At 70.9% G+C, this 56579-nt stretch carries 49 protein-coding genes, 1 tRNA gene and 4 pseudogenes (2 of these 54 running past the window's edge); 31 read left to right on the top strand and 23 right to left on the bottom strand.

What is annotated here, in order from left to right; all coding sequences use genetic code 11:
* The 4 genes in view from B9S57_RS29020 to ccsB are tightly spaced (at most 4 nt apart) and all read left to right on the top strand, a layout consistent with a single transcriptional unit that may run on beyond the window.
* Nucleotides 1-590: the 3' portion of a redoxin domain-containing protein gene (locus B9S57_RS29020; protein ID WP_103760148.1), read on the top strand. 16 nt of this gene lie to the left of the window's left edge; 590 of the gene's 606 nt are visible here — the last part of the coding sequence; the start codon falls outside the window, past its left edge; it ends in the stop codon at nt 588-590.
* Nucleotides 587-1351, top strand: a complete 765-nt coding sequence (locus tag B9S57_RS29025) for a cytochrome c biogenesis CcdA family protein (protein ID WP_103760149.1) — start codon at nt 587-589, stop codon at nt 1349-1351. Before B9S57_RS29020 ends, B9S57_RS29025 begins: the two co-directional genes overlap by 4 nt.
* A 4-nt stretch (nt 1352-1355) precedes the next feature.
* Entirely contained in the window at nt 1356-3062 is a 1707-nt protein-coding gene (locus B9S57_RS29030) for a cytochrome c biogenesis protein ResB (protein ID WP_103760150.1), read from the top strand.
* The gene (gene ccsB, locus B9S57_RS29035; RefSeq protein ID WP_103760151.1) at nt 3059-4138 is read left to right on the top strand and encodes a c-type cytochrome biogenesis protein CcsB; all 1080 of its coding nucleotides are present in this window, start codon (nt 3059-3061) and stop codon (nt 4136-4138) included. The genes B9S57_RS29030 and ccsB overlap by 4 nt, the downstream gene beginning before the upstream one ends.
* A gap of 70 nt (nt 4139-4208) precedes the next feature.
* Here the strand turns inward: ccsB and B9S57_RS29040 are convergent, their stop codons facing one another.
* Nucleotides 4209-5534 carry an aldehyde dehydrogenase family protein gene (locus B9S57_RS29040; RefSeq protein ID WP_258036688.1) on the bottom strand — a complete coding sequence of 442 codons (1326 nt, stop codon included), beginning with the start codon at nt 5532-5534 and terminating at the stop codon, nt 4209-4211.
* Nucleotides 5531-6226, bottom strand: coding sequence for a type 1 glutamine amidotransferase domain-containing protein (locus B9S57_RS29045; RefSeq protein ID WP_103760152.1), 696 nt, complete (start codon nt 6224-6226; stop codon nt 5531-5533). The genes B9S57_RS29040 and B9S57_RS29045 overlap by 4 nt, the downstream gene beginning before the upstream one ends.
* A 175-nt stretch (nt 6227-6401) precedes the next feature.
* Here B9S57_RS29045 and B9S57_RS29050 point away from each other — a divergent pair, with 175 nt between their 5' ends.
* Nucleotides 6402-6842, top strand: a complete 441-nt coding sequence (locus B9S57_RS29050; RefSeq protein WP_103760153.1) for a MarR family winged helix-turn-helix transcriptional regulator — start codon at nt 6402-6404, stop codon at nt 6840-6842.
* Between the two features lie 77 nt (nt 6843-6919).
* Here the strand turns inward: B9S57_RS29050 and B9S57_RS29055 are convergent, their stop codons facing one another.
* Complete coding sequence (locus B9S57_RS29055; protein ID WP_103760154.1) at nt 6920-7357, bottom strand: PLD nuclease N-terminal domain-containing protein; 438 nt, start codon at nt 7355-7357, stop codon at nt 6920-6922.
* 88 nt (nt 7358-7445) lie between these two features.
* Here B9S57_RS29055 and B9S57_RS29060 point away from each other — a divergent pair, with 88 nt between their 5' ends.
* Both B9S57_RS29060 and mqnP read left to right on the top strand, forming a co-directional pair.
* Nucleotides 7446-8903 carry a menaquinone biosynthesis decarboxylase gene (locus tag B9S57_RS29060; RefSeq protein WP_103760155.1) on the top strand — a complete coding sequence of 486 codons (1458 nt, stop codon included), beginning with the start codon at nt 7446-7448 and terminating at the stop codon, nt 8901-8903.
* Nucleotides 8900-9811, top strand: coding sequence for a menaquinone biosynthesis prenyltransferase MqnP (mqnP, locus tag B9S57_RS29065; RefSeq protein ID WP_103760156.1), 912 nt, complete (start codon nt 8900-8902; stop codon nt 9809-9811). The genes B9S57_RS29060 and mqnP overlap by 4 nt, the downstream gene beginning before the upstream one ends.
* On the opposite strand, the gene B9S57_RS29070 is transcribed toward mqnP, so the two are convergent.
* Nucleotides 9801-10406, bottom strand: coding sequence for a rhomboid family intramembrane serine protease (locus B9S57_RS29070; protein WP_103760157.1), 606 nt, complete (start codon nt 10404-10406; stop codon nt 9801-9803). The genes mqnP and B9S57_RS29070 overlap by 11 nt on opposite strands.
* Before the next feature lie 113 nt (nt 10407-10519).
* Between B9S57_RS29070 and B9S57_RS29075 the strand changes: the two genes are divergently transcribed.
* Nucleotides 10520-11185: a UbiX family flavin prenyltransferase gene (locus B9S57_RS29075; protein ID WP_103760158.1), complete on the top strand. Its 666-nt coding sequence runs from the start codon at nt 10520-10522 to the stop codon at nt 11183-11185.
* A gap of 9 nt (nt 11186-11194) precedes the next feature.
* Here the strand turns inward: B9S57_RS29075 and B9S57_RS34750 are convergent, their stop codons facing one another.
* A complete protein-coding gene (locus B9S57_RS34750) occupies nt 11195-11344 on the bottom strand; it encodes a hypothetical protein (protein WP_181011522.1) in 150 nt (49 codons plus the stop codon).
* Nucleotides 11345-11466: 122 nt separating this feature from the next.
* Here B9S57_RS34750 and B9S57_RS29080 point away from each other — a divergent pair, with 122 nt between their 5' ends.
* From B9S57_RS29080 to B9S57_RS29100, 5 genes are all read left to right on the top strand, one after another.
* The gene (locus B9S57_RS29080) at nt 11467-11922 is read left to right on the top strand and encodes an Lrp/AsnC family transcriptional regulator (protein WP_103760159.1); all 456 of its coding nucleotides are present in this window, start codon (nt 11467-11469) and stop codon (nt 11920-11922) included.
* Nucleotides 11923-12011: 89 nt separating this feature from the next.
* Complete coding sequence (gene mqnE / locus B9S57_RS29085; protein WP_103760160.1) at nt 12012-13175, top strand: aminofutalosine synthase MqnE; 1164 nt, start codon at nt 12012-12014, stop codon at nt 13173-13175.
* Between the two features lie 152 nt (nt 13176-13327).
* Nucleotides 13328-13855 carry a GNAT family N-acetyltransferase gene (locus tag B9S57_RS29090; RefSeq protein WP_181011518.1) on the top strand — a complete coding sequence of 176 codons (528 nt, stop codon included), beginning with the start codon at nt 13328-13330 and terminating at the stop codon, nt 13853-13855.
* A 122-nt stretch (nt 13856-13977) separates the two neighbouring features.
* Nucleotides 13978-14274 (top strand): DUF4229 domain-containing protein, encoded by a 297-nt coding sequence (locus B9S57_RS29095; RefSeq protein ID WP_103760162.1) that lies wholly within the window; start codon nt 13978-13980, stop codon nt 14272-14274.
* Between the two features lie 392 nt (nt 14275-14666).
* A complete protein-coding gene (locus B9S57_RS29100) occupies nt 14667-16034 on the top strand; it encodes a dicarboxylate/amino acid:cation symporter (protein ID WP_103760163.1) in 1368 nt (455 codons plus the stop codon).
* Between the two features lie 62 nt (nt 16035-16096).
* Here B9S57_RS29100 and B9S57_RS29105 read toward each other — a convergent pair whose 3' ends face one another.
* Nucleotides 16097-17296, bottom strand: a complete 1200-nt coding sequence (locus tag B9S57_RS29105; protein WP_181011519.1) for an alpha/beta hydrolase — start codon at nt 17294-17296, stop codon at nt 16097-16099.
* Between the two features lie 210 nt (nt 17297-17506).
* Here B9S57_RS29105 and B9S57_RS29110 point away from each other — a divergent pair, with 210 nt between their 5' ends.
* The gene (locus tag B9S57_RS29110; protein WP_103760164.1) at nt 17507-18151 is read left to right on the top strand and encodes a TetR/AcrR family transcriptional regulator; all 645 of its coding nucleotides are present in this window, start codon (nt 17507-17509) and stop codon (nt 18149-18151) included.
* Between the two features lie 11 nt (nt 18152-18162).
* On the opposite strand, the gene B9S57_RS29115 is transcribed toward B9S57_RS29110, so the two are convergent.
* Together B9S57_RS29115 and B9S57_RS29120 are read right to left on the bottom strand one after the other, a co-directional pair.
* A complete protein-coding gene (locus tag B9S57_RS29115) occupies nt 18163-19038 on the bottom strand; it encodes a MaoC/PaaZ C-terminal domain-containing protein (protein ID WP_103760165.1) in 876 nt (291 codons plus the stop codon).
* 2 nt (nt 19039-19040) lie between these two features.
* Complete coding sequence (locus tag B9S57_RS29120) at nt 19041-20363, bottom strand: 3-oxoacyl-ACP reductase (RefSeq protein WP_103760166.1); 1323 nt, start codon at nt 20361-20363, stop codon at nt 19041-19043.
* A gap of 74 nt (nt 20364-20437) precedes the next feature.
* Here B9S57_RS29120 and B9S57_RS29125 point away from each other — a divergent pair, with 74 nt between their 5' ends.
* From B9S57_RS29125 to B9S57_RS29145, 4 genes are all read left to right on the top strand, one after another.
* Nucleotides 20438-21715: an acetyl-CoA C-acetyltransferase gene (locus B9S57_RS29125; protein WP_103760167.1), complete on the top strand. Its 1278-nt coding sequence runs from the start codon at nt 20438-20440 to the stop codon at nt 21713-21715.
* Between the two features lie 272 nt (nt 21716-21987).
* A complete protein-coding gene (locus tag B9S57_RS29130) occupies nt 21988-23907 on the top strand; it encodes a long-chain fatty acid--CoA ligase (RefSeq protein ID WP_103760168.1) in 1920 nt (639 codons plus the stop codon).
* 224 nt (nt 23908-24131) lie between these two features.
* Nucleotides 24132-24977 (top strand): LLM class F420-dependent oxidoreductase, encoded by an 846-nt coding sequence (locus B9S57_RS29140; protein ID WP_103760169.1) that lies wholly within the window; start codon nt 24132-24134, stop codon nt 24975-24977.
* Nucleotides 24978-25113: 136 nt separating this feature from the next.
* Nucleotides 25114-26598 (top strand): penicillin-binding protein 2, encoded by a 1485-nt coding sequence (locus B9S57_RS29145; protein WP_103760170.1) that lies wholly within the window; start codon nt 25114-25116, stop codon nt 26596-26598.
* A gap of 52 nt (nt 26599-26650) precedes the next feature.
* On the opposite strand, the gene B9S57_RS29150 is transcribed toward B9S57_RS29145, so the two are convergent.
* Together B9S57_RS29150 and B9S57_RS29155 are read right to left on the bottom strand one after the other, a co-directional pair.
* Nucleotides 26651-27832: a hypothetical protein gene (locus B9S57_RS29150; RefSeq protein WP_103760171.1), complete on the bottom strand. Its 1182-nt coding sequence runs from the start codon at nt 27830-27832 to the stop codon at nt 26651-26653.
* Between the two features lie 410 nt (nt 27833-28242).
* A pseudogene (locus B9S57_RS29155) lies at nt 28243-28887 on the bottom strand (HAD family hydrolase); the annotation flags it as partial.
* Nucleotides 28888-29007: 120 nt separating this feature from the next.
* On the opposite strand from B9S57_RS29155, the gene B9S57_RS29160 reads away from it, so the two are divergent.
* Both B9S57_RS29160 and B9S57_RS29165 read left to right on the top strand, forming a co-directional pair.
* The gene (locus B9S57_RS29160; RefSeq protein WP_103760172.1) at nt 29008-31584 is read left to right on the top strand and encodes a bifunctional FO biosynthesis protein CofGH; all 2577 of its coding nucleotides are present in this window, start codon (nt 29008-29010) and stop codon (nt 31582-31584) included.
* Between the two features lie 203 nt (nt 31585-31787).
* Nucleotides 31788-32684, top strand: coding sequence for a hypothetical protein (locus B9S57_RS29165; protein WP_103760173.1), 897 nt, complete (start codon nt 31788-31790; stop codon nt 32682-32684).
* A 124-nt stretch (nt 32685-32808) separates the two neighbouring features.
* Here the strand turns inward: B9S57_RS29165 and B9S57_RS29170 are convergent.
* A pseudogene (locus B9S57_RS29170) lies at nt 32809-32967 on the bottom strand (MerR family transcriptional regulator); the annotation flags it as partial.
* 55 nt (nt 32968-33022) lie between these two features.
* Between B9S57_RS29170 and B9S57_RS29175 the strand changes: the two are divergent.
* From B9S57_RS29175 to B9S57_RS29185, 3 genes and pseudogenes are all read left to right on the top strand, one after another.
* Nucleotides 33023-33180 (top strand): annotated as a pseudogene (locus B9S57_RS29175) (alkene reductase); the annotation flags it as partial.
* Nucleotides 33181-33305: 125 nt separating this feature from the next.
* Nucleotides 33306-33779 (top strand): carboxymuconolactone decarboxylase family protein, encoded by a 474-nt coding sequence (locus B9S57_RS29180; protein WP_103760174.1) that lies wholly within the window; start codon nt 33306-33308, stop codon nt 33777-33779.
* A 188-nt stretch (nt 33780-33967) separates the two neighbouring features.
* Nucleotides 33968-35083, top strand: coding sequence for an ADP-ribosylglycohydrolase family protein (locus B9S57_RS29185; protein WP_103760175.1), 1116 nt, complete (start codon nt 33968-33970; stop codon nt 35081-35083).
* Between the two features lie 102 nt (nt 35084-35185).
* On the opposite strand, the gene B9S57_RS29190 is transcribed toward B9S57_RS29185, so the two are convergent.
* The 4 genes from B9S57_RS29190 to B9S57_RS29205 all read right to left on the bottom strand — a co-directional run bounded on the left by B9S57_RS29190 (nt 35186) and on the right by B9S57_RS29205 (nt 39615).
* Entirely contained in the window at nt 35186-36769 is a 1584-nt protein-coding gene (locus tag B9S57_RS29190; protein WP_103760176.1) for a sodium:solute symporter family protein, read from the bottom strand.
* A gap of 554 nt (nt 36770-37323) precedes the next feature.
* Entirely contained in the window at nt 37324-37530 is a 207-nt protein-coding gene (locus B9S57_RS29195; protein ID WP_014155679.1) for a DUF397 domain-containing protein, read from the bottom strand.
* A 269-nt stretch (nt 37531-37799) separates the two neighbouring features.
* On the bottom strand, nt 37800-38657 hold the full coding sequence (locus tag B9S57_RS29200; RefSeq protein WP_103760177.1) for a helix-turn-helix transcriptional regulator: 858 nt from the start codon (nt 38655-38657) through the stop codon (nt 37800-37802).
* A 238-nt stretch (nt 38658-38895) separates the two neighbouring features.
* Nucleotides 38896-39615 (bottom strand): GPP34 family phosphoprotein, encoded by a 720-nt coding sequence (locus B9S57_RS29205; protein WP_103760178.1) that lies wholly within the window; start codon nt 39613-39615, stop codon nt 38896-38898.
* Between the two features lie 195 nt (nt 39616-39810).
* Between B9S57_RS29205 and B9S57_RS29210 the strand changes: the two genes are divergently transcribed.
* The 3 genes from B9S57_RS29210 (at nt 39811) to B9S57_RS29220 (ending at nt 45455) form a co-directional block, all read left to right on the top strand.
* Nucleotides 39811-42495, top strand: coding sequence for a D-alanyl-D-alanine carboxypeptidase (locus B9S57_RS29210; RefSeq protein ID WP_181011520.1), 2685 nt, complete (start codon nt 39811-39813; stop codon nt 42493-42495).
* A 194-nt stretch (nt 42496-42689) separates the two neighbouring features.
* On the top strand, nt 42690-44522 hold the full coding sequence (locus tag B9S57_RS29215; RefSeq protein WP_103760179.1) for a hypothetical protein: 1833 nt from the start codon (nt 42690-42692) through the stop codon (nt 44520-44522).
* Between the two features lie 48 nt (nt 44523-44570).
* Nucleotides 44571-45455: an adhesin gene (locus tag B9S57_RS29220; RefSeq protein WP_258036689.1), complete on the top strand. Its 885-nt coding sequence runs from the start codon at nt 44571-44573 to the stop codon at nt 45453-45455.
* 169 nt (nt 45456-45624) lie between these two features.
* Here B9S57_RS29220 and B9S57_RS29225 read toward each other — a convergent pair whose 3' ends face one another.
* A complete protein-coding gene (locus B9S57_RS29225) occupies nt 45625-46374 on the bottom strand; it encodes an ATP-grasp domain-containing protein (RefSeq protein WP_103760180.1) in 750 nt (249 codons plus the stop codon).
* 115 nt (nt 46375-46489) lie between these two features.
* Here B9S57_RS29225 and B9S57_RS35990 point away from each other — a divergent pair.
* Nucleotides 46490-46690 (top strand): annotated as a pseudogene (locus tag B9S57_RS35990) (hypothetical protein); the annotation flags it as partial.
* On the opposite strand, the gene B9S57_RS29235 reads toward B9S57_RS35990, so the two are convergent.
* The gene (locus tag B9S57_RS29235; protein WP_103760181.1) at nt 46635-47669 is read right to left on the bottom strand and encodes an ABC transporter permease subunit; all 1035 of its coding nucleotides are present in this window, start codon (nt 47667-47669) and stop codon (nt 46635-46637) included. The pseudogene B9S57_RS35990 and the gene B9S57_RS29235 sit on opposite strands and share 56 nt — an antisense overlap.
* A complete protein-coding gene (locus tag B9S57_RS29240; protein ID WP_103760182.1) occupies nt 47666-48655 on the bottom strand; it encodes an ABC transporter ATP-binding protein in 990 nt (329 codons plus the stop codon). The genes B9S57_RS29235 and B9S57_RS29240 overlap by 4 nt, the downstream gene beginning before the upstream one ends.
* A 563-nt stretch (nt 48656-49218) precedes the next feature.
* Between B9S57_RS29240 and B9S57_RS29245 the strand changes: the two genes are divergently transcribed.
* Both B9S57_RS29245 and B9S57_RS29250 read left to right on the top strand, forming a co-directional pair.
* A complete protein-coding gene (locus B9S57_RS29245) occupies nt 49219-50436 on the top strand; it encodes a sensor histidine kinase (protein ID WP_103760183.1) in 1218 nt (405 codons plus the stop codon).
* On the top strand, nt 50433-51089 hold the full coding sequence (locus tag B9S57_RS29250) for a response regulator transcription factor (protein ID WP_103760184.1): 657 nt from the start codon (nt 50433-50435) through the stop codon (nt 51087-51089). Before B9S57_RS29245 ends, B9S57_RS29250 begins: the two co-directional genes overlap by 4 nt.
* 51 nt (nt 51090-51140) lie before the next feature.
* Here B9S57_RS29250 and B9S57_RS29255 read toward each other — a convergent pair whose 3' ends face one another.
* The 3 genes from B9S57_RS29255 to B9S57_RS29265 form a co-directional block, all read right to left on the bottom strand.
* Complete coding sequence (locus B9S57_RS29255) at nt 51141-51425, bottom strand: hypothetical protein (RefSeq protein WP_103760185.1); 285 nt, start codon at nt 51423-51425, stop codon at nt 51141-51143.
* Between the two features lie 121 nt (nt 51426-51546).
* Nucleotides 51547-51990 (bottom strand): cytidine deaminase, encoded by a 444-nt coding sequence (locus B9S57_RS29260; RefSeq protein ID WP_103760186.1) that lies wholly within the window; start codon nt 51988-51990, stop codon nt 51547-51549.
* A 681-nt stretch (nt 51991-52671) separates the two neighbouring features.
* Nucleotides 52672-52747, bottom strand: a tRNA-Arg gene (locus B9S57_RS29265).
* A 441-nt stretch (nt 52748-53188) separates the two neighbouring features.
* On the opposite strand from B9S57_RS29265, the gene B9S57_RS29270 reads away from it, so the two are divergent.
* The gene (locus B9S57_RS29270; RefSeq protein WP_103760187.1) at nt 53189-53761 is read left to right on the top strand and encodes a TetR/AcrR family transcriptional regulator; all 573 of its coding nucleotides are present in this window, start codon (nt 53189-53191) and stop codon (nt 53759-53761) included.
* A gap of 111 nt (nt 53762-53872) precedes the next feature.
* Here the strand turns inward: B9S57_RS29270 and B9S57_RS29275 are convergent, their stop codons facing one another.
* On the bottom strand, nt 53873-54526 hold the full coding sequence (locus B9S57_RS29275) for a ScbR family autoregulator-binding transcription factor (protein WP_103760188.1): 654 nt from the start codon (nt 54524-54526) through the stop codon (nt 53873-53875).
* Nucleotides 54527-54754: 228 nt separating this feature from the next.
* Complete coding sequence (locus B9S57_RS29280) at nt 54755-55534, bottom strand: response regulator transcription factor (RefSeq protein WP_103760189.1); 780 nt, start codon at nt 55532-55534, stop codon at nt 54755-54757.
* Nucleotides 55535-56081: 547 nt separating this feature from the next.
* Between B9S57_RS29280 and B9S57_RS29285 the strand changes: the two genes are divergently transcribed.
* On the top strand, nt 56082-56579 hold the 5' portion of the coding sequence (locus tag B9S57_RS29285) for a ScbA/BarX family gamma-butyrolactone biosynthesis protein (RefSeq protein ID WP_103760190.1). The gene runs 492 nt beyond the window's last position; the window shows 498 of its 990 coding nt (coding positions 1-498); its start codon is at nt 56082-56084; its stop codon lies beyond the right edge, outside the window.

Below are 56579 nucleotides of genomic sequence, written 5' to 3' on the forward strand. Positions count from 1 at the left end.
CACCCCGACGCCGCTTCACCCTGCTCGCCGCCACGGCAGTGGCCGGTGCCCTGACCCTGTCCGCCTGCAGCGGTGACGGCACGAAGGCCGGCGGCGGCGGCAACACCAACTTCGTCACCGGCAGCGGAGGGATCTCCACCGTCGCCCGGGGCGAACGCGCCGAGGCGCCGAAGCTCGACGGCGCCACCCTGGACGGCCGGAACCTCGACGTCGCCGACTACAAGGGCAAGATCGTCGTCCTGAACTTCTGGGGATCGTGGTGCGGCCCCTGCCGCGCCGAGGCCAAGCACTTCGAGAAGGTGGCGCAGGAGACGAAGGGCGAAGGCGTCCAGTTCGTCGGGGTGAACACCCGGGACAGCCAGAAGAGCCTCGCCGTCAGCTTCGAGAAGGACTTCGGGATCACCTACCCGAGCCTCTACGACCCGACCGGAAAGCTGCTTCTGCGCTTCCCGAAGGGCACGCTGAACCCGCAGGCCATCCCGTCGACCGTGGTGATAGACCGCGACGGGAAGCTCGCCGCGCGTTCGCTCGCGGCCCTCGACGCGGACAAGCTGCGCGAGATGATCGACCCGCTGGTCGCCGAGAAGTGACCGCGGTGCCTGAGCTCGCCGCGAGCAACGAGACGGTCCTCGGCGGGGCCCTCATAGTGGCCTTGCCCATCGCCCTGCTCGGCGGCCTCGTCTCCTTCTTCTCCCCGTGCGTGCTGCCGCTGGTCCCCGGCTACCTCAGCTACGTCACCGGGGTCAGCGGCACCGACCTGGCCGAGGCCCGGCGGGGAAGGACCGTCGCGGGCGCCTCCCTCTTCGTCCTCGGCTTCACGGTCGTGTTCGTGTCCGGCGGCGCGCTCTTCGGCTTCTTCGGACAGACGCTCCAGGAGTACGGCGGGACGCTCTCCAAGGTCCTCGGCGTCCTCATGATCCTCATGGGGATCTTCTTCATGGGGCTCATGCCCTGGATGACGCAGCGCGAGTTCCGCATCCACAAGCGGCCGGTGACGGGGCTGGCGGGAGCGCCTCTGCTCGGCGCCCTCTTCGGTGTCGGCTGGACGCCCTGCCTCGGCCCCACGCTCGCCTCCGTCAACACGCTCGCCTTCGACCAGGCGACGGCGGGTCGCGGGGCGATCCTGTCCGTGGCGTACTGCCTCGGCCTCGGCGTCCCCTTCGTCCTGACGGCGATCGCCTTCCGCCGGGCGCTCGGCGCCTTCGGCTGGGTCAAGCGGCACTACGCGTGGGTCATGCGCATCGGCGGCGGCATGATGATCGTGACCGGACTGCTCCTGCTGACGGGTGCCTGGGACGCGCTCATCCAGCAGACGCAGAGCTGGTCCAACGGCTTCACTGTAGGGATCTGAGTCCATGAGCAACACGAACACCACGGACGAGCGCGACCTCGGCGAGGCCGGGGAGCAGCTCTCCACCGCCCCGCGCGAGGAGTCCGCGTCCTCCGTGCCCGCGATGGGCGTCATCGGCTGGGCCCGGTGGTTCTGGCGGCAGCTCACCTCGATGCGCGTCGCGCTGATCCTGCTCTTCCTGCTGTCGCTCGGCGCGATCCCCGGCTCGCTGATCCCGCAGAACAGCGTGGACGAGCTGAAGGTGCAGACCTTCAAGGAAGCCCACACCGTGGTCTCCCCGGTCTACGAGAAGCTGCAGTTCTTCGACGTCTACAGCTCCGTGTGGTTCTCCGCGATCTACATCCTGCTGTTCGTCTCGCTGATCGGCTGCATCGTCCCGCGCACCGGCCAGTTCGTCGGCCAGCTGCGGAGCCGCCCGCCGGGCGCCCCGAAGACGCTGACCCGGCTGCCCGCCTACACGACCTGGCGCACCGACGCCGAACCCGAGCAGGTCCGTGAGGCCGCCCTGCGCATCCTGCGCAAGCGGCGCTTCCGCTCGCAGGCGTCCGGGGACGCGGTGGCCGCCGAGAAGGGCTATCTGCGCGAGACCGGGAACCTGCTCTTCCACATCGCGCTGATCGTCATGCTCGTCGCCTTCGCCGGCGGGCAGCTCTTCAAGTCCGAGGGCGGCAAGCTGATCGTCGAGGGCGACGGCTTCGCCAACACGATCACCCAGTACGACGACTTCAAGTCCGGCTCGCTCTTCCACAACGACGACCTCGAGCCCTTCAGCTTCGACCTGGAGGACTTCGTCGGCACGTACGAGCGCAGTGGGCCGCAGCGCGGTACCCCCCGGACCTACGAGGCCCGGGTGACGTACTCCGAGGGCGCGGACGGTGCGCCGAAGAAGAAGGTCATCGAGGTCAACAAGCCGCTCGTCGTCGACGGGACGAAGGTCTACCTCAACGCGCACGGCTACGCGCCGGTCATCTCCGTCAAGGACGGCAAGGGCAAGGAGGTCTACCGGAGCGCCGTGCCCCTGCTGCCCATCGACAACAACGTCACCTCGACCGGCGCGATCAAGGTGATGGACGGCTACAAGGGCGCCGACGGCACGAAGGAACAGCTCGGCTTCCAGGCCTTCTTCGTGCCGACGTTCGCCGGTGACGGCAAGGGCACGATGTTCTCCCAGTACCCCGGCCTCGACTACCCGGTCCTCGCCCTCAACGGCTACTACGGCAGCCTCGGCGTCGACTCCGGGCTGCCGCAGAACGTCTACCAGCTCGACACGTCCAAGATGAAGGAATTCAAGGACAGCAACGGGGACAAGCTCAAGAAGCGGCTGCGCCCCGGCGAGACCATGAAGCTCCCGGACGGGGCAGGCTCGGTCACCTTCGAGAGCGTCGAGGAGTGGGCCAGCTTCCAGATCTCGCGCCAGCCGGCCGCCGGCTGGGCCCTGGGCGGCGCCGTCGCCGCCATCTTCGGACTCGCCGGTTCGCTCTTCATCCAGCGCCGCCGGGTGTGGGTCCGGGCCGTGCGGGGGGCGGACGGCGTCACCGTCGTCGAGATGGCGGGCCTCGGCCGCAGCGAGTCCGCGAAGCTCCCCGAGGAGCTGGGCGACCTCGCGGTCGCCCTCCACACCGAGGCGCCGACCGCGCCCGGCCCCACACCCGATCCCGGCACCGAGCCCGGACCATCTGCCGAAGCACCTGCCGAAGGGGCTGAGAAGTGAATCTCGCCGCCGCAACCAACGAGAACCTGGCGCACATCAGCAACACGCTGATCTATTCCTCGATGGCCGTCTACACCCTGGCCTTCTTCGCGCACATCGCGGAGTGGGTGTTCGGCAGCCGCAGCAAGGTCGGCCGCACGGCCGCCGCGCTGAACGGGCAGTCCGCAGGCGCCGCGGTGAAGGTGCGGGTCGCGCAGAAGGCCGGCAACACCGCCATGCTGGAGCGCCCCACGGTCGTCACGCGCTCGGCGGCGGGGACCCGGGACGTCCCCGACGGCCCCGGCGCCGCGGGCGGCACCTTCAAGGGCGATCTGTGGGGGCGGATCGCGGTCTCCCTGACCGTCGTCGCCTTCGCGGTCGAGGCGGGCGGAGTCGTCGCGCGCGCCCTGTCGGTGCAGCGGGCCCCCTGGGGCAACATGTACGAGTTCTCGATCACCTTCTCCACCGTGGCGGTCGGGGCCTACCTGATCCTCCTGGCGCTGCGGAAGAACGTCCGCTGGATCGGCCTGCTGCTGGTCACCACGGTCCTGCTGGACCTCGGCATCGCGACCACCACGCTCTACACCGACAGCGACCAGCTGGTCCCCGCACTGCACTCCTACTGGCTGTGGATCCACGTCTCCACCGCCATCATCTGCGGCGCAGTCTTCTACCTCGGTGCCGTCGGCACGCTCCTCTACCTGTTCCGCGACAGCTACGAGAACAAGCTGGCGGGCGGCGGCACGCCCGGGAAGTTCGCGACCTCGGTCCTGGAGCGGCTGCCCGCCGCGAAGACCCTGGACACCTTCGCGTACCGCATCAACGCCGCCGTCTTCCCGCTGTGGACGTTCACGATCATCGCGGGCGCGATCTGGGCGGGCGACGCCTGGGGCCGCTACTGGGGCTGGGACCCCAAGGAGGTCTGGTCCTTCATCACCTGGGTCGCCTACGCCTGCTACCTGCACGCCCGCGCGACGGCCGGCTGGAAGGGACGCAAGGCGGCCTACCTGGCGCTGATCGCCTTCGGCTGCTGGCTCTTCAACTACTACGGCGTCAACATCTTCGTCACCGGCAAGCACTCCTACGCCGGGGTCTGACGGGTACACCCGCGTACGACGGGAGGGCGCGACCCTCTGTGGTCGCGCCCTCCCGTCGTCGTGTGCGTGGTCAGCCGAGCGGGGTGTCCAGCACCGCCTTGCGGTGGCTGAACGTCTCCAGGGAGTACCGGCCGTGGTAGTTGCCCATGCCGCTCTCGCCGACCCCGCCGAACGGCAGGTCCGACACGGTCAGATGGGCCAGCGGCAGGCCGAGGCCGACGCCTCCGGACGAGGTCTCGGCCAGCAGCCGCTCCCGTACGGCGGGGGAGGTGGTGAACGCGTACAGCGCCAGCGGCTTGTCCCGGTCGTTGATGAAGGCGATGGCCTCGTCGAGGCCGTCCACCGTCACGATCGGCAGCACGGGGCCGAAGATCTCCTCGCCCATCACGGGGGAGCCGGGCTCCACGTCGGCCAGCACCGTCGGCGCGATGTACTTCGTGGAGCGGTCGTGGTCTCCGCCCGTCACCGTGCGGCCGGATCCGAGGAGCCCCACGAGCCGGTCGAAGTGACGCTCGTTCACGATCCGGCCGTACTCCGGGTGGGCCGACGCGTCCGGCCCGAAGAGGGACTCGACCGCCGCGGCGAGCGCGTCGGCCAGGGCCGGCGCCGTCTCCGGGTCGGTCAGGACGTAGTCGGGAGCGACGCACGTCTGGCCGGCGTTGAGGAACTTCCCTGCGGCCAGCCGGGCGGCCACCGTCCTCAGGTCGGTGTCACGGTCGACGAACACCGGTGACTTCCCGCCCAGTTCCAGGGTGACCGGGGTGAGGTGCCGGGCCGCTGCCGTCATCACGATGCGGCCGACGGTGCCGTTGCCGGTGTAGAAGATGTGGTCGAAACGCTCGGCCAGCAGCGCGGTGGTCTCCGGGACGCCGCCCTCCACCACGGTGACCGTGTCGCCGTCCAGGTACTCGGGCAGCAGGCGGGCCAGGGCGGCGGAGGTGGCGGGCGCCAGCTCGCTCGGCTTCGCCACCACGGTGTTCCCGGCGGCGAGTGCTCCCGCGACCGGCGCGAGCAGCAGCTGCACCGGATAGTTCCAGGGCGCGATGACGAGGACGACACCGAGCGGGTCCTGCACGGTGCTTGCGGTGGCCTGCGCGAGGGCCGCCGGCACCGGGGCCGGTTCGGGGCGCAGCCAGTCCGCCAGGTGCTCCAGGGTGTGGTCGATCTCGCGGACCGTGAAGTCGATCTCGGTCCGGTAGGCCTCCTTGCGGCTCTTGCCGAGGTCGGCGGTGAGCGCTTCGGCCAGCTCGTCACCGCGCTCGGTGAGCAGCGCGCGCAGCCGGGTCAGCCGGTCCGTGCGCCACGCGAGGTCGCGGGTGCGTCCGGTGCGGAAGGCCGCGCGGAGGCGCGCGACGATGTCGGCGGGGGACTCGCGCACGGTTTCGGCGGTGCTCACAGGGCCTCCAGGATCTCGCGGGCCAGCTGCTCGGAGGAGGCGGGGTTCTGGCCGGTGTGCAGATTGCGGTCGTGCACGGTGTGCACCGCCCACGGCTCGGCGGCGGCGTAGTCGGCGCCGAGCTCGGTGAGGCGGCTCTCCAGCAGCCAGGGCGCCTTGGCGGCGAAGCCGGCCTGGGTCTCCTCGGCGTTGCTGAAGCCCGTCATGCGGTAGCCGGCGAACGGCCAGCTGCCGTCCTCGCGGCGGGCGGGCAGCAGGGCGGCCGGCGCGTGGCACAGGACGGCGACCTGGGTGCCGGAGTCCAGGGCGGAGGTGAGGAGCCGTCCGGACACCTCGCTGACGGCCAGGTCCTCCATGGGGCCGTGGCCGCCGGGGTAGAAGACGATGTCGTACGAGGTGGGGACCACGTCCTCCAGCCGGGCGGGGATGCGGAGCGTCTCGTCGATCGAGGCGAGGTAGGAGGCGACGGCGTCGGCCTGCTCCTGTCCCCCGTTGGCCTCGGCGGCGAGGCTGGCGGCGTCCACGGTGGGGGCGACGCCGCCCGGGGTGGCGATGGTGATGTCGAAACCGGCCTGGGAGAAGACGCGGTGCGGGGCCGCGAGCTCCTCCGCCCAGAAGCCCGTGGGATGGGTGGTGCCGTCGTTGAGGGTCCAGCGGTCGGCACCGGTGAGGACGAAGAGTACGGAAGTCATGGGGGGTGCTCCCTACGAGACGCGGACGTACGACGCGTGAAACATGAAGCTTGATATGCTCAAGCAATACCCTTCATGTAACGGGTCAAAGTTGAGCATGTCAAATGAATGCGGGTGCGTGGCGGACGTGGTCCGGACCTCCGGACCACGCGTACCGATCGAAGGATGACCGACCATGACGAAGGAACCGGCGCCCCGCGCCGTCCCTACGCCGGACGAACTCCTGGAACCCCTCGCCGTCGTCGTCCGCGGCCACCACGACGACCTCACCGCTGTCGCGGGGCGCCACGGCCTCAGCACCTCGCAGGCCCGGGCGCTGATCGCCCTCACCGAGCCCATGCCCATGAGCGCGCTCGCCAGTCATCTGGTGTGCGACGCGTCCAACGCCACCGGCCTCATCGGCCGCATGGAGGCCCGAGGCCTGGTGACGCGCACACCCGCGCCCGGCGACCGCCGCTCCAAGGTGGCCTCCCGCACGGAGGAGGGCACGGAGCTGGCCCGGCGCATCCGCGCCGAGATGAGGGTGGTGCACGGCGCCCTGGAAGCCCTCACCCCCGGGGAGCGCACCGTGCTGCTGCCCCTGCTGGAGCGGCTGGGACGACTGCTGTCCTCATGACCCGGGGGTCTCCCGGGCGGCCCGGGCGCTGCGGGCTCCCCGGCTGACGGACAGGGCTCCCCGGCTGACGGACGGGGTCAGGAGGACGTCGGCGGGGCCGGGTCCTCGGGTCCGGCGCCGGACTCCCGTCGCTTGATCTCCTCCTCGCGGCGGCGCAGGTCGGCCTCCCAGTCCTCGAGGCGCGACTCGTCCGTCCGGCTCCGGTCCTTGCCGGTCTCGTCCCTGCCGGTCTCGTCCTTCAGCGACTTGAGGAATTCCGGGTTGTCGTCGGGCGCCACCCAGGTGGTGCGGCGCCCGCGGTGCCACTCCGAGGGTGCCCGGCCGTCGGCCGGGGCGGTGCGCTTCTTGCCGGCGACGAGCCAGACGACCGGGCCGACGATCCAGAACAGCAGGATGATGAAGACCCAGGCCACCTTCGGCAGGTGCTTCGCCTCGTCCTCAGGGGTGTTCAGGCAGTCGATGAACGCGAAGATCGTCAGCGCCAGCGGCAGGAGAAAGATCAGGGCCCTGAGCATTGTGCAAGATCCCCCGAGGTGAGGTGAGGGGCGCACGGACCGCCCCCGCTGTCGGGCCCAGGGTAGCGGGTGTCCGATACTTGACCGTATGGCTTACGACGATCTTCGTTCCCTGCTCCGGGCTCTGGAGCGCGAGGGCGATCTCAAGCGCATCAAGGCCGAGGTCGACCCGTATCTGGAGGTCGGCGAGATCGTCGACCGGGTGAACAAGGCGGGCGGGCCCGCTCTGCTCTTCGAGAACGTCAAGGGGGCGTCCATGCCCCTGGCCATGAACGTCTTCGGGACGGACCGCCGACTGCTCAAGGCGCTCGGGCTGAAGTCCTACGCCGAGATCAGCGACAAGATCGGCGGCCTCCTCAAGCCGGAGCTGCCGCAGGGCTTCGTCGGGATCCGCGAGGCGTTCGGGAAGCTCGGCGCGGTGACCCACCTCCCGCCGAAGAAGGTGAAGGGCGACAGCGCCCCGGTCCAGGAAACCGTCCTGACCGGCGACGACGTGGATCTCGACCAGCTGCCCGCGCTCTTCACGTGGCCGGAGGACGGCGGTTCCTTCTTCAACCTGGGCCTCACGCACACCAAGGACCCCGAGACGGGGATCCGCAACCTCGGGCTCTACCGGCTGCAGCGCCACGACAGGCGCACCATCGGCATGCACTGGCAGATCCACAAGGACAGCCGCAACCACTACCAGGTCGCCGCCAGGCGCGGTGAGAAGCTCCCCGTCGCCATCGCGTTCGGCGCGCCGCCCGCGGTCACCTACGCCTCCACCGCACCCCTGCCCGGGGACATCGACGAGTACCTCTTCGCCGGCTTCGTCCAGGGCAAGCGGATCGAGATGGTCGACTGCAAGACCGTCCCGCTCCAGGTCCCGGCCCAGGCCGAGGTCGTCATCGAGGGCTGGCTGGAGCCGGGCGAGATGCTGCCCGAGGGGCCCTTCGGCGACCACACGGGCTTCTACACCCCGCAGGAGCCGTTCCCCGCGCTGAAGATCGACTGCGTGACGATGCGGAAGCGTCCGCTCCTCCAGTCGATCGTCGTGGGCCGGCCGCCCACCGAGGACGGTCCGCTGGGGCGGGCCACCGAGCGGTTCTTCCTGCCCCTGCTCAAGATCATCGTGCCGGACATCGTGGACTACCACCTTCCCGAGGCGGGCGGCTTCCACAACTGCGCGATCGTCTCGATCGACAAGAAGTACCCGAAGCACGCACAGAAGGTCATGAGCGCCATCTGGGGCGCGCACATGATGTCGCTGACCAAGCTGATCGTGGTCGTGGACTCCGACTGCGACGTCCACGACCTGCACGAGGTCGCCTGGCGGGCGCTCGGGAACACCGACTACGCCCGGGACCTGATGATCACCGAGGGACCGGTCGACCATCTCGACCACGCCTCCTACCAGCAGTTCTGGGGTGGCAAGGCGGGCATCGACGCGACGCGCAAGCTGCCCGAGGAGGGGTACACGCGGGACGGGGGCTGGCCGGAGATGGTCGAGTCCGACCCGGAGACGGCGGCGAAGGTCGACCGCCGGTGGAAGGAGTACGGCCTGTGAGCGCATCGGCCTCGGCCGCGGCTGTCCCGCAGCCCCGCAGCAAGTCCCGCGCGTTCCTGCGGCTGGTGATGATCGAGCACTCGGTCTTCGCGCTGCCCTTCGCGTACATCGCCGCGCTGACCGCGATGTTCCGGCTGGACGAGAACATCCACTGGGGCACGCTGCTGCTCGTGACCGTCGCGATGGTCGGGCTGCGGACGTTCGCGATGGCCGCCAACCGGATCATCGACCGCGAGATCGACGCCCGCAATCCGCGTACGGAGGGCAGGGAGCTGGTGACCGGCGCGGTCACGGTGAAGTCGGCGTGGACGGGCGCGATCGTGGCCCTCGCCTTCTTCCTCGGCGCCGCCGCCCTGTTGAACCCCCTCTGTCTGGTGCTGGCGCCGGTGGCCGTCGTGCCGATGGTCGTCTACCCGTACGGCAAGCGGTTCACGAACTTCCCGCACGCGATCCTGGGTCTCGCCCAGGCCATCGGCCCGATCGGCGCCTGGCTGGCGGTGACCGGGAGCTGGTCGTGGGACGCGGTGATCCTGGGGCTGGCCGTCGGTATCTGGATCGGCGGCTTCGACCTGATCTTCGCCTGCCAGGACGTCCGGGCCGACCGGGCCCACGGAGTGCTCTCCTTCCCCGCCCGGTTCGGGATTCCGGCCGCCCTGTGGGGCGCGCGGGTCTGCCACGTCGTGACGACCGGACTCCTGGTGTGGTTCGGGCTGGCGACGGACGCCGAGATCTTCTACTGGATCGGCATGGTGATCGTCGCCGTGGCCTTCGTGTACGAGCACCGGGTCGTGCGGCCGCACGACCTGTCCCGGCTGAACCGGGCCTTCTTCTCGGTCAACGGCTTCATCGGGATCGCGCTCTTCGCCTGTGCGCTGCTCGACCTGCTGGTGCGGGGCCTCACACCGTGACGTAGCCCTTCGGGCCCTCCGGGCGGCGGGGGCGGCGGAAGGCGAACGCAGCCACCACCCCGCCCAGGAGGCCGAAGAGGTGGCCCTGCCAGCTGATGCCCGAGTCGGTCGGCAGGACGCCCCAGAGCAGGGAGCCGTAGACCGCGGCGATGATCACGCCGACGACGATGTCCAGAGGGCGCCGGTCCACGAAGCCGCGGACCAGCAGATAGCCGAAGAGCCCGAAGACCACGCCCGACGCGCCGAGCGTCACCGTGTTCGGCGGTGCGGTGAGCCAGACTCCGAGGCCGGCCGTGACGATCACCACGAGGACCACGGCGGCGAACCTGCGTATCCCGCCGAGGGCGGCGATGAAGCCGAGCACCAGCAACGGGAGGCTGTTGGAGGCCACGTGCTCCCAGCCGCTGTGCAGGAACGCGGACGGGACGACGTCCGCCAGCTCGGCCGGCTCGCGCGGGCTGACCCCGTAGGCGTCGAGGGAGTTGCCCGTCGCCATGTCGATGCCCTCCAGCAGCCACAGCAGGGCGACCCAGGCGATCATGACGCCGCCGGCCGTGACGGCCCGCGCGGTGGCGCTCGTGCGTGTGACCGTCATGGTCACCCCCTGTCCATGGCTGTTCCCTCACCGGTGGGAACGTGCGGAGCCCCTGCCTCGGTTCCTGGAGCCGGGTGCCGGATAGGCTCGCAGGCGTGAGAACCGGGACTTCGATGAGTCAGCAGCAGCGCAGGCCTTGGATTGTCGGGGTGTCGGGCGCATCGGGCACGCCCTTCGCGGCCTCGGTGCTGCGGGGGCTGCTGGCCGCCGGGGAGCAGGTCGATCTGGTCGTCAGCCGCGCCTCGCGGCTGACGCTCCTGGACGAGACGGGGATCGCCTTCCGTGACGCCCACTGGCAGGAGGATCTCCTGAGCTGGCTGGCGCGGGGCGCGGACGGCAGGCCGGACACCTTCCGGCCGGACATCGACGGCGTACGCCACTGGGCGGCCGGCGATCTCGCGGCGGGTCCGTCCTCGGGGTCCTACCCGGCGAAGGGGATGCTGATCGTACCGGCGTCGACGGCGTGCGTGGCCGGGGTGGCGCTGGGCCTTTCGAAGGACCTGCTGCAGCGGGCCGCGAGCGTGACGCTCAAGGAGCGGCGGAAGCTGGTCGTGGCCGTGCGTGAGACACCGCTCAGCGGCCAGACCCTGAAGCAGATGGTGGCGCTGGACGAGGCGGGCGCCGTGGTGCTGCCCGCCTCTCCGGCGTTCTACGCGGGGGCGACGCACATCCAGGATCTGGTGGACTTCGTCGCCGGGCGGGTGCTGGACGCGGCGGGAGTGCCGCACCGGCTGTACCGCCGATGGGAAGGGGAGCTCGGTGGCGCCTCCCGGGACTGACCCCCGGGGTCAGCGCTTCTTCCGGCCCGTGCGCATGGCGCGGGCGCGGTCGACACGGAGGGCGGCGGCGGGCTGGTGGGCACGCGAGCGGTTGGCCAGGTCCTGCAGCTCGCGCATCCGGGCGTAGGCCATCTCGATCGAGTACACGGTGTGGTTCACTCCTGAAGATTCGAAAGCGTTTCATGGGTCATGAGGAAGATTCGCAGGGCGTAAACCCTGTTGTGCCTTAAATTCTACACGTAAACTCGCGGTACTGCTGAACAATGGAAGGTTTCAGTCATATGGACGCGGTGGACAGGCAGCTCATCCAGGCCCTCAGAGAGAACGGCAGGGCCTCGTACGCCGAGCTGGGACGGCTCGTGGGGCTCTCCGGGCCCAGCGTCACCGACCGCATCAACCGGCTGGAAACCGCCGGTGTCATCACCGGTTACCGCGCGACCGTCGACGCCGCGTCGCTGGGGCTCGGCGTCACCGCGCTGATCGGCATCTCGCTCTCCGACGCCGCCGACCACGAGGACGTCGCGCACCGGCTGAAGGACCTGGCCGAGATCGAGGACTGCTGGTTCATCGCGGGCGACGACTCCTTCATGCTCAAGGTCCGCGTCGGTGACGTGGACGGCCTGGAGAAGACGATCCGCAGGCTCAGCGGCACCAGGGGCGTCTCCCGGACCCGTACGACGGTCGTGCTCTCCACCAAGTGGGAGAACCGGGTCGGGGAACTCCCCGACGAGGAGTAGCCGCCGGCGGGGACGGGGGTGCCCGGGCCCCGAGGGCGGGGGAGTACGGTGGCCGGAGTCTGTTACGTAGAGATATGGGAGGCGCCCTAGTGGACGCTGGACTCAAGCGCGAGCTGGAGGAGAAGGTCCGGGCCGGCGAGCGACTGACCCGCGAGGACGGGATCGCGCTCTACGAGTCCGACGACCTGGCGTGGCTCGGCGGGCTGGCCCACGAGGTGCGTACGAGGAAGAACGGCGACGTCGTCCACTTCAACGTCAACCGTCACCTCAACATGACCAACGTGTGCACCGCGTCCTGCGCGTACTGCTCGTTCCAGCGCAAGCCGGGCGAGAAGGACGCGTACACGATGCGCATCGAGGAGGCCGTCCGCCTCGCCCAGGCGATGCGCGGCGAGAACCTCACCGAGCTGCACATCGTCAACGGGCTGCACCCCACCCTCCCGTGGCGCTACTACCCGCGCTCGCTCAGCGCGCTCAAGGAAGCCCTCCCGGAGGTCGCGCTCAAGGCCTTCACGGCGACGGAGATCCACCACTTCGAGACGATCTCGGGCCTCTCGGCCTCCGAGATCCTCGACGAGCTGATCGAGGCCGGTCTGGAGTCGCTGACCGGCGGCGGTGCGGAGATCTTCGACTGGGAGGTCCGCCAGCACATCGTCGACCACAACACCCACTGGGAGGACTGGTCGCGCATCCACCGGCTCGCGCACGAGAAGGGTCTCAAGACCCCGGCGACGATGCTGTACGGGCACATCGAGGAGCCCCGTCACCGCGTCGACCACGTGCTGCGGCTGCGGGAGATGCAGGACGAGACCGGCGGCTTCCAGGTCTTCATCCCGCTGCGCTACCAGCACGACTTCGTGGACATGAAGGACGGCAAGGTCCGCAACACCCTCCAGGCGCGGACGTCGATGGCGACCGGTGCGGAGGCGCTCAAGACCTTCGCCGTCTCGCGGCTGCTCTTCGACAACGTCCCTCACGTCAAGGTGTTCTGGGTGATGCACGGCGTGCAGACGGCGCAGCTCGCCCTCCAGCACGGCGCGGACGACATGGACGGCTCGGTCGTCGAGTACAAGATCACGCACGACGCGGACGACTACGGCACCCCGAACAAGCTCGGCCGCGAGGACCTGCTGGACCTCATCCGTGACGCGGGCTTCCGGCCGGTGGAGCGCAACACCCGGTACGAGATCCTGCGCGAGTACCCCGGCCCGGACGCCGGCCGGCGTGAGACGCCGCAGCCGATGCGCGTCTGAGGCCCGAGCGCCCGTCCCCACGCCCGCCCGCCGCGGGTGTTCCTCCGGGCGTCCCGCTGTACGAAAGCCCCGGCCCGCCGTCCCCCGGCCGGGGCTTTCTCGCGTGGTGGACGGGTTTGAAGCGCCTCATTCGTAAGGGTTAATCTACGGGAATGGCGCTTACCTTTGAAGTGGATCCCGCATTCGACCGAGCTCTGCGGGACGGCATCACCGCGCTCTGGGTCGACGTCAGCAACGCCGGCGGGGCCGTCGGTTTCGTCCCGCCCGTCACCGCCGACACGGTCCGGCCGGAGCTGGTCAAGCACCTCGCCGGGATCGTCGAGGGCCGCACGCACCTGGTCGTCGGGCGTGACGAGGACGGTACGGTGGCCGCCACCGCCTTCCTCACCCACAACACCCACCGGCTCATGCGCCACTGGATCGGCGTCTACACCGTGATGGTCCACCCGCGCCACCAGGGCAAGGGCTTCGGCCGCGAACTGATGGCCGCCACGGCCGGCGCCGCCCAGGGGGTCGAGGGCATCGAGGCCGTCCGGCTCACCTGCCGCGGCGGCACCGGGGCCGACCGCTTCTACGCCTCCTGCGGTTACAAGGAGGTGGGCCGGGTCCCCGACGCCATCCGGGTCGCCGAGGGCGACTACCGGGACGACGTCATCATGCTGCTGCCGCTCTTCCGGTAGAGGTGGGCGCGAGCCCCGTGGGGAACCCCGCGAACTGATCGAATTCGGGGCATGCTTCACTGGTCGGGCAGGACCCAGACTGCACGACCGCAGGAACGTCGGACGTAGAGAGAAGGCCAGCCGTGTCCGCTGCCAAGCCGAGCGCAACGATCCGGTACACCGCCATGCGCCTGCTGATTTTCGTCGGCTGCTTCTTCGTCTCCGGTGTGGCGGTCCACTTCGGCGTGCTGCCCTCGGGCGTCGGCGGCTCCAACGTCGTCTGGGTCATCCTGCTCGGCCTGCTTCTCTCCGCGCCCCTCAGCTTCATCCTGCTGAGGAAGCAGCGCGACGAGATGTCGCAGCAGCTCGTCTCGTCGGTCGACCGCACCAAGGCCAGGCTCGAGGCGAACCGCACGCGCGAGGACAGCGTGACGCAGTAGGCGCCGCGTAAGGTTCCTCACACCCGCACCCCGTACGGACGAAACCCCGGACCGGAGCAGCCGCTCCCGTACCGGGGTTTCGGCGTGTCCGGGTGCGGGAGCCCCAAGATGATCAAGAAGTGGACCTTTGAGGTTCTCAAAGTTGCAGTGTTAACGTATTCGGCATGACGACAGATGTGCGCACCCACCACGCCTTGGGCGTCCCGCTCGTGGTGCGCCTGCATGTCGATCTCTGCCGCTGTATGTCCGCGGTCTGTTGCCGCAACGTCTGAACCGGCATCATGCAGCGGCGCCGCCCCTGACGCGGGCGCCGCACCCCCGTCCCCCTGTTAGACCGCACGCACGTACGTCTGTCCCCGTACGTCCCGATGCGTCACATCTGGAGTGTGTCCGTGTCCGCGAATTCCGCGCCCACCGCCGAGACCGAAGCCGGTAAGCCGTCCGGGTCCGGTCTCCGCCTGCCCAGCATCCCCTTCTGGGTACAGATAGTCGCCGGTCTGGTCCTCGGTGTCCTGCTCGGCTGGCTCGCCCGCAGCCAGGACATCAGCTGGCTCGTCACGACCCTCGACAAGGTCGGCGGCCTCTTCGTCCAGCTGCTCAAGCTGGCCGTCGCGCCCCTCGTCTTCTTCGCGATCCTGGTGTCGATCACCAACCTGCGCAAGGTCAACAACGCCGCCAGGCTCGCCACCCGCACCCTGCTCTGGTTCATGATCACCTCGCTGATCGCCGTCGCCATCGGCCTCGCGATCGGCCTGATCACCAACCCGGGCGCCGGCACCGACCTCACCCCGAAGGACGGCGCCAAGCCCGAGAGCGCCGGCTCCTGGATCGACTTCCTCACCGGCATCGTCCCCACCGACGTCATCACGCCGTTCACCGAGCTGAACGTCCTGCAGATCGTCTTCATGGCGGCCGTCGCCGGCATCGCCGCGCTCCAGCTCGGTGAGAAGGCCAAGCCGATCCTCACGCTCAGCGAGTCGGTCCTGGAGCTCCTCCAGAAGGCCCTGTGGTGGGTCATCCGCCTCGCCCCGATCGGCACCGTCGGCCTCATCGGCTACGCGATCGCCGACTACGGCTGGGACCTGATCGGCAAGTACGCGACGTTCACCGCCGACGTCTACATCGGCTGCGCCCTGGTGATGTTCGGCGTCTACCCGCTGCTGCTCGCCACGGTCGCCAAGGTCAGCCCGCTGCAGTTCTTCAAGGGCGCCTGGCCCGCGATCCAGCTGGCCTTCGTCTCCCGCTCCTCGGTCGGCACGATGCCGGTCACCCAGAAGGTCACCGAGCGCCTCGGCGTCCCGAAGGAGTACGCCTCCTTCGCCGTCCCCTTCGGCGCCACCACCAAGATGGACGGCTGCGCCGCGATCTACCCGGCGCTGGCGGCGATCTTCATCGCGCAGATCTTCGACGTCCAGCTGGGCATCGGCGACTACATCCTGATCGCGTTCGTCTCGGTGATCGGCTCGGCCGCCACCGCCGGTCTCACCGGCGCCACGGTCATGCTGACCCTCACCCTGTCGACCCTGGGCCTCCCGCTGGAGGGCGTGGGCCTGCTCCTCGCCATCGACCCGATCCTGGACATGATGAGGACGGCGACGAACGTCGCGGGACAGGCGCTGATCCCGGTGATCGTCTCGGCCCGCGAGAAGATCCTCGACCACGACGCGTACAACTCGGCCACGTCCTCCCCGGTCCCGGACTCCGAGAGCGTGTCCGAGCCCGAGGACGCGAAGGCGCCGGGCGTGCCCGTCACCGTCTAGCGGAACCCGCACACAGGAGAGCGCCCCCGGCCGCACGAGGCCGGGGGCGCTCCCGTGCGAGGTCACGGACGGTTGAAGACGACCTCGGGGTTCTCCGGCGTCGGGGCGTCGAGGAGCGGCTGCGGGCGGTGCTTCAGGTGCAGGTCGACGAAGGCGGCGACGTAGGCGCGGGTGATGCGGACCTGCCGGTCGGTGGAGAGCGTGACCGTGGGGTCCAGCGTGACCCCCAGCCGGTCCTCCAGTACGGGCAGGTCCGTGAAGCTGGAGTGGCCTGAGCCTTCGACGCCGAGCCAGCGCTTCCAGCCGTCCAGCCGCTGCCACCCCCGGTCCCAGGACCCGTCCACGCCGCCGGGGGTGTGGAGGGACGTGGTGCCCAGCATCATGAAGGGACGCCCGTCGAGGCCGGACGCGGGGATCTCCTCGAAGAAGGCGCCGTCCATGTTGATCCCCGCGTCGACGCGGGGATCGGCGAGCATCGTCGAGGCGGCGGCGTTGCCGCCGATGGAGTGGCCCGCGGCGGCGACCCGGTGCCGGTCGATCGTGCGGGAGCCCGCCCAGGCGGGACGGTGCCCGGTCAGCCGGTCGAGCACGAAGGAGAGGTCGGCCGCCCGTCCGGTGGAGATGCTCTCCCGCACCTTCTGTGCGGACGCCTCGTCGGGCGCGGCCTCGACCGCGTCGCAGGCCGCGCAGGTGAGGATCCGCCCGCCGGGGAAGGCCGTCCCCTGGGACTCGTAGGCGTGGTCGACGCTCGCCACGACGTAGCCGCGGCTCGCGAGATCCTCCGCGAGAGAGGTCAGCGTGGCCCGGGGGTTGCCGAATCCGGGGGAGAGCAGCACCAGGGGGAATCGGCCCCGGGCGGTCCCCGCGTCCGTGCGGGAGTGGGTGGCGAGCGAGCTGAGCCGGGCCGGTGCGTCGTCGTCCAGCCCGAGGCGCGCCAGGAGGACCTCGGCCTCCTCCGTGCTCATGTACGGGGCGGTGGCCCCGGGGCCGCCCGGCCGGGCGGGGTAGTGGACCGACACCATCAGCTCGCGGTCCCCGGCTTCGGGGACCCAGGGGTCGGCGCGGTCGTGGTCGGTGAGGTGGAGCACCTCGACGCCCACGGGATAGGGCCCGGTCGGGCGGGGCAGTTCGCGCGGCGTGGAGGCCGAAGCCGGGGCGGGCGCGGGGCCGGACAAGGCCTGGGCGGTGACCGTGGGCGTGGCCAGCAGCGCCAGGGCGGCGAGGGTGGCGACAGCGGTCCGTCTGCGGAGTCTGATCGTCATGTGAGGGACGGTAGGCGGCTGATTCCGGTGAGTCATCGGACCCTGGTGTGATCCCGTGGGCTACCTGGGGCGTACGCACGGGTAGCCCAGAAGTAGTGGACGACTACGGGCCATCGTGGCCGGGGTGCGTCCTCTCCGTACGACGGGGGGCAGGGCCGCGCCGTACTCTTGCCGAGGAGTAGCGCAGTGGGGGCGGGAGGGATGTCTGACGTGAGTGCAGTGAAGAGCAAACGGATGCCGCGCGCGGTCCGTGAGCAGCAGATGATGGACGCCGCCGTGCGGACGTTCGCCCAGCGTGGTTACCGGGCCGCCTCGATGGACGAGATCGCGGAACTGGCCGGTGTGTCCAAGCCCTTGGTCTACCTCTACCTCAACTCCAAGGAGGAGCTCTTCAGCGCGTGCATCCGCCGGGAGGCGAAAGCGCTGGTGGAGGCCGTGCAGGCGGGCGTGGAACCGGGCCTGCCCGCCGACGGGCAACTGTGGTCGGGGCTGCGGGCGTTCTTCAGGCACACCGCCGAGAACCCGGACGGCTGGGCGGTGCTGCACCAGCAGGCGAGCTCGCACGGGGAGCCGTTCGTCAGCGAGGTGGGGGCGCTGCGGGAAGAGATCGTTGCGTTCGTGACCGGTCTGATCGGAGCGGCGGCGCGTGAGGCGCACAGCGATCCCGCGCTGCCCGACCGCGATGTGGCAGGGCTCGCGCAGGCGCTGGTCGGGGCGGCGGAGGCGCTCGCCGGGTGGGCGAACGTCACCCCCGGAGTCTCCGCGAAGGAGGCCGCCTCCACCCTGATGAACTTCTCGTGGGCGGGCCTGGAGAACCTCATGCACGGGCGCGGCTGGCAGTCCCGGGGGGACTGAGCGGAGCGGGCTCATCCCTCCCGGGTCACGCCCCCGGTGAGGTGGAGGCGACCGCCGCCGCGCATCTGGAAGGCGGTGCCGTCGGTGGCGTACGTGACGGTGGCGGGCAGCAGCACGGGGGCCTTGAAGTCCGCCCGCACGGAGCGGACGCGGCCCGGCCCGCCGGGCCCGCCCCCGGCCTCGGCGAGGCAGCGGGCGACGGTCCACATGCCGTGTGCGAGGTGCCGGGGAAAGCCGAAGAGCCGTGCCGTCACGGGGTGCAGATGGATCGGGTTCCGGTCGCCCGACGCGGCGCCGTAGCGGCGCCCGAGGTCGGTGGGGAGATGCCACTCGGCGACGGCGGGCAGCTCCGGGTGGGTGGCCCGGCCGGGCGGAGGAGCGTCCGTGCCGGCCTTTCCGTCGGTTCCGGCTGTTCCGGGCGCTTCGGCTGTTCCGGTCCTGTGGCGGGAGAGGTAGCCGCTGCGGGACTCCCAGACGAGCTCGCCCGCGAGCCGCGCCTCGGTCACCACCGTGACCTCGGTGCCGCGGCGGTGCGCTGTCAGCTCGGCCGCGTACACGGTCAGTTCGAGCGCGTCGGTCGGCTGCAGGGCCCGGTGCCCGGTGATCTCGATCCAGGTGTGGACCAGTCCCAGCACCGGCAGGGGGAAGCCGCGGTCCGTCATCAGCCGCATGGCCAGGGGGAAGCCCAGGACGTGCGGGTAGGTGAGCGGCAGCGGGCCCGACTCCGCGAAGCCGCAGATCCTGCTGTAGGCGGCCAGCGGGCCGGGTGCCGGGGGAGCGGGCGGGAGCACCGCACGGCCGGTGGGCAGGGTGGCGCCGGGCCGCCCGGCCCGCTTGAACGGTGAGGTGACGGCTCCGCGTACGAGGGAGAGGGTGAGGCCGGTCACGATCAGGCCCCCAGCAGGCTCTGGCCGCAGACCCGGACGATCTGGCCGTTGACGGCGCCGGACGCGGGCTGGGCGAACCAGGCGGTGGTCTCGGCGACGTCGACCGGGAGCCCGCCCTGGGACAGCGAGTTCATACGGCGGCCGGCCTCCCGGATGAAGAGGGGCACCGCGGCGGTCATCTTCGTCTCGATGAAGCCGGGTGCGACGGCGTTGACGGTGATGCCGTGTTCGGCGGCGGCGCGCGGGGCGAGGGAGCGGACGAGGCCGATGATGCCCGCCTTGCTGGCCGCGTAGTTGGTCTGGCCGTTGTTGCCCGCGATCCCGGCGATGGACGCGGTGGCGACGATCCTGCCGCCGCGCCGCAGGGTGCCCGACCCGATGAGGGCGTCCGTGGTGCGCAGGACGCTGTCCAGGTTGACGTCGATGACGGAGGCCCAGCGGTCGGCGGGCATGTTGGCGAGCCGGCGGTCACGGGTGATGCCCGCGTTGTGGACCAGGATGTCGAGGCGGTCGGGGACGGCGGCGGCGATCAGGTCCGCGGCGTCGGGTGCGGTGATGTCCAGCGGCAGCGCGGTGGCGCCGAGCCGGCCGGCGGTGCGGACGAGTTCCTCCTCGGCCTGCGGGACGTCCAGGCAGATCACCCGGGCGCCGTCCCTGGCGAGGACGGAGGCGACGGAGGCGCCGATGCCGCGCGCGGCGCCGGTGACGAGTGCGGTGCGCCCGGACAGCGGGGCGTCCCAGTCGGCCACCGTGCCCGGCTCGTCGGCGGTGAGCTCGACCACCTGGCCGCTGATGTAGGCGGACCGGGGCGACAGCAGGAAGCGGAGCGTGGACCCGGCCGACGCGGTGTGGGCGCCGGGGGCGAACCGCAGGAGCTGCGCGGTGGCGCCCTTGCCGATCTCCTTGCCGAGCGAGCGCACGAATCCTTCGAGGGCCTGCTGGGCCGCCGCCTGATGGTGGTCGTCGGGGGAGGGGGTGGTGCCCAGGACGACGACGCGGCCCCCGACGGTGAGCGAGCGTACGACGGGGTGGAGCGCGGCGTGCACGTCGGCCAGCCCGGCGGCCGTGGTGACGCCGGTGGCGTCCAGGACGATCGCGGCCGGGCGCCCGGCCCGGCCGGTGACGTCGAGGCCGGTCGCGGCGAGTACCGGACCGAGCGCCTCGGTGCGGTCGGAGCTTCCTGCCGTGAGGTGGAGCAACGGCCCGTCGAGGGAGGGGGTTTCCAGTGTCCAGCGGCGCAGCGGAGCGGGCTGCGGCAGGCCGAGCCTGCGGGTCAGGAAGCGGCCGGGTGCCGTGCCGGTGACGTGCAGATAGCGGTCGGCCATTGTCTGGACTCCTGCTCGGTCGTAGATTTACTCCAGAGTAAGGTTACTCAAGGGTCAGTAGTTGTCGAGATGAGTTGGTCGAGTTGATTCCCCTCGCACTTCCGCAGCCGCGCCGGGTCGCGGTCATCGGTGGCAGTCGTATCCCGTTCGCCCGCTCCGACGGCCCCTACGCACAGGCGTCGAACCAGGACATGCTGACCGCCGCGCTCGACGGGCTCGTCGAGCGCTTCGGCCTGCGGGGACAGCAGGTCGGCGAGTTCGTCGCCGGCGCGGTCCTCAAGCACAGCCGGGACTTCAACCTGGCGCGCGAGACGGTCCTGGGCTCCGCCCTGGACCCGCGCACGCCCGCGTACGACATACAGCAGGCGTGCGGCACCGGTCTGCAGGCCGTCATCGCCGCGGCCAACAAGATCGCGCTCGGCGCGGTCGACTCAGCCGTCGCGGGCGGCGCGGACACCGCGAGCGACGCGCCGCTCGGCGTCAACGACGGTCTGCGCCGGATCCTGCTGGAGACCCGCCGGGCGAAGTCGGCGAGCGCCCGGGTCAAGGCACTGGCCGCCGTCCGGCCCCGCCACCTCGTCCCGGACATCCCGCGCAACGCCGAGCCCCGTACCGGTCTCTCGATGGGTGAGCACGCGGCGGTCACCGCCCGGAAGTGGGGCGTGACCCGCGAGGACCAGGACCTCCTGGCCGCCACCAGCCACCAGCGGCTGGCGGCCGCGTACGACCGGGGCTTCCTGGACGACCTCGTCGTCCCGTACCTCGGCCTGGACCGCGACCAGAATCTGCGTCCCGGTTCCACGGTGGAGAAACTCGCGACGCTGAAACCGGTGTTCGGTGCCGGTCACCCCGACGCGACGATGACGGCGGGCAATTCGACCCCGCTCACCGACGGCGCGGCCACGGTGCTGCTGGCGAGCGAGGAGTGGGCCGAGGCGCACGGCCTGGAGCCGCTGGCGTACCTGTCGTTGTACGAGACGGCCGCCGTGGACCACGTGGGCGGGGAGGACGGCCTGCTGATGGCTCCCGCGTACGCCGTGCCGCGGATGCTGGAGCGTGCCGGGCTGTCCGTCGGAGACTTCGACCTCTTCGAGATCCATGAGGCCTTCGCCTCCCAGGTGCTCGCCACCCTGGCGTCCTGGGAGAAGCAGGGGCTCGCCCCCGTCGACAGGGACAAGCTGAACGTGGCCGGCTCGTCCCTCGCCACCGGTCATCCCTTCGCGGCGACCGGCGCCCGGATCGTGGCGACCCTGGCCCGTCTCCTCGCGGAGCGGGGCGCGCCCGGCCGGGGCCTGATCTCGGTCTGCGCGGCGGGAGGGCAGGGGGTCACCGCCATCCTGGAGCGCCCCTGACCCGCACCGGATCCGGCTGCGGGAGCGCGCCGACCCGCACCGGACCCGGCTGCGGGAAGGCCCTGACCCACACAGGACCTGCATGCGGGAACGCCCTGGCCTCCACAGGTCCCCTGCATCCTGGAACGCCCCCGGGCCGCACCGGATCTGTGCCGCGGCCACCGAGGCACCCCCCTTCCATTCGTACGTGAACGACCCGCGCACCCGTAGCCGCCTCGGCGCCGGGCCCCAGGGACGGGCCCGGCGCCGGACCCCATGCCGAGGAGCCGCTCGTGACCACGCCAGCCCCCGCCGACGTATCCGCCACGCCCACCGTTCCCGTCCTGGTCGAGCCGACCAGGATCAGGGCGGCCGACGGCTCCGTACGGGAGGTGTCCGTGCCGCCGCTCGCCCCGACCGTGCGGCGTGGCTCGCTCGCGGAGATCGTCTTCGACAACGCCCGCCAGGCCCCGTCCGAGGCGGTCCTCAGCCGTAAGCAGGCCGACGGCAGCTGGCAGGACGTGACCGCCGCCGCGTTCGCCGAGGAGGTCCAGGCGGTCGCCAAGGGGCTGATCGCGGAAGGGCTCCAGAGCGGTGACCGGCTCGCGATCATGGCCCGTACGACCTACGAGTGGACGCTGCTCGACTTCGCCTCCTGGGCGGCCGGGCTGGTCACCGTGCCCGTCTACCCCACCTCGTCGGCCTTCCAGACGCGCTGGATCCTCCAGGACTCCGGAGCCGCCGCCTGCGCCGTCGAGACCAAGGAGCAGGGCCGGCTGGTCAGCCAGGAGCGGCAGCAGCTCGGGGACCTCGCCCACCTCTGGCAGTTCGACACCGGCGCGATCGGCCGGCTGAAGTCGCTCGGCAAGGAGGTCCCCGACGCGGCGGTCACCGCCCGCCGCGCCGCCCTGGGGCCGGACAGCCCGGCCACCCTCATCTACACCTCGGGCACCACGGGCAGGCCCAAGGGCTGTGTCCTGACACACGGGAACTTCTTCGCCGAGGTCGACAACGCCATCGAGCTGCTCCACCCGGTCTTCAGGTCGGTGTCGAAGGACCCCGCCTCCACCCTGCTGTTCCTTCCCCTCTCCCATGTATTCGGCCGCATGGTCGCGATCGGCTGTCTGCGAGCCCGGGTGCGGCTCGGGCACGCGCCGTCCATCCAGACCGAGGACCTGCTCGCCGATCTGGCGGGCTTCGAGCCGTCGTTCCTGCTGGCCATCCCGTACGTCCTGGAGAAGGTCTACAACACCGGCCGGGCCACCGCCGAGAGGATGGGCCGCGCCTCCTCCTTCGACCGTGCCGCCCGCATCGCGCAGCGCTACGGCGAGGCGGTCGAGGCCGCCGAGCACGGCACGGGCCCCGGCCCGGGCCTCGGGCTGCGTGCCGCCCGCGCCCTGTACGACCCGCTGGTCTACCGCCGCATCCGCGCCGCGCTGGGCGGGCACGTCAGATACGCGATCTGCGGGGGCTCCCCGCTGGGGCGCCGGCTCGCCGCCTTCTACGCCGGCGCGGGCATCCAGATCTTCGAGGGCTACGGCCTGACCGAGACCACCGCCGCCGCCACGGTCACCCCGCCCCTCAAGCCCCGCCTGGGCACGGTGGGCTGGCCCCTGCCGGGCACCGCGGTGCGGATCGCGGACGACGGGGAGGTGCTGCTCAGCGGTGGGCAGGTCTTCCGGGGTTACTGGGACACCGAGCGCGGTGAGGCCACGCCGTACCTGGAGGGCGAGTGGTTCCCCACGGGCGACCTGGGGGCCCTGGACGAGGACGGCTACCTCACGATCACCGGCCGCAAGAAGGACATCATCATCACGTCCGGCGGCAAGAACGTCACCCCCGCCCCGCTGGAGGACTGGCTGCGTGCCCATCCGCTGGTCAGTCAGTGCATGGTCGTCGGCGACAACCGGTCGTTCATCAGCGCCCTGATCACGCTCGAGCCGGACGGGCTCGCCCACTGGCGCCGTATGCGGAAGAAGGAGGGCGTCCCGATGCGGGAGCTCGTCCACGACGAGGAGCTGCGCAACACGCTGCAGCGCGCGGTGGACGAGGCCAACAGGCTCGTCTCGCGCGCCGAGTCGATCCGCAGGTTCACCGTCCTGCCGGGGGACTTCACCGAGGAGAGCGGACACCTCACGCCTTCGCTCAAGCTGAAGAGGGACGCGATCACGCGGGACTTCGACGCGGAGATCGAGGAGCTGTACCGGAAGTAGCCGCAACCCTCGCAGGGGTGCGGGGGAGGCCGTCCAGCAGCGGGTTGACGGCCGGGAGCGAGGCCGCGTCCCCGATCACGAAGAACCGCGCGGGCCGTGGTTCGGGCACCGAGAAGAAGGGGGTTGCGGGCCGGAAACGACCGGCGGCCCGTACGTGGTGGGGGCGGAGGTCCGGCCCACCGCATACCGTGGAGCCGTCAGGGACGACGACGGAGGTGCCTCGCATGCGGATCGCCACAACGATCTTCCTCACCGACGCGACGATCACGCCGGTCCGGCTCGCTCGCGAGCTGGAGCAGCGGGGATTCGCCGGTCTGTATCTGCCGGAGCACACGCACATCCCCGTCAGCAGGGAGACGCCGTACCCCGCGGGCGGCGAACTGCCCGCCGAATACGGCCGTACCCTCGATCCCTTCGTCGCGCTGGCGCAGGCCGCGGCCGTCACCGAGCGGCTGGCCCTCGGTACCGGCATCACGCTCATCGCCCAGCACGACCCCATCGACCTGGCGAAGCAGGCGGCCACGCTCGACCACCTCTCCCAAGGCCGCCTGACGCTCGGCATCGGCTTCGGCTGGAACGTCGAGGAGGCCGCCGACCACGGGGTGGACTGGGCGACCCGACGCGCCCTCGGCAGCGACCGGCTGGCCCTCATGCGGGCCCTGTGGGCGGAGGAACCGACGGCGTACGAAGGCGAGTTCGGCTCGGTCCGGGCGAGCCACGCCCATCCGAAGCCGGTGCAGAAGGCGCGCGGCCCGGTGAACGGCCCGCGCACGCTGATCGGCGGAGCGGCCGGACCGAAGCTGTTCGCGCAGATCGCCCGGGACGCGGACGGCTGGCTGCCGATCGGCGGGCGCCGCCTCTCGGATTCCGTGCCGAAGCTGCGGGCGGCCTGGGAGGAGGCCGGCCGCGACCCGGAGCAGCTCCAGGTCGTGCCCTACGCCGTCCGGCCCGCTCCGGGGAAGCTCGCGTACTACGCGGACCTGGGCGTCGACGAGGTCGTCCTGCAACTGCCCCCGGCCGGGGAGGCCGAGGTGCTGCGCGCACTGGACGCGTACGCGGCGTATCTGTGAGAGACCTGTGGCCGGAAAGCCACCGGAGGTGATCGTCCGGTGCAACCGCCGGCGCTAAAATCGCATCTATCACCTCCGGACATCAATGGTGCGGCCCGTGTGCGTGTGTACCCGGCTGCCTGGGAGCGGGAGCACGATGAACAGGCCGTTGCGGCACATAGCCATCTTCTGTGGGCTGCTGATGCTGGCTCTGCTGATCAGGACCAACTGGCTGCAGTACGCCAAGAGCGAGGAACTCGCCACCCACGAGCACAACCGCCGGGTCAAGATCACCCAGTTCGCCACCCCGCGCGGGGACATCATCGTGGGCGGCAAGGCGATCACGGGGTCGAAGGAGGTCCAGGGGACCGACTTCAAGTACCAGCGCACCTTCAAGCAGGGCGCGATGTACGCCCCTGTCACCGGCTACGCCTCCCAGGCGCAGGGCATGTCCCTCCTGGAGAAGACGTACGACTCCGTCCTCAGCGGACAGGACGAGCGCTTCGCGTTCCAGCAGGCCAAGGACATCCTCACGGGTGAGGAGCGCAAGGGCGGCGACGTGGTCACCACCATCGACCCGAAGGCGCAGGAGACGGCCTACAAGGGTCTGACCGACCTCGACGCCCGGGGCGCGGTCGTCGCCCTCGAACCGGCGACCGGCAAGGTGCTCGCCATGGTCTCGACGCCCTCGTACGACCCCTCGGTCTTCGCGGGCAACTCCTTCAAGGAGGGCGACAAGTTCCAGGCGCTGGTCGACGACAAGGGCAAGCCGCTGGCCAACCGCCCGCTGCGCGAGACCTTTCCGCCCGGGTCCACCTTCAAGATCCTCACGGCCGCCGCCGCCCTGGAGCACGGTGTCGTCACGGACGTCGACGCCCGGACCGACGCGGCCTCCCCGTACCGGCTGCCGCTGTCGTCGAGCACGATCAGCAGCGAGGCGGGCGACGCCACGTGCGACAAGGCGTCGATGAAGACGGCCATGCAGTACTCCTGCAACAACGTCTTCCTGGACGCCGCCCTCAAGGTGGGCGACAAGGGGATGCGGGAGACGGCCGAGAAGTTCGGCTTCAACGAGGACGTCTACTCCGAGGCCTTCGGCGACATGCTCGCGACGAAGAGCCTCTACCCCGAGAAGCTGGACAAGCCGGGCACAGCCCTGACCGGCATGGGGCAGGGCAGCCTCACCAGCACCCCGATGCAGATGGCGATGATCACGGCGGCCCTCGCCAACGACGGCAAGCTGATGCAGCCGTACGTCGTGGACCAGTTGCGGGGCCCGGACGTGTCCGTCCTGGAGGAGCACGAGCCGCAGCTCATGAGCCAGGCGGTCTCGGAGGAGACGGCCAAGAAGGTCCAGGAGATGATGGAGTTCACCGCCAAGGAGGGCAGCGCCAAGCGCGCCCTGATCGACGGTGTGACGGTGGGCGGCAAGACGGGCACGGCGCAGCGCGGCAACGACGTGACCAAGGAGGTCCCGTACGGCTGGTTCGTCTCCTACGGGAAGAACTCCGACGGGCGCTCGGTGGCGGTCGCGGTCTTCATCGACCCGACGGCGATGGACATCTCCCGCTCGGACATCTCGGGTGGCGGGCTGGGCGCCCCGATCGCCAGGAACGTGATGAAGGCGGTGCTGGGCAAGTAGGACCGTCCGGCCCCGACCGCCCGCCCGGCGCATCGCCGGGCGGGCGGTCGCGTCATACGGCGGCGGGGCGGTCCGGCAGCGCGGAAGGCAGCTCGGGGGCCTCGGGCCGCTCCGCCCGGCCACCCGCCGACCGCAGTGTCACGACCGCGACGACTCCCGCCACCGAACCGACGGTCAGGGCTGCGGGGACGCCGTTGCCGATGCTCGCCGCCATCTGCACCAGGCCCCAGCGCATGCCCGAGTCCGCCGCGTCGAGCGCGATCCGCAGCAGCTGGCTCGCCAGCAGCCCGGTGACGGTCGCACAGACGGCCCCCGCCGCCATCGCGGGGACCGTGGCCCGGGTCAGCAGCCCCGGCAGCCACCGCAGCGCCCACCACACCACGAGGAGCAGCAGCCCGTCGGCGGCGCGGTACAGCAGCCACCGGTCGAGCGGCGTCCCCGCCGGGCCGTCCCAGCCGCCGAGCAGGAGCCACTGGCGCAGCAGCTCGCCGGGCTCGGAGAGCAGCCCGCCGGCCGGGGAGAAGCCCTGGATCTCCGCGGCGACCCGCTGGTACGAGAGGACGACCAGGGACAGCGCGACGACGAGCGTCCCGGTGGTGGCCGCCAGGCGGGCGGGGCCGGCCGGGACGGCCGTCCGCGGCAGCTCCCCCGCCCCCTTGACAGTGACCCGGGCGGTCAGCACGGTGACCACCGCCGCGACGAGCGCCGTGATCACCAGGATCTGCCGGCCGGCGGACGCCATGCCCGCCAGCTGCGGGAGGAAGCGGTAACTGCCGCGCCCCTGCGCGACGATCAGCCAGGGCGCGGAGACGGTCACCGCCAGCGTCCCGGCGACGATGCCCCAGGCCCAGACGGCCAGCAGGGTGGCCGCTGTCCGGCCGTTCAGCGGTGGCAGCCTGCGGACGAGGAGCAGCGCCCCCGGCACGAAGAAGGCGAAGACGGCGGCGATACGGATCTGCATCGCGGTCTCGTACAGGGCGACGTAGCGGGACCCGTCGGTCCCCCCCGGGTCTCCCGACGCGCTCACCGATCCGGTGCCCCAACGCACCGGGTCCGGGAGGTCGAACGACCAGGGGGACAGCCAGTGTTCGAGGTCGGCGGCGACCCGCCCGCCGAGGACGTCGGCGGTGCCCCGCAGGTGCAGCGCGTTCACACTCGCACCCGCCCACCACAGGAGTGCCGTGAGCAGCAGTCCCCCGGCCAGTACCGGTATCGCCGCGCGTCTGTAGGTCATGGACGTCCCCCGATGTGATGCACCCCGTGATTTCCCCCTGGCGGATGGGAGGTTACGGGGTGGTGATCACGTGTGGATCACGGCGGCGCGTCGGCTCAGACCCGCGACGCCCCGGGCGGGTCGGGGTTCTCGGAGCGCGCGGAGGTCTCGGACGTCGCGGGTACCTCCGGGGGAGAGAGCTGCTCGGAGCCCTCGGAGCCCTCGGAGCAGCCGTGGCCCTCGGAGAGCTCTGAAGGCTCGGAGGGCGGGGCCGGATCGGCCTCTCCGGACGGCCCGGTGAGCGCAGGCGGCCCGGTGGGCGCGGACGGCTCGGGAGGCGCGGACGGCTCGGGAGGCGCGGACCGTGCCGGGAGCGCGGGCTCCTCGCGCGGTGCGGGCGGCTCCGGGACCGCGTACGGCTTCCGGCGTCCTGCGGCGGCCCTGCCGAGCAGCACCGGCAGTTCGGTCAGGGAGCCGACGCACCAGTCGGCCGTCTCCACGACGTCCGGGTGGTCCGCCCACCAGTGGCCGTACGGGCCACGGCGGATGTGGGCCGTACGCAGTCCCGAGGACTTCGCCGGGAACAGGTCGTCGGCGGGATGGTCGCCCACGTACAGGGTGTCCTCCGGTGCCGCGCCCGACACCTCCAGCACGCGGGCGAAGAACTCCCGGTCCGGTTTGGAGACGCCCCACTCCTCCGAGGTGACGACCAGGTCCGCCGGCAGGTCCAGCGCCCGCAGCAGCTCTCCGGCGCGGGCCGTCCGGTCTCCCGCGACGACGACCCGCATGCCGAGCGAGCGCAGTTCGGCCAGGGCGGGGCGGACGTCGGGGTAGAGGTCGGTCTCGTCCAGGTGCTCGCGGCGGCCGGCCGCCGCACGGGCCTGGTACGCCTCGGCGACGTCCATGCCGGGGCGCAGGATGCGCAGCGCGTCGGCACCGTCCCGGCCCTGCGCGACCGCGGCGCCGACCAGCGCGCTGACGGTGTGCGGCGGGACACCGAGCCAGTCGGCCCACGCGGCCCAGTGGCGGTCGTCGCGGACGAGGGTTTCGCCGATGTCGAAGACGATCGTTTTCATCACCCCTCCGAGCCTACGGGGCAAGAGGGACATAACGGCCAAGGCGCCAGGGCGTAAGGGGTGGTTACGCAGGACAGAGGCCCTGGTCCGGAAGGAGAGGCGCGCTCGTATGCTCGGATCATGACCGATCCTCAGCGCCCCACGACCAACGCCATGCGGCGCGCCCTCCGGCGGGCCCGCGACGGTGTCGCCCTCGACGTGGCCGAGGCCGCCGTCCTGCTCCAGGCGCGGGGGGACGATCTGACCGACCTGGCGTCGTCCGCCGCCCGGGTGCGGGACGCGGGGCTCGACGCGGCGGGCCGGCCGGGAGTGATCACGTACTCCCGCAAGGTCTTCATCCCGCTGACCCGGCTCTGCCGTGACACCTGCCACTACTGCACCTTCGTCACCGTGCCGGGCAAGCTCCGCAAGGCGGGCCACGGGATGTTCCTGTCACCGGACGAGGTTCTCGACATCGCCCGCAAGGGTGCCGAAAAGGGCTGCAAGGAAGCCCTGTTCACGCTCGGCGACCGGCCCGAGGACCGATGGCCCGAGGCGAGGGAGTGGCTGGAGGCCGAGGGGTACGACGACACCCTGGCGTATGTCCGGGCCATGGCGGTCCGGGTGCTGGAGGAGACGGGGCTGCTGCCGCACCTGAACCCCGGTGTCATGACGTGGACGGACCTCCAGCGGCTGAAGCCCGTCGCCCCCTCCATGGGCATGATGCTGGAGACGACGGCGACCCGGCTGTGGTCCGAGAAGGGCGGCCCCCACCACGGCTCCCCGGACAAGGAGCCGGCCGTCCGCCTGCGGGTGCTGGAGGACGCGGGCCGGTCCAACGTGCCGTTCACCACCGGCATCCTGATCGGGATCGGCGAGTCGTACGAGGAGCGGGCCGACTCCCTCTTCGAGCTGCGCAAGACGGCCCGCGCCTACCACGGCATCCAGGAAGTCATCGTCCAGAACTTCCGCGCCAAGCCCGACACCGCGATGCGCGGGATGCCGGATGCCGAGCTGGAGGAGCTGGCCGCCGCGATCGCCGTCGCCCGCCACATCCTCGGCCCCTCGGCCCGAATCCAGGCCCCGCCGAATCTCGTCGACGCCGAGTACGCCCTGCTGATCGGCGCGGGCATCGACGACTGGGGCGGCGTATCGCCCCTCACCCCGGACCATGTGAACCCCGAGCGCCCCTGGCCGCACATCGACGAACTCGCGGCCCGCACCGCTGAGTCCGGATTCCAGCTGCGTGAACGCCTGACCATCTACCCGGAGTTCATCCAGCGGGGCGAGCCCTGGCTCGACCCGCGCCTCCTCCCGCACGTGCGGGCCCTCGCCGACCCGGAGACGGGTCTCGCGAAGGAGGGCGCGATCCCGGCCGGGCTGCCCTGGCAGGAGCCCGACGAGGGCTTCAACGCCTCCGGCCGCACCGACCTGCACCGCACCATCGACACGGACGGCCGCACCGGCGACCGGCGTGACGACTTCGACGAGGTCTACGGCGACTGGGAGGCCCTGCGTGAGGCCGCCGCCCCCGGCATGGTGCCCTCCCGTATCGACGCCGACGTACGCCAGGCCCTGAGCCAGGCCGCCGACGACCCCACGAAGCTCACCGACGCCCAGGCCCTCGCCCTGCTCCACGCCGACGGCCCGGCGCTGGACGAGCTGTGCCGGATCGCGGACACCCTGCGCCGCGACGTGGTCGGCGACGACGTCACGTACATCGTCACCAGGAACATCAACTTCACCAACGTCTGCTACACCGGCTGCCGCTTCTGCGCCTTCGCCCAGCGGCGTACGGACGCCGACGCCTACACCCTCTCCCTGGACCAGGTCGCCGACCGTGCCGCACAGGCCTGGGACGTCGGCGCGGTCGAGGTCTGCATGCAGGGCGGTATCCACCCGGACCTGCCCGGCACCGCCTACTTCGACATCGCGCGGGCGGTGAAGGAGCGCGTCCCCGGCATGCACGTCCACGCCTTCTCACCGATGGAGGTCGTCAACGGCGCGACCCGCACCGGCATGTCCATCCGCGACTGGCTGACCTCCGCCAAGGAGGCCGGCCTCGGCTCGATCCCCGGCACGGCGGCGGAGATCCTCGACGACGAGGTCCGCTGGATCCTCACCAAGGGGAAGCTGCCGACCGCCGAGTGGCTGGAGGTCATCAGGACCGCCCACGAGACGGGCCTGCGCTCCTCGTCCACGATGATGTACGGCCACGTCGACCAGCCCCGCCACTGGCTCGGCCACTTCAGGACGCTCGCCCGCCTCCAGCAGGAGACCGGCGGCTTCACGGAGTTCGTCACGCTCCCCTTCATCCACACCAACGCCCCGGTCTACCTGGCGGGCATCGCCCGCCCCGGCCCCACCGACCGCGACAACCGGGCCGTCACCGCGATGGCCCGCCTGCTGCTCCACCCGCACATCACCAACATCCAGACCAGCTGGGTGAAGCTCGGCGCGGAGGGCGCGGCCGAGATGCTCCGCTCGGGCGCCAACGACCTCGGCGGGACGCTGATGGAGGAGACCATCTCGCGCATGGCGGGATCCGGTTACGGCTCCTACCGCTCGATCCAGGACCTCGTCGCCATCGCCGACCTCGCGGGCCGCCCCGCGAAGCCGCGCACCACGCTCTACGGCGAGGTCCCGGAGGAACGGATCACGGCGGCGGCAGCCTCGGACGGCCACCTGCCGGAGCTGCTGCCGGTGCTGCCGCAGTAGCGGAACGCGGGCTGCTTCCGGAGCCGCACGGCCGGGCTCCGGAAGCGGTTGCTCGCAACTGCCGCTCTGCATACGTCACTCACATGGGTGATCCGAACCCTTTCGGGCGGGGATGGGTGACACTGCGGACATATGCTCCCGGCAAGATCGGTCCCGATGCTCGGAGTGCTTCGAGCATCAAGAGCCACTCGCAGGAGTCCCGCATGGTCAGTTCGCCCCATGAGGCGATGCACCGCATCTTCCAGGAGCACCCGGGCCTGTTCTCCCGTGTCTCGGAAGTACTGGGGATCACGATCGACCCACCCGTCTCGGTCACCGTGATGCCTACCGACCTGACCGAGAACCGTCCACTCGAACGGCGTGTGGACACCCTGCTGCGGCTGGACACGGAGAACGACGAGCCGCTCCTCCTGGCCATCGAGGCCCAGGGAAAGAAGGACACGGACAAGCCGGCGAGCTGGGCCTATTACCTGTCCTACCTGTACACGAAGTACCGGCTTCCGCCGCTGCTGCTGGTCGTCTGCCAGGACCGTGCCACCGCGGAATGGGCCTCCAGCCCTGTCCCCATCGGCCCCCGCCAGTGGCCCGCGCTCACCCTGCGCCCACTCGTCGCGGGCCCGCACAACATGCCGGTGATCACCGATGTCGCCGAGGCTCGCAAGGACCTGGCACTCACGACACTGGCGGCGATCACACATGCCGCCGATCCGGACATCGGTGCCATACTGAAAACGCTGTCGACCGCCCTGCGGGACGTACCGGAAATCATCGCCGATCCCCTGGTCGAACTCACCGCACAAGGCCTGGGCAACCGCCCGGCCGCCCAACAGTGGAGGAACCTGGTGGCCGTGGACCTCTCTTTCTACAAGTCCTTCATGGCTGAGGAAATCCGGGACGAGGGCCGGACGGAGGGCCGGACGGAGGGCCGGACGGAGGGCATCGCGCAGGGCATCCTGCTCTTCCTCGCGCAAGCGGGCGTCGACGTATCGGACGAGGCGCGCGGACGGATCACCACCTGCGGCGACCTGGAGACCCTGAACCGCTGGCTTCTGCGGGCTCCCACCGCCCGGTCGGCCGAGGACGTCTTCGCCGAGGAGTAGGCAGCACCTCGACCGAGGCGACTTCCCGAGGACCGTCGGGTTTTCGTGCCTGCGTCCGCTTGCCGGGCTGTACGTCCACTCCCGGGTCCTGCCCGAGGGCCTCTGAGCCTCGTCAGTGCCCAGTTCAGCTGTCCGTGCCCTCGCCCGCGGCCGTGGAGATCGCGTCGTCCAGCACCTCCCGGGAGCGCCGCAGTTCGTCGATCTTCCGGTCGATGCGGTCGCACTTCACGGAGAGGTCGCTGACCAGGCGCGGGGTGGCGATCGCGGAGGGGCCGCCGTCCGCCGACGGTGTCCCGACCCCGCTCATGGCCACGTACTACGCGCAGCGCGCCTCGGTGGATCTGATCGCGCTCGGCCGCCCTTCCTCGCCAACCCCGACCTGGTCCGCCACATGCGGGCGGGCGCTCCGGTGAACCAGGCCAGCGACGCGTACCTGATGTACGTGGGCGGGGCGACGGGCTACACGGACTGTCCGGCCCTGGCCGACGAGGGGTGACCCGGCTCGGACGGGGTGACCCGCCTCGACGAGGTGAGGCGCAGGTCACACGTCGCGATGTCACACTCCGCCGGGGCCGGTCCGTCGTAGGGGTGAAAGCATCCGCGACAGCTCAGGAGCTGACCATGAACGCGCGAATCGACCTGTTCCGCAACAAGGCCGCCGCCGGCTTCCTCAGGCACATCAACTCGGCCGGGAAGGTGGTCTCCGACTCGGGGCTGCCCGCCGCGACCCAGGAGCTGGTCAAGATCCGGGCCAGCCAGATCAACGGGTGCGGCTTCTGCACCGACATGCACACCAAGGAGGCCACGGAGGCGGGGGAGACGCAGCTCCGGCTCAACCTGATCGCCGCGTGGCGCGAGGCCAACGTCTTCACCGACGCCGAGCGCGCCGCCCTGGAGCTGGCGGAGCAGGGCACCCGCATCGCCGACGCGGCGGGCGGGGTGCCGGACGACGTGTGGGCGAACGCCGCCAAGCACTACGACGAGGACCAGCTCGTCGCCCTCGTGGCGCTGATCGCCGTCATCAACGCCTACAACCGCCTGAACGTCATCGTGCAGCAGCCCGCGGGCGACTACCGGCCGGGGATGTTCGGCTGACCTCCTCACCTGCGGGCGGGAAGACGTTCCCGGCCGCGGGGGCACGGGCCGGAAACCATGAGGAATGCCGCGCACGAGTGCTCTCGCGTACCAGTCAGTACATTCCGTTCCGGCCCTGAACCGCCCCTTCCCGTTCGATTACAGTGCTTGCGCAGTCGCAGGCGGCGGGCGCGGACGGAGGGGGCACGGTGAGCACAGGGACCACAGCTGTCTGGGGCCGTGCACAGCAGCAGGACTTCCGCAGCCGGGTACGGGGATCCCTGCTCGGCGGTGCCATCGGGGACGCGCTGGGGGCCGGGGTCTCGGGGCTCACCCTGGAGGCGATCCGCGCGGCCCACGGCGTCGACGGGGTGGCCGACTTCGTCCCCGTCCAGGGGAGACGGGGGGCCGTCACCGCCGTCACCCAGCTCACCCTGTTCACCGTCGACGGTCTGATCCGGGCCCAGGTCCGGCGCGACACCGGCGCCTGGCATCCGCCCACCGACGTGCACCGTGCCCATCTGCGCTGGGCGGCCACCCAGAGCGCCTGGGGGCCCGACGAGCGCCGCAAGGACAACGGCTGGCTGGCCAGGGAGGAGTGGCTGTACACCCGCCGCGCGCCCACCCGCGAGTGCCTCGCCGGCTTCGGCGACGACACCATGGGCACCCTGGCCGTGCCCAAGAACCCCGCCGCACGCGACTCGGCCGCCCTCACCCGCTCCGCGCCCTTCGGGCTGCTCGTCGGCTGGGAGCCCCAGCTCGTCCTCCAGTTGGCCGTCGAGTGCGCCGCCCACACCCACGGTCACGCCACCGCCCAGCTCGCGGCCGGAGCCTTCGCCCTCCTGGTGCACGGACTGGCCCGGGGCGGGACACTGGACGGCTCGGTCCAGCACGCTCTCGCCCTGCTCGCCGAACGTCCTGGCAGTGAGCAGATCACCGACGCGCTCCGGCAGGCCCTCGGCTCCGTGCGGCAGGGGATACCCGGCCCCGTCCTCATCGAGGCGCTCGGCGACACCGACTCGGCGGAGGAGGTCCTCGCCGTGGCGCTGTACTGCGCGCTGGTCGGCGAGGACGTACGCCACGGGCTGCGGCTCGCCGTGAACCACTCCGGGCCGTCCGCCGCGACAGGGGCCGTCTGCGGGGCCCTTCTCGGGGCCCTCCACGGCGAGACGGCGCTGCCGCCGGCCTGGCTGGCGGAACTGGAGGGGCGTCCGACCCTCCTCGAACTCTCCGACGACTTCGCGATGGAGATGACCCAGGGCCCGGCCCTGCACAGTCCGGCGGCCGTCGCGCCCGGCTGGCTGGCGCGCTACCCGAGGGACTGAGGCGTACAGGGCAGGGATCGGGGGCGCACCGTCCCGCAGGACGGAGGCGGGCGGACGCCGCCGCGCCCGCCCGCCGTTCATGCGCCCCCGCACGGGGGCCCGTCAGTCCTTCACACCCTCCGGAACTCCTGTGCTCTCCGGGCCGGGCTTCTGCTGGGGAACGGCCGCCACCGGGGTTCCGCCGGCAGGGCCGTCGCCGTCCGTGTTGATCATCTCGATCAGGGCGTCGCGCTCCGGGGTGTCCTCGGGCTTGACGAACCCGATGACGACGTAGAGCACCAGCGAGATCGCGAGCGGCAGGGCCACCTGGTACTGCAGGGCGACCGTCGTCTTCACCGAACCGTCGAAGTTGTAGTTGGTGAAGTAGAAGGCGAGCAGTCCCGCCGCCCAGCTGGTGAGCGCCGCCGTCGGACCGGACCTGCGGAACCTGCGCAGCAGGCCCAGCATGAACGGGATCGCGATCGGACCCATCAGACCGGCCACCCACTTGATGACGACCGAGATGATGTCCTTGAACGTCGGCGAGTTGATCTGGGTGGCCAGCGCCATCGACAGGCCGAGGAAGGCGAGCGTCGACAGCCGCGCCGCCAGCAGACCGCTGCGGTCGCTCCAGGTGCGGGCCGCCTTGGAGAAGACCGGGGCGATGTCCCGGGTGAAGACGGCGGAGATGGCGTTGGCGTCGGAGGAGCACATGGCCATCGTGTGCGAGAAGAACCCGACGACGACCAGGCCCAGCAGACCGTGCGGCAGGAGCTGCTCGGTCATCAGGGCGTAACTGTCGGACGCGTCGGGCTTCTTGGCCTCGACGAGCAGCGGGGCGACCCACATCGGGAAGAAGAGCACCGTCGGCCAGACGAGCCACAGGATCGCCGAGAGCCGGGCCGAACGGGTCGCGGACGCCGCGGAGTCCGTGGCCATGTAGCGCTGGGCCTGGTTCCACATGCCGCCGTTGTACTCGAAGGTCTTGATGAAGAGGTAGGCGAGCAGGAAGGTCACCGTGTACGGGCCGGCCGTCGGGTCCGAGTGGCCCTCCGGCAGCTTGTCCCAGACCGTCCACAGCGAGCTGAAGCCGCCCAGCTTGCTCATCGCGATGACCAGCATGGCGAGACCGGCGAAGAGCTGGATGACGAACTGCCCGAGCTCGGTGAGCGCGTCGGCCCACAGCCCGCCGACCGTGCAGTACACGGCGGTGATGATGCCGGTGATGAAGATGCCCTGGGTGAGGGTGATGCCCGTGAAGACGGAGAGCAGGGTGGCGATGGCCGCCCACTTGGCACCGACGTCCACGATCTTCAGGAGCAGACCGGACCAGGCCAGGGCCTGTTGGGTCTGGATGTTGTAGCGGTTCTTGAGGTACTCGAGCGGCGAGGCGACGTGCAGTCGCGAGCGCAGCCGGTTGAGCCGGGGCGCGAAGAGCTTCGCGCCGATGCCGATGCCGATCGCGATCGGCAGGGACCAGGTCACGAAGGACGTGACGCCGTACTGGTACGCGATACCCGCGTAGCCGGTGAACATCACCGCGCTGTAGCCGGACATGTGGTGCGAGATGCCCGAGAGCCACCACGGCATCTTGCCGCCGGCGGTGAAGAAGTCGCTGACATTGTCCACGCGCTTGTGCGACCAGAGTCCGATCGCGACCATCACACCGAAGTATCCGATGAGCACGGCCCAGTCGAGACTGTTCATGTGCCCCCTCCAGGGGTCCGCCTTGTGAACGGGAACGCGCTTCGTCAGTACGGCCGTTCAGCGGTGCCCCCGCGCGGGAACGGGGGACTTCGGGGATTGAACCGCTTGCCCGGGGCCTCGGTCAAGGTTTTCTCGATCAGAGATGTGAACGCAGATCAGCAAGCCGAACAATTTTACGTGTTCTTGACCTTGTGGGGCGTTGTCGTGAACGTGACCACGGCCACACGATGATCGGGCACTTCGTCAGGCTGTGCAGAGAACGACGCAAGGCGGGAACGCCCGAGAATGCAGAAACGACCGCACGGGATGCGGGTCCCGTGCGGCCGAAGAAGGGGGAATGCTGAACCATGCGATGCCTGCGCACCGACGGCGCTCCATGCGCTGTCCGTGCCGGCTGTTGAGCTGTGAGGTGTGCGGTGACGCCGATCGGCGTCACCCTGTGTCCGGTGGTGGTCCGGGCCCTCTCGGTCAGGACGGCGGGCCGGTCGAGAGGGCGCCTGGCGGTCGTGCGCGACGACCGGACACGGTGCGGCGCATGGTGACCGGCGTACCGGTCAGGCGTTGATCGAACCCGACGCGACGTCGCGCACGAAGGTGTTCCACGCTCCGGAGACGAAGGAGAGCGAGGGCCCTTCGGGGGCCTTCGAGTCACGCACGGCGATGGCCTGCGTGACGGGTGACTTCACTTCGACACATGCCCCGTTGCCGCCGGAGTACGACGACTTCGTCCAGTTTTCCGTAGCACCCTGAAGAATAGCCATGTTCACTCCGGTTCAGAGAGTTGATGTGAGTGGCACCAACTTCGTTCCTGTTGGCGTGATCGACGCTACTCGCCAACATCGCTTGGTGGTGGGGCCGTTCACTCGACCGGATGGCATATTCCATGCAGGTCTTCCGCTATGAGGTGGTGACGGTGTATCTTTCCGCCCCCACCTCACTTACATCAGAGCAATTCCTGCACATCAGTCGTTGTCGGACTGTCCTGTTCTCGTGGGTGTCCGACGGGTTCCGGCGGGCCGCCGGGACGCTGTCAGCGGGTGTATCCCTTGGTGATGTCGCTGATGAACTGGCGGGTCTGGTCCACATTCAGCGCCTGTGCCCGCAGATGTTCGTACATGACGCTGTAGCGCTGCACGTCATTCGCCTTCTCCAGGTAGAGGTCGCTGGTGACCCCTTCGATGTAGACGACGCTGGAGTCCGCAGCGTCCGGGAATTCCAGAATGGCGTACTGGCCGTTGATGCCGGGGTGCGCTCCCATGTCGAAAGGCAGTACCTGCACGGTGACGTGGGGCAGCTGGGACTGCTCCACGAGGTGTTCCAACTGCTCGATCATGACCTGCTTGCCGCCGACGAGCCGGCGCAGGGCGGACTCGTCGATGACGGCCCACAGGCGCAGGGGGTGCTCGGGGGCGTTGACCCGGTCCTGGCGGCGGGCCCGGACGTTCACCCGCTTCTCGATGTCCGAGGGCGGCGCCTCGGGCAGCGCTCCGTTGATCAGCGCCTCCGCGTAACTCCGGGTCTGCAGAAGCCCCGGGACGATCTGGGGCTCGTACACGCGGAGGGACTCGGCGTCGGTCTCCAGCCCGATGTAGACGCTGTACGGGATGTCACCGAAGGCGTGCCACCAGCCCTGCTGGCGGGAGTCCTTGGCCATCTGCATCAGGGAGTCGACGACGCGGTGGTCCTCGACCTCGTACACCCCGCAGAGATCGCGCACGTCGCGCTGGCTGATGGAGCGGCGGCCGTTCTCCAGGCGGCTGATCTTCGACTGCGAGACCAGCAGCCGCTCCGCCACCTCCTCGGCCGTCATGCCCTTGATCTCGCGGAGGCGGCGCAATTCCTGGCCCAGCCGGCGTCGCCTGACGGTGGGATTGACGTTGGTCGGCACGGGAACGGCACCTCCGGCTATGCAGCTGTCGTAGCTGTGTGTGTCTACTGCTCAGCAGATTGCCACTCGTGCACCCGGCCGCGCTGGGAAATCGCCACACGCGCCGGGGGCACGCAAGAGCGCGGGGCAGCCGGTGGATCCGGCTGCCCCGCGCCTGGTGCGGCTCCCGAACCGGGTCATGGGGACGTCGGTACGGCGGTATTCGGTACTCCGCGCAGGTGTCCGCGCGGTCGTGCTGTCAGTGGACGGAGGTGTGCACCATGCTGCCGTGCCGTGCTTGCGCTTGCGGCTGCAACGGCACGCCCGCCGTCTGCTGATTACGGCGTGGCTGGACGGCCACACCGTTCTGGACGTCCATCACGGCGTGCGCCACGAGACCGCCCATCGGGTCGTGTCTGATCAGGTCCCGGAGCCGGGAGCGCGATGAGCGCCCCTCGTTACCGGGGTACAGGTGCTTGCCGAGTCCGACCGCGTGGGCCAGTGCGGCGAGCGCCGCGGTCCGCGGGTCCGGCGGTACGCCGGTGCGGATCGCACTGTCCAGCCGGGCTCTGATGTCCCGGCTGATCGCCGTGTCCGTCGCCTGGTAGCGAGTCGTCGGCAGCACTCCGCACATCTGGCCCGCCACGGCATGAACCATGCCGCACCGCTCCAGGTGAGCGAGATAGATCTGGCGAAGTCCCAGTCGGGGTCCGCCGATCCAGTGGACCGCCCGAACCGGACTGCCACGACGGCGCAGCAGTTCCAGTGCGGAGTCCAGAGTCGGATCTCCTGTCGGCCGTGGCATCACCACGGCTATACGATCCCCGTCAGGGGCTATCCGTCCTGCCAGAGCCAGCTCTACTAGCTGTGCCCCGGCCAGGCCGAGGTCGAGCGACTGCGGCTGCGCTGTGGTACCCGTGGTCGGGTCCAGAGCGAGCAGCAGAAGCTCCTCCGGAATCGTTCTGCGGCTCCTGCCCATCCATGCCTCCCCGCGTGGATGAGTGACAGGGTGACCCCTCTCACATTGGTCTGTCGAGGGTGCCTGGGTGCTTTGTGAGGGAACCGTTAGGTATGTCGTCCTCGTCTAGCGGTTCGGCCAAGGGTTCACACAGGACACTGGTAGATGGTTCGGACAGTGCGGGCATGGCCCCGCTGCGCATCAAGGAGGTAATCGGTGGCGGGCGAGTCCCCCGACAAGTCGGAGCAGCGGAAGTCGTCGGGGACGGCTGAGGAGCGCGATCCGCGCCTCGCCGTGTTCCGCGAACCGGGCGCCGGGGCGGACGGGAATACGGCGAACGGGACGACCGGCGCCGAGACGGACCGGGAGACCGCTGTCTTCCGCCTCCCGCACTCCGGGGAGTCCGAAGCGCCCGAGGGTGCGGCGGCCCCCTCGGAGGGCTCTGAGGGCCCTGAGGGGGCTTCTGCGCCCCGCGAGGAGGCAGAGGGGCCCGCGGAGGCGCAGGACGCGACCGGGGCGGCCACGGCGGCGCCTGAGGCTTCCGCGGACGAGGACGGACCTTCGGCCCACGGGGCGGACCCGGACTCCGGCGCGGACGCGGACGCCGCGTCCGAAAGCGCTCCGGCTTCCGAGGCCGAGGCCGCACCCGGCCCGGAGTCCGCTGCCGACCCGGATGCGGATGGCGACTCCGGCGAGCGGGCCGAGACCGCGTCGGGCTCGGCGAAGCCGGACTCCGACCCGGACTCCGACCCGGACTCCGACCCGGACTCCGGCGCGGACTCCGGGGCCTCCGAGGCCTCCGGTTCCTCCGGGGCCGGCGCCGAGCCCGCTGCCGAGTCGACCCCGACCGACGCACGGCTGCGCGCCGCTGTCGCGGCGTGGGTGGCGACCGGGCCGGACGACGAATCCGCGGCTCGGAGCAGTGACGGCGAGGACGGGGACGGGCGCGAGGACGAAGCGGTCCGCGGCGACGACGGCCCGGCAGCCGCCGAGGGGAAGCCGGCGAAGGCCGGCGCCGAGGCGTCGGCGGACGACGGCGGGACGACGGACGCCGACGGGCGCGACGCGACGGCTGAGTCCGAGTCCGAGGCCGAGTCCGACAGCGACGCCGAGTCCGACGCCGATGCCGAGTCCGAGCCCGATGCCGGCAGTGACACCGCCGCCGGGTCCGAGGCATCCCCCGACACCGCCGACGTGCCGGCCGTCAGCGCCTCCGAGGACGCTCCGCGCGTCCCGAGGACCCGCGGGGAATCCTCGCCCGCCGAGGACGCGGAGCCCGCGCGTGACGGGCGAGGAATCGATCATCCGACCGCCGTCTTCAAGGCCCTGCGGACCGAGCAGGTCGACCAGCCGACGACCGCGCTGAAGCTCCCTCCGAAGGAGTCGGAGGCCGGCCGGAAGCCCGCGTCCTGGGCCGCCAAGGCCTCCGGCTCCACCCCTGCCGAGGCGCCCGCCGAGCGGACCAGCACGTTCGTGCCGCTGCGCTCGGACGACGTGCCCCCCGCTGCCGTGGTCGGCCCCACCGTCACCCCGGACGTCACCGCGGGGCCGGGGACGCCCGCGAGCCCCGGGGCCGGTCCGGCCGAGGCCGAGCGGACCCGGCAGCAGCCCATGCCGCCCAGGCCACCGCTCGACCTGCTGGCCGAGCTCACGAACACCCCGCCGCCCCCGGAGACACCGGTGCGCACGGCGGTCCGCCGGGTCAAGATCTGGACGCCGCTCGTCCTGCTCGCCCTGATCGTCTTTGCGATCGCGCAGTCGGTGCGCCCGCTTCCCGACCCGACGCTGACGCTGTCCGCCTCCCCGACGTACACCTTCGGGGGCGACAAGCTGGACATGCCGTGGCCGGCGGAGGGCCAGGGCGCCGTCGAGGTCGAGGGCGTCGGCACCATCGGCTCGTACGGCAAGGAGAAGTCCGCGCCGATCGCGAGCATGGCGAAGGTGATGACCGCCTACGTGATCCTGAAGGGCCACCCGATCACCGGTGAGCAGACCGGCGAGAAGATCGAGGTCGACAAGCAGGCGGCCAAGGAGGCCGCCATCACGGACGAGTCGACGGCCGGGATCAAGGAGGGCGACACCTACACGGAGCGCCAGATGCTCCAGATGCTGATGATCCCGTCGGGCAACAACGTGGCTCGGCTGCTGGCCCGTTGGGACGCCACCACGGAGAAGGCCTTCGTCGAGAAGATGAACGCGGCGGCCGAGGACCTCGGCATGACGAACTCGACCTACACGGATCCGAGCGGTCTGAAGTCCTCCACCGTCTCCACGCCCGCCGACCAGATCAACCTGGGCAAGGCGGTCATGCAGAACGACATCTTCCGCGAGATCGTCAACATGCCGCAGGCGGACATCCCGGGCGTCGGCAAGATCTACAACAACAACACCATCCTCCTGAAGGACGGGGTCAGCGGGATCAAGACCGGATCGTCGACCCCGGCCGGCGGCAACCTGCTCTGGACCGCCGACACGGTCGTCGACGGCAAGTCCCGCCGGATCATCGGTGCGGTGATGGGCGCGAACACCGACGGCACCCTGTACGCCAAGCTGGATCGCGCCATCCAGAACAGCTTCCAGCTCATCCAGGCCGCCCAGAAGGGGGTCGACTCCGCCACCGTCCTCAAGAAGGGCCAGGTCGTCGGGTACGTCGACAACGGCTTCGGCAAGCAGACCCCCCTGGTCGCCACCAAGGAACTGAAGGCCGTCGGATGGGGCGGGCTCGAGGTCGATCTCAAGCTGACCGACGGAGGCGCGGTCCCGGCGCAGCAGGCCGCGGCGGGCACGGTCGTGGGCGAGGTGACCGTCGGCACGGGGACGGGCAAGGTCTCGGTCCCCGTGGCCCTGCAGAGCGAGATGACGGAACCGGCCTTCGGCGACAAGCTCACCCGCATCACCTGAGTGACCGGCCGGTTCCCCGCCCCCGCCACGCGGGGGCGGGGAACTGTCCGGCGATAGACCGGCGCGGAGAAAATGCTGCGTGCTAGCGTCCCGAGCAACGGTGGGGCGCCGGGACGCGTCCTTCCGGGTACGGATGAGGCCGGCGCGGCAGACCGACGGTTCGGCAGGCCAGGGCAGGGACGGGGAGAGTCGCAGTGACCACCGCTGAGCCGACACGGGCCAACGACAGTCCGCCCGTGCCTCCCGCCGCAGCACGGTCCGTCCGGATCCCGGCGCAGCCCGTCGGGGACGACGACGGCTCCCGCGGCTCGGCACGGAGCCGCCTCGGTCGCCACCCGGTCCTGGTGACGACCGCGGTCGCCGCCGCCGTGCACATCCTGTGGTTCTTCTTCTTCGCGAACAGCGGCGGCGACATCGCCGCTCAGGACGCCTGGTCCGAGTTCGTCGGCCGTCACCCCGGCACGGCGTACAACCTCGCCTGGTACGGGGGCATGCACCCCGTCTCCTACAGCGTCGTGTCGCCCTACCTGATGTCGGTGCTGGGCGTCCGTACGACGATGATGATCGCCGGCACGGTGTCCTCGGCGCTCACCGCCCTGATCCTGGTGCGGGTTCCCGCCGTCCGTAACCCGCTGGCGTGCGCGCTCGCCGGTGTCTTCGCGTACCTGTGCAACGCCCTGTCCGGCCGGGTGACGTTCGGGCTCGGCATGATGTTCGCGCTCGGCGCCGTCGCCGCCGTCTTCTGCTGGCCCCATCGCTGGCGGTACAAGAGGTGGGCGAAAGCCGTCGTCGCCGCGCCGCTGGCCGGTCTCGCGACGGCCGGCAGCCCGGTAGCCGGGCTCTTCCTCGGCGTGGTCGCCGCGGCGCTCTTCCTGAACAAACGGCGTCCCGGGGCGTACGCGATCGGGCTGCCGCCCGTCCTGGTGGTGGTGCTCTCCGCGTGGCTGTTCCCGTTCTCCGGCACGCAGCCGATGGCGCTGGGCACCCTCTCGCTGCCGTTCCTGTACGCCGTCCTCGTCTTCGTCCTGGTGCCCCGCGACTGGCACACCGTGCGCACGGCCGCCGCGGTCTACGGATCGGGGACGCTGCTGACCTACGTGGTCGACTCGCAGATCGGCTCGAACGTGTCACGCATGGCGATGCTGTTCGCCGGTGTCGTCCTGCTCGCCGCGCTGCCGTACACGGCTCCGCGCACCCGGCGCTGGTACGCGCTGGTCCTCGTCTTCGTGGGGCTGAACTTCTGGATCGGCTTCAAGGGGATCGACGACATCGTCCGTACCGCCCCCACCGCCTCGTGGACCCGTGAACTGGCCCCGCTGGTCGACCAGCTCCAGAAGGTCGACGCGGAGAAGGGGCGCGTCGAGGTGGTGCCCCCCAGCAGCCACCGGGAGGCCTCGGCGCTCGACACGTACGTCAACCTGGCCCGGGGCTGGAACCGGCAGGCCGACATGAAGCGCAACCCCCTCTTCTACGACGACACCCTCGACGCGGTGAACTACCGCGAGTGGCTGGACCGCTGGGCCGTGCACTACGTGGTGCTGCCGAAGGGGAAGCCGGACTCCGGGGGCGAGCAGGAGGCGGCCCTCGTCGAGAAGGGGCAGCCCTATCTGAGGGCGGTCTGGAGTGACGCCAACTGGAAGCTCTTCCGGGTCCTGGACCCGGTGCCGCTCGCCGATCCGCCCGCGACGGTGGAGCGCGCCGGCGACGACAAGCTGACGATCCGCGTGCAGTCGGCGGGACGGGTCCTGATCCGGATCCCGTACTCCCGCTGGCTCGCCCTCGTCGACGACCAGGGCAAGAGCGTGGAGCGCCCGCAGGAGACGGAGGCCTCGAAGAAGCGCTCCGCGGAGGACGGGGACGCCCCCAAGGACTTCACGAACGCCCACGGCTGCCTGATCAAGGTGGACGAGGACGGGGACGGCGACGAGTGGACCGAGCTCCTCGCGCCGCGCCCCGGTGTCTACCGCCTGGCGGCGCCGTACCAGCTGCAACCGGGCACGCCGTGTCCTGAGGAACTGCGTCAATAGTGCGGGAACCCTCCCTACGGGCAGGCAGCACTGGCAAGGTGTGCTGCCATGAGGTGCCAACATTGCGGCGGCGAACACATCGGTCCGCTGCCGGGCATGGTCTGTCCCGGGTGCGGTTCCGCGGAACGCGCGCCGCGCGGGAGCGATTCCTGGATCGCCCGGGAGACGCTGACGGGCCGCGTCTCCACCCTGCCCAGGAGACGGAAGGTGCTGCTGGCTGCGGGGGTCGCCGTGGCCGTGGGGGGGCTGGCCACCGCCGTGTCCCTGCTCGCCGCGGGGGCCGGAGGCGTCCGCCCGGAGGCCACGGGCCGGGCCGGCGCCGCACCGGTGCCGATCGGCGGCGGGGCGCCGACCCGGATCGGGCCCGAGGACACCGGGCCGCCCGGTGACGACGCACCTCAACCCCCTGACGACGGGGGCCGATACCGCTTCACGGAGTGGGCGGGACCGGGGTGCACCACGGGCGGCTACGCGGAGTACGGGCGCTTCGAGAAGGGCGACGCGGGCTGGTACACCGTCGACACGGGGGGTTTCACGGACAGCTCCTGCGACGGCCGGTTCAGCGCCGTCCCGATGTCGGGCAGCCCCGGCCAGGACCGGGGGAGCAGCGCCGTCTGGTCCTGGCACCTCGGTGAGGGCTTCCGCGAGTGCGCGCTGACCGTCTTCGTCCCCAGCAGCGTCCGCGACCGGGATGTGGCGGGAGACCCCACCGTGTACCGGGTCCTCTCCGACCCTCGGAACACCGACTCGGCCTACACGGGCTTCGCCGTGAGTCAGCCCGAGCACCGGGGCACGGCCGTCGACGTACGGACCTACCCGGTCAAGGGGGACACCTTCGCCGTGCAGCTGGTCGACCGGGGCCGGGACTGGGGAGACGCGGCGCTGGTGGGCGCGCACCACGCGGCGGCGCAGCTGAAGGCGTCGTGCCGGTGACCCGGTGACCCGGTGACCCGGTGACCCGGTGGGAGCGGGCCCGGAAGGCCGGTGACGGGCCACGAGGGCCGCGCCCAGCCTCTCCAGCAGCGCGGGTGGCCCGGTGACCGGGTGGCCCCGTGACTGGTCGCACCGCTGAACGATGCGTGCCCGGTGACCGTCCGCCCGCTCACCGGACGTACGCGCGGTCCCGTTCCGTCAGGTGCGCGGCAGGGCCGGCCGCCCTCAGCACCACGTCCAGCGCACGTTCCGGGTCGGCGGCGTAACAGCCGCTGGCCCAGGCGGCGTTGGCCTCGACGGCCGCCCACTGCCCCGCGTCGGTGACTCCGACGTCGACGACGATCGCGGACGGCAGGGTGGGCCCGACGGCATCGAGCAGCTCCGATCCGAAGGCGTGTGCCCCGGGGGACAGGGGGGCCAGGTCGAGTCGCCCCGAGGTGGCGTACCGGCTGCCGGTGTGGACCTGGCCGTCGAGCAGATACAGCCGGTACTCCGCCTCGAACACGACGACATCGCTCACCAGCACCACCGTCTCCGGATCGACCGCGTCCGGCCCCGGCAGCCGGGACCCGTCCGTGTAGACCAGCGCCGGAATGCTCTTGTCGTTCGGCGACTTGGCGAAGACGGGGCGGCGCAGCCCGTACGCCTCACGGATGGGCACGGCACGGATCTCGCGCCGGAGGAACGCCGGGGGCAGCCGGGACAGCCAGTCGGCGGGCGCTTCGAGCGGTGCGATGCCCAGTGCGGGAGCCACGGCATCGGCGAAGGACGGACCGGCGTGCAGATACGCGTCCCCGTCGGGCAGCTCCCCGGGCACCGTGTGATCCGGCAGCTGGACCGTTCGCAGACCCCGGCGCCGGGCGGTGTCGCGGAGCGTCCGGGCGGAGTCGGTGAGACGGGGCGGGAGGATGAGGGGCATGCGTACGGATCCTGCCGCAGCGGGGGTCCCCGGACCACCGGATTTCGTTCGACAGCGCGGCGGGGTCCGGCTTCCACGGGGCGGGTGCACGCCAAGGAGACGAAGACCGATGCGGGCGCGGGGCAGGGGCTGGGCACTCTCGATCGCGCTGATGGAACTCTCGTCCCACCGGACGTCGAACCCGGTGATGGCGGCGACGGCCCGGCAGGTGATCGCGGAGGTCCTGGAAGGCGCGAGGGAGAGCCAGGCCGTCCCGTGGGTCACAGGAGACGCGTCCGGCCCCGGATCAGGACGAACGCGACGACGGCGGCGGTGACGGCGAGCATGATGCCGGCTCCGAGCCACTGCATCGTCTGCATCTGGGAGGCGGGGAGATAGTCGATGGACCAGCCGATGACGTGCCGGGAGTCCAGGCAGGAGGCGTGGTCCTGGGCGTTCTCCGACGTGTCGAGGCAGGTCGTCCAGTCCAGACGGTCCCCGGTGCCGGTGAGGAAGTAGGTGCCCTGCCCCTGCTGCTCCGCCTGGGCGGGCAGTTCCGGACGTACGGCGCCGGGCCCGACGCCCTGGTCGGTGCTGATCGACCGGACGTTCCCGAGGCTCCGCCAGCACTCGTCCCAGACGAACCCGATCGCCACGACGATGCCGAGCGTGACCACCATCGACGCCAGCGTGCGGCGCAGGAGCATGCCCACCGCCGCGCCCACGGCGAACGTGAGCAGGACGTAGGCCACCGGTATGACACCCGTGACGTCGAAGAAGGAGGTCCATGACAGGGAGGCGGAACGCCCCTTGACCGGGCTCCACCACCAGCTGAACGCGGTGGTGAGCAGCGCCGTGCACAGGGCGAGCAGGGCGGCGGGCACGGCGAGCTTCACGGTGAGCCACCGCAGCCGGCCGACGGACTGCGAGGTCACCAGCTTGGCGGTGCCGGATTCGAGGTCACCCGCGATGAGCGGGGCACCGAGGAAGACGCCGGCCAGGACGGGGAGGTAGCCGAGACAGCTTCCGACGCTGAACACGCGGTCGGCGTATTTCTCGAACTCGCCCGGCATGCCGCCCTTCGCCCCGGATGCGTCATGGGCGGCCAGGTAGTCCGTCATCTGTCCGCGCTGGTGGATCATGACGACCACGCCGACGAGGGTGAGCGCGATGACGGTCCAGAACGCGGCGCGGTGCTGGCGCCACACGAGCCAGGCAGGACCGCCGAGCCGGAATCCGGTCGGCCGTGAGCCCCGTCCGTCGTGCGGGCGACCTGCGGGAGACGCGTGAGCCGGGTCCCGGGTGAGGGTGGTCATACGGTCACAGCCTTCGTCCGGTCGCGGGTGATGATGTCGTGGATGTCGCCGGGCCGGGCGCCGGGGGTGATCAGCGCAGGCGCGTCGGGCGATCGGAGATAGGCGAGCAGGAGCTCCTCCAGGGTGGGGGGCTCGGCCGCCGGTCCGTCGTGCGCGATCGGTCCGCCCAAACGTACGAGGACGCCCGGGCGGCCTTCGCCGCGGTGGGAGTCGATGACCGTGTGCGGGGCGGCGGCGGGGGACGGGTCACGCGCCGGGACGTCGAGCAGGGCGTGCGCGGCGCGCAGTTCGTGGACCTCGCCGGCGAGACGCAGTCCGCCGTCCGCCACGACGAGGAGGTAGTCGCAGATGTGCTCCAGCTCGGCGAGCATGTGCGAGGACACCAGCACCGTCGTGCCGTGCTCGGCGGCCTCCGCCTTCAGCGTGCCCATGAGTTCGCGGCGGACCAGCGGATCCAGATCGGCCGTCGGCTCGTCGAGGATGAGCAGGTCGGGGCGTTTCCCGAAGGCCAGGGCGAAGGCGACCCGGGTGCGTTGCCCGCCCGACAGAGTTCCGACCTTCGCCTTCAGCGGCACCTGGCCCGCGCGGACGATGCCCTCGGCGACCTCCTGGTCCCAGCGAGGATTGAACTCGCTTCCCAGCCGCAGGGTCTCGGCCACGGTGAAGCGCCGGAACAGGGGCTTCTCCTGCGTCAGGAACGCGGTCCGCGAAACGGCCTCCGTCGACCCCGGCGCCGCACCGAAGACCCGCAGGGCGCCGGCGGTCGGCCGGATCATGTGGGTGGCCAGCCCCATCAGGGTGCTCTTGCCGGCCCCGTTGGGGCCGACCAGGCCGCACACCCGCCCGGCCGGCAGCCGGAAGGAGACGTCCTGGAGGGCCCAGCCGCGCCGGTACTCCTTGCCGAGCCCACGGGCCTCGATCGCGGGCTCGCCCGAGCGGGGTGCGAAACCCGCTCCACTTCCGTGGTGCATGTCCGGGTATTCCATCGGTGGGCTCCTGAGCGTGGGGGAGGAACGGCCCTGTACGGGGAGGAGGGGCCGGTTGTGTGTGTCGGGGCAAAGCGCCTGCGCCTGCGCGGGCGGCCGGTGGGGCCGGCAGGGCCGGCTCGGGTCCGGATCGGCTCTGCTCCGGTCCGGCTCGGGTCGGGCTCGGGTCCGGCTCCGGTCCGCCGACGGGCGGACGTGGCCGGGGGAGGGCGGCCGGGGTGTTCCCGTCCCCGTACGGTCGTGCCGAGGCACGGGTCACGGCACGTCCGCCCGTACAGGTCTGCCGAGGCACGGGTCACGGCGACCCGGACGACGCGCCGGAACGGGAAGGGGAGGCAGGGCCCCGACGCGCGCACCGGTACCTGCGCACCGGTACCCGCGGGGGTTCCCCGCCGGGGTGTGGTCGGCCGTGATCATGACATGCTCCTTGGGTGAGGAAAGGCGATCGCCGCCCGGTGGAGACCACTCTTCTCCGCCACGCGCCGCGGCGGATCGGGCGAAAGACAGATCATGAGCGGCCGGCTCGGACTTTCGGCCGGTCGGCGGGAGGGACCGTGAGAGGGATGCCGAAGGCGGCGAACGAGGTGGTCGCGGCCACCCGGGGAATCGGACGGCAGCACCCGCTGCCCGTCACGGCCCGGCTGCTGCTGGTCGGGGCCCTGGCCGCCCTCGTCGTGATGGACTGGGCGGGCGGCGACTTCTACCGCTTCCCGGACAACGGCCCCTCCGCGCTCGGCCCCGCCAAGCTGGGTGGCGCCCTGCTGGGCATCGCCCTCGTCGGTGCCTCGTCCCGGCTCGGGAGCCGCGCGCTCCCGGCGGCCGGGAGCGCCCTCGCGGCCGTGTCACTGTGCCTTTCGGCGGTGCTGCACCTGGAAGCGTCGGTCGGCTCGCAGGCCCTGGGATTCGCCGAACCGGCGTCGCTGGTGTGGCTCCTGCTGATCGTCGCCCGACGGGGCAGGCCGTCGTGGGCCGCGGTGGCCGTCCCCGCGCTCCTGGCGGCGATCGTGCTGCGGCCGGTGTCGGTGGAGGTGAGGCAGTCCACCACCATCATGGCGCTGATCTTCGCCCTGGTGGCGGTCGTCGCGCTGGGCACCGGCCTCGGTATGCGCCTGCTCCTGGTGGACCGGCGGCGGCAGGCGGCGGCGCTCAGGCTGGAGCAGCGGACGGAGTTCGCCAGGGACCTCCATGACTTCGTCGCCCATCATGTGACCGGCATCGTCGTGCAGGCGCAGGGAGCCCATGCGATCGCGGACCGGCGGCCCGAACTGGTACCGCCCGCACTCCAGCGCATCGAGCAGGCGGGTTCGGAGGCGCTGACGTCGATGCGCCACATGGTGGGGATGCTGCGCGACGCCGACGGAGAAGTGGCACTGACGCCGCTGGCCGGCATCGGCGAAGTGCGTTCGCTCGTCGAGGAGTTCTCGGCCGTCGGCGGAGCCCGGGCCCGGCTCGACCTGGAGGGGACCTTCGACGACCTGCCGGTGGAGGTGACCACCACCGCACACCGGGTGGTGATGGAGGCCCTCACCAACGTACGCAAACACGCCCACGGATGCACCGAGGTGCGGGTGCGCGTGGACCGCGCGGGAGACCGGCTCACCGTACGGGTCGGCGACGACGGCCGGTCGCGCCAGGGCTCCCGGAGCGGCTTCGGGCTGAAGGGCCTGGCCGAGCGGGTGGGCCTGATCGGCGGGACCGTCCAGGCGGGCCCGGTGACGTCAGGCGGCTGGGGCGTCGAGGCGGTGCTCCCGGTGACCGCGGCAGCGGCGGTGGCCTCATGACGATCCGGGTGCTGATCGCCGACGACCAGGCCATGGTCCGTGCGGGGTTCGCGATGATCCTCGCCGCCGAGGACGACATCGACGTCGTCGCGGAGGCCGCGGACGGGTTGTTCGCCGTCGAACTGGCCGAGCGTCACCGGCCCGACGTGGTCCTGATGGACATCCGCATGCCCCGCATGGACGGGCTGGAGGCGCTGCGCAGGCTGACGCGCCCCGGGACCGTGAATCCGCCGAAGGTCGTCGTGGTCACGACGTTCGACGACGACGAGTACGTCCAGCGCGCCCTGAGCGAGGGCGCCTCCGGCTTCCTGATCAAGGACTCGGGCCCGGCCCTGCTGGTGGAGGCCATCAGGGCGGCCGCCTCCGGAGAGGCGCTGGTGAGCCCGGCCGTCACCGTCCGGCTGCTGCGACGTCTCACCACCGCCGCGCCCCCTCGCCGGGAGCCGCGGACGGCGCTCTCGGCGCGGGAGACGGACCTGGTGCGTCTGGTGGCCAGAGGACTGACCAACGCGGAGATCGCGGTCGGACTGACCATCTCGGTGGGCACGGTGAAGACCCACCTCGCCAACGTGCAGACCAAGCTGTCCGCCCGTAACCGCGTGGAGATCGCCGCCTGGGCCTGGGAATCCGGCCTGGTCGACGGGCGGGGGTGAGCCCGGTCCGCCCGGCGCGGACATCCGGCCCCGCCGACGCGGCCCGCGTCCCTACAGGCCGCGCAGCCCCTCGTACAGGTTCGCGCAGCCCGCCCAGCAGCCGATGCTGCCGTCGTCGTACAGGCTGCCCATGTACCAGTCGCCGTCGTCGACGGACTTCACGAGGCACAGGCCGTGGAACCCGAGCACGATCTCGGGGCGCATCACCTCGTCGGCGCCGTCGGGGACGACCCACTTCACGGGCCGGTCCGGATCCAGGACGACGGCTCCCTGGTCCCCGGACACGTCGCGGATCTGCTGAAGGGTCCACCCGGCGGGGAGTCGTGCGTCTGCCATCCGTGGATGATCGCACCTGCGGGGCCACAGACCACCGGACGAGGCCACCGCTCGCCGTGGCCGGGGCCTTGGTCACGGCCACGGGCTGCCCCTCCCCTCGCACGGGAGACGCGCACATGCATCACTCGGAGTGCTGCGCCCCCGAGGGCCACTTTCCGTCGGCGAACTGCGTGCCCCAGTAGTAGGGGTTCACCTCCGCGAGGGTCCGTGCCTCCCAACGGACGGGATCGCCTTCCTGAGGGACGGCGACCTCGACGGACGGCCCCCAGAGCGCGAGCCGCTCCTGGCAGACGCCACAGGGCGGCAGGATCAGGATCCTGTCGCGCTCCGGATCACGGCAGACGCAGACCGAGGCGGTGACGATCCGGTCCTGGGTGTAGGCCTGGACGAACGCCCCGGTCTCCTGGCAGAGCGCGACCGATCCGTGCATGTTGTCCAGGCCGACGCTGGTGAGGATGCCGCCGTCCGCGAGCCGTACGGCGGCAGCGCCGCCGGGTTCCCCCGCGGGCCAGCGGCGGTCCATGAGTTCCACGGCCGCTTCCACGAGGTCCTGGTCGAGTTTCATGCCCGGAGTCTGGCAGAACGCTCAGTGACAGTCATGGGCTTTCACGAGGGCCTCGTGCCGGGGGCAGCGATCCGATCGGCGGGCCCCTGGCCTCGGGCACGACTGCCGTCACGTATCACCGCAAAAGGCCTGGCACCTGCGGAAATCCGTAGGTGCCAGGCCGCAACGCTCTGACCTGGGCGCGGCAGAATTCGGTCGGGAGCCCCCAGGTGTCGGTGCACGTTGGCAACTCGGGCGAGGTGTCTTCGGGATTCCAGATTCCTGCCAAGAACGAACCCGTGAACTGAACGTCCTACTCCCGGTTCACCAGCAAGCCGTTCCGAGCAGGGCGATTGACGTGATCTCCTCGTTCCTGCGGGACGCGCCCACGGACAGTACGACCAGAGCATTCCGCCCGCGTCCCGCTGACCGAGCGCTGATGGAGCCCCCTCTCGACCGGTGAGGGGGCTCCGCTGTGCCTGCCCGTCTCAGACCATTCGCTCATGAGTGCCTGATTTTGACGCGTTTCGATGCTCCGTGGGTGGAGCACCCCTTTCCAGGTGATTCGCTGATCCCGGCGCCATTTGGAGACTGATCGGAGGAGCAGGGAAGCGTCCCGGTCGTCAGTGACTGTGCTCGTGCACGCCAAAGGCCCCGGACCATGATCGGTCCGGGGCCTTTGGCGTCGTGCCTGTTCAGGCATGGTGCCCCCGGCAGGATTCGAACCTGCGACACCCGCTTTAGGAGAGCGGTGCTCTATCCCCTGAGCTACGAAGGCGGGGCCCCGGCAACGTGTGTCGGGACCGGTGGACCCGGGCACTCGGTTTCCCGTGAGCCGTGTGGTGCCCGGCCGAGGCCGTGCGCCGGGATCAGTGTAGCGGGTGGGTCCGCCAGGTGCGGGGGTGGCGGGGCGTGGCCGTGGCGACCTGGGGTCCTGTCGGATGTTGTTCTCGGCGGGGAAGGGGGTGGTGACCGGGTAACGGACAGGGTGGTCTGTTTTCAATTCTATTACTCTTAGGGTCGTTCTCGGTCAACTCCGGTCATATAGGGATAGCTGAGGGAAATTGTCGGGTTCGGCTGGTGGGCGATGAACAGAGTCGTGTCAGAGGGTGGTCCGGGATACCGGCAGACTTGTATGATTCCGATTTAGGCAGTGGCGCCGGTAGGTTTCCCCGACCTTTTCTGGGTGCCGTTTCGAGGAAGAGGCAGGCGCAGGCCCATGTACAAGAGGTCCGAGCAGACCCGCGAGGCTCTCGTCAGCGCTGCGGCGGAACTCATAGCCACCGGGCGCTTCGCCGATGCCGGGCTGGTGAACATCTGCCGGGTCGCCGGCGTGAGCAGGGGGGCGCTCTACCACCACTTCGCGTCCATCGCGGAGCTCGTGGCCGAGGTGTACGCGCAGGCGCGCGAGCGGGCGACGGTTCTCGTCGAGGACTCCTTCGCGGGGCCGGCGGCCGACGGCCCCGCGCGGTTCAGCGTCGCGCTCGGGGCCGCGATGGCCAAGGACCAACTCATCTGTGCCGGGATGGGGCTGGGCGCCGACGGAACGGACAGTGCGCCGCTGCTGCGGGACGAGGTCCTGGGGATGGTCCGTGACCGGATGGTCGCGGACGCCCGGGGCGGCGCGGCCCCCGACGCGCTGGCGGATCTGGCCGTGGTGGTCACCGCCGGTCTCGAGTCGCTCGGGTACACCGACAGCGGGTGGTGGGACCCCCGGCAGACGGAGCGGCTCTGGGGCATTCTGCGGCCGCTGTTCGCCGGGGCCGAAGAGGCGGCCGGTACCCAGGCCTGAGCCGGAACCCAAACCTGACGGGACCCAGGCCTGAGCCGAGACCGGGCTCGAGCCAGGGCCCAGCCCCGAACCAGGCAGACCTGAATCAGGTGCCAGGCGGCGAGTCCGGGCTCAGACCTGAGCCGCCGCCGGGGTCCGGGTGGCGGGTGGCTCGGCCGGGGGCTGGAGCGCGGTGATCCGGAGGTGGCTGATCATGCCGGGGTTGGCCAGCCCCGGAAGCAGGAACCGCCACAGCGTGCTGATGCGCTCCGGGAGGTCGCTCCGGTTCGTATACATCTGCGACATCACCTGCATCCCGGTGAACGCGCCGATGATGATCGACGTCGCCTCGGTCAGGTCCACGCCCGGCAGGATCTCGCCCTGCTGCTGCGCCTGCCTCAGCAGCTCGAGTATGGCCGCGCTCGACTGCTCGTACGGCGTGGTCACGGGGCGGGGGAAAGACGTCTGTTCCACGGCCAGGCGCACGCTCGCCCGCAGGACCGGGTCGCGCTGGAGGCGGAAGGCGAACTCGAAGGTGAGGTCGATGACCGACTGGAGCTTCACCTGCCGCTCCGGGACGACCAGTGCCTCGTCGTGCGCGGCCAGCAGGGCGATGGCGATGGCTTCCTTGGAGGGGAAGTGGTGGTACAGGGCGCCTCGGGTCAGGCCCGTGCTCGCCAGGATCTCGTTGGTGCTGGCGGCGTCGAAGCCGCGGGCGTCGAACACCCGGGCGGCGGCTTCCAGGATCGAGAGTCGCGACCGTGTTCCGCGTTCCTGCTTACCCATCCCGGATCCTTGCGCTCGCCACTGGATATCAAACCGACTTGTCTGCATCCTACGGCGAAACACCGGGTGACGTCATTACCCGGGGGCGGGCATTCCGGAAAGACCCCGGGGGCGAGGGTTGCGCGAAGGCCGGGGCGAGCGTTCCGGAGGCGGCCGGCCGTGCGGGTGCCGAGGGCGCCGGGGCTGCGGCCGCGCCGCCCCCGGGCCTCGGCCGCCGCCGGGAGCACCTCAGGGGTGTCCGAGGCGGAAGCCGACCCCCCGTACGGTGATGATCCAGCTGCTCGACCCCAACTTGCCGCGCAGGCTGCTCACATGGGTGTCGATCGTGCGCCCGCGCTGCGACCAGGTGTCCTCCCAGACCTGGGTCATCAGCTGGCGCCGGGAGATGACCGCCCCCGGCTGCGAGGCGAGCAGGTGGAGGAGGTCGAACTCCTTGCGGGTGAGGTCCACCTGACGGCCGTCGAGCGTGGCCTCGCGTGTGGTGGCGTCGATGCGCAGCGGGCCGTGGTCGACGGTCCGGGCGATCTCCTGCCGGGGGCGGGAGCGCCGCATCACCGCCTCGATCCGGGCCAGCAGTTCGCGGAAGCCGTAGGGCTTGACCATGTAGTCGTCCGAGCCGGCCTGGAGCCCCAGCACGCGGTCGAGTTCGCTGCCGCGGGCGGTGACCGTGATGATCGGGGTGTCGCTGACCGCCCGGATGCCGCGGCAGACCTCGAGGCCGTCCAGGTCGGGAAGATCGAGGTCGAGCAGGATCAGGTCGGCCTGGTGGTGCTCCTGCAGGGCCTTGCCGCCGGTGGCCACGCTCTCGGCGTCGTAGCCCTGCCGGAGCAGGGCCTGGACGAGCGTGTCGGCGGCGCGTTCCTCGTTCTCGACGACCAGCACCCGCAGTACGTCACGGTCCCCGGCGCCGGGTGGCTGGGGCAGGGCTGTGATGCGGTGCGGCTGGGGAACCCCGGGGCGATGCTGAGTGGTCCGGGGTTCGAGTAGATCTGAGGCCTGCCGGTTCATCTGCTCCTCCTGAGGCACAGACGTGACATCACGGACTGCTGAATGCTCACGCTCACCGAAGATAGCAAACAGACTTGTCTGATTGTCAACGGCGAAGCGGCTCGGCGAGGCTGGGTGTCGCCACCCCTCTGTGAACTGCAACGTCTGTCATTTTATGGGGAATTGGTCGGCAATTCGCGAGGCTCGCTCCGCGTGCCCCTCGGGTGTCTGGATGCCTGATCAGAAGACTTATCCGGCAAGCTTGCCTGTTTTTCGAACAGGGACAGCGTGAGGGCGCGAAGTGACTGAATGTCCGGCGTGTGTGGTGTGTATGTCACCAGCGGTCCACTTTCGCCCGAAGTCGAGAGCTCTGCTGTCGATCCCCGAGGAGGGTGGTGCCTGTGCGGTACATCCGATTCTGCAGGCGGGCAGACCAAGTTTTTACTTGATATTACGAACCGACCTGTCTGTATCTTGGGACCCAGCAACGAATCGTCGGCCACGGGGGTGGCTGCCGGCGTCAGGCTTGCTCACCCCTGTCCAGAGACATAGATCGGGAGTGCCACGCATGCCGTCCCTTGCCTCAGCACCGTACGAGCCCAGCAGCAGCATCGCCCTGACCCCGCGCCCCGCGGTGTCGCGTCCGGAACTCACCACGACCGTGCCGCGCCAGTACGTCCACCGCGCCTCCGTCTCCGAGGTGCTGCTCACCGGATGGGAGCAGGCCCCGGACAGCCCTGCCGACGGGGCCGAATCCTTCGTCGTGCGGGCGCAGTGGCCCCGGGGGCACTCCCTCTTCTCGCAGGTGGCGGGCTATCAGGACCCGATGCTGCTGATCGAGTCGGTCCGGCAGATCGGATCACTGCTGTCCCACGCGGAGTTCGGGGCTCCCTTCGGGCACCAGTTCCTGATGTGGGACATGTCCTTCGCGACCACCGCGGAGATGCTCGTCGCCGGCCCCGCGCCGACCGAGCTCGAGCTGCACACGGTCTGCAGCGACGTGGTCCGGCGAGGGAGAACGCTCAGCAGCATGCGGTACGACGTCACCGCCGTCGTCGACGGAGTG

This window comes from Streptomyces sp. SM10, from assembly GCF_002910915.1.
GTDB lineage: Bacteria > Actinomycetota > Actinomycetes > Streptomycetales > Streptomycetaceae > Streptomyces.

Excerpts from the sequence above, each read along its gene's own strand:
- B9S57_RS29030 (WP_103760150.1), top strand. The coding sequence starts at position 1,356 with ATGAGCAACACGAACACCACGGACGAGCGCGACCTCGGCGAGGCCGGG.
- B9S57_RS29045 (WP_103760152.1), bottom strand. The coding sequence starts at position 6,226 with ATGACTTCCGTACTCTTCGTCCTCACCGGTGCCGACCGCTGGACCCTC.
- B9S57_RS29050 (WP_103760153.1), top strand. The coding sequence starts at position 6,402 with ATGACGAAGGAACCGGCGCCCCGCGCCGTCCCTACGCCGGACGAACTC.
- B9S57_RS29055 (WP_103760154.1), bottom strand. The coding sequence starts at position 7,357 with ATGCTCAGGGCCCTGATCTTTCTCCTGCCGCTGGCGCTGACGATCTTC.
- B9S57_RS29060 (WP_103760155.1), top strand. The coding sequence starts at position 7,446 with ATGGCTTACGACGATCTTCGTTCCCTGCTCCGGGCTCTGGAGCGCGAG.
- B9S57_RS29070 (WP_103760157.1), bottom strand. The coding sequence starts at position 10,406 with ATGACGGTCACACGCACGAGCGCCACCGCGCGGGCCGTCACGGCCGGC.
- B9S57_RS29075 (WP_103760158.1), top strand. The coding sequence starts at position 10,520 with ATGAGTCAGCAGCAGCGCAGGCCTTGGATTGTCGGGGTGTCGGGCGCA.
- B9S57_RS29080 (WP_103760159.1), top strand. The coding sequence starts at position 11,467 with ATGGACGCGGTGGACAGGCAGCTCATCCAGGCCCTCAGAGAGAACGGC.
- B9S57_RS29090 (WP_181011518.1), top strand. The coding sequence starts at position 13,328 with ATGGCGCTTACCTTTGAAGTGGATCCCGCATTCGACCGAGCTCTGCGG.
- B9S57_RS29105 (WP_181011519.1), bottom strand. The coding sequence starts at position 17,296 with ATGACGATCAGACTCCGCAGACGGACCGCTGTCGCCACCCTCGCCGCC.
- B9S57_RS29120 (WP_103760166.1), bottom strand. The coding sequence starts at position 20,363 with ATGGCCGACCGCTATCTGCACGTCACCGGCACGGCACCCGGCCGCTTC.
- B9S57_RS29140 (WP_103760169.1), top strand. The coding sequence starts at position 24,132 with ATGCGGATCGCCACAACGATCTTCCTCACCGACGCGACGATCACGCCG.
- B9S57_RS29145 (WP_103760170.1), top strand. The coding sequence starts at position 25,114 with ATGAACAGGCCGTTGCGGCACATAGCCATCTTCTGTGGGCTGCTGATG.
- B9S57_RS29150 (WP_103760171.1), bottom strand. The coding sequence starts at position 27,832 with ATGACCTACAGACGCGCGGCGATACCGGTACTGGCCGGGGGACTGCTG.
- B9S57_RS29160 (WP_103760172.1), top strand. The coding sequence starts at position 29,008 with ATGACCGATCCTCAGCGCCCCACGACCAACGCCATGCGGCGCGCCCTC.
- B9S57_RS29165 (WP_103760173.1), top strand. The coding sequence starts at position 31,788 with ATGGTCAGTTCGCCCCATGAGGCGATGCACCGCATCTTCCAGGAGCAC.
- B9S57_RS29180 (WP_103760174.1), top strand. The coding sequence starts at position 33,306 with ATGAACGCGCGAATCGACCTGTTCCGCAACAAGGCCGCCGCCGGCTTC.
- B9S57_RS29190 (WP_103760176.1), bottom strand. The coding sequence starts at position 36,769 with ATGAACAGTCTCGACTGGGCCGTGCTCATCGGATACTTCGGTGTGATG.
- B9S57_RS29195 (WP_014155679.1), bottom strand. The coding sequence starts at position 37,530 with ATGGCTATTCTTCAGGGTGCTACGGAAAACTGGACGAAGTCGTCGTAC.
- B9S57_RS29205 (WP_103760178.1), bottom strand. The coding sequence starts at position 39,615 with ATGGGCAGGAGCCGCAGAACGATTCCGGAGGAGCTTCTGCTGCTCGCT.
- B9S57_RS29220 (WP_258036689.1), top strand. The coding sequence starts at position 44,571 with ATGAGGTGCCAACATTGCGGCGGCGAACACATCGGTCCGCTGCCGGGC.
- B9S57_RS29225 (WP_103760180.1), bottom strand. The coding sequence starts at position 46,374 with ATGCCCCTCATCCTCCCGCCCCGTCTCACCGACTCCGCCCGGACGCTC.
- B9S57_RS29235 (WP_103760181.1), bottom strand. The coding sequence starts at position 47,669 with ATGACCACCCTCACCCGGGACCCGGCTCACGCGTCTCCCGCAGGTCGC.
- B9S57_RS29240 (WP_103760182.1), bottom strand. The coding sequence starts at position 48,655 with ATGGAATACCCGGACATGCACCACGGAAGTGGAGCGGGTTTCGCACCC.
- B9S57_RS29245 (WP_103760183.1), top strand. The coding sequence starts at position 49,219 with ATGCCGAAGGCGGCGAACGAGGTGGTCGCGGCCACCCGGGGAATCGGA.
- B9S57_RS29250 (WP_103760184.1), top strand. The coding sequence starts at position 50,433 with ATGACGATCCGGGTGCTGATCGCCGACGACCAGGCCATGGTCCGTGCG.
- B9S57_RS29255 (WP_103760185.1), bottom strand. The coding sequence starts at position 51,425 with ATGGCAGACGCACGACTCCCCGCCGGGTGGACCCTTCAGCAGATCCGC.
- B9S57_RS29260 (WP_103760186.1), bottom strand. The coding sequence starts at position 51,990 with ATGAAACTCGACCAGGACCTCGTGGAAGCGGCCGTGGAACTCATGGAC.
- B9S57_RS29270 (WP_103760187.1), top strand. The coding sequence starts at position 53,189 with ATGTACAAGAGGTCCGAGCAGACCCGCGAGGCTCTCGTCAGCGCTGCG.
- B9S57_RS29275 (WP_103760188.1), bottom strand. The coding sequence starts at position 54,526 with ATGGGTAAGCAGGAACGCGGAACACGGTCGCGACTCTCGATCCTGGAA.
- B9S57_RS29280 (WP_103760189.1), bottom strand. The coding sequence starts at position 55,534 with ATGAACCGGCAGGCCTCAGATCTACTCGAACCCCGGACCACTCAGCAT.